This is a genomic window from Corynebacterium sp. HMSC034A01, from assembly GCF_001838175.1.
In the GTDB taxonomy this organism is placed as follows: Bacteria; Actinomycetota; Actinomycetes; order Mycobacteriales; family Mycobacteriaceae; genus Corynebacterium.
The window spans coordinates 57081-104029 of the sequence record NZ_KV835925.1 but is presented as its reverse complement, the minus strand read 5'-3'; the positions used below and the strand labels follow the sequence as shown (position 1 = coordinate 104029).

General features: G+C 64.8%; 44 protein-coding genes and 1 tRNA gene (1 of these 45 only partly in view). 38 read left to right on the top strand and 7 right to left on the bottom strand.

Annotated elements, in window-relative coordinates; all coding sequences use genetic code 11:
• The first annotated feature begins 263 nt into the window (after positions 1 to 263).
• The 20 genes from HMPREF2791_RS01630 to HMPREF2791_RS01535 all read left to right on the top strand — a co-directional run bounded on the left by HMPREF2791_RS01630 (position 264) and on the right by HMPREF2791_RS01535 (position 22310).
• A tRNA-Val gene (locus HMPREF2791_RS01630) sits at positions 264 to 335 on the top strand.
• Positions 336 to 595: 260 nt separating this feature from the next.
• Complete coding sequence (locus HMPREF2791_RS01625; protein WP_070843991.1) at positions 596 to 1195, top strand: copper resistance CopC family protein; 600 nt, start codon at positions 596 to 598, stop codon at positions 1193 to 1195.
• Between the two features lie 10 nt (positions 1196 to 1205).
• A complete protein-coding gene (locus tag HMPREF2791_RS01620; RefSeq protein WP_070843989.1) occupies positions 1206 to 1832 on the top strand; it encodes a copper chaperone PCu(A)C in 627 nt (208 codons plus the stop codon).
• A 13-nt stretch (positions 1833 to 1845) separates the two neighbouring features.
• Positions 1846 to 3063: a Dyp-type peroxidase gene (locus tag HMPREF2791_RS01615; RefSeq protein WP_070843987.1), complete on the top strand. Its 1218-nt coding sequence runs from the start codon at positions 1846 to 1848 to the stop codon at positions 3061 to 3063.
• A gap of 109 nt (positions 3064 to 3172) precedes the next feature.
• A complete protein-coding gene (thrS, locus tag HMPREF2791_RS01610) occupies positions 3173 to 5227 on the top strand; it encodes a threonine--tRNA ligase (protein WP_070843986.1) in 2055 nt (684 codons plus the stop codon).
• The gene (locus HMPREF2791_RS01605; RefSeq protein WP_070474349.1) at positions 5211 to 5819 is read left to right on the top strand and encodes an ATP adenylyltransferase; all 609 of its coding nucleotides are present in this window, start codon (positions 5211 to 5213) and stop codon (positions 5817 to 5819) included. Before thrS ends, HMPREF2791_RS01605 begins: the two co-directional genes overlap by 17 nt.
• Complete coding sequence (pgsA, locus tag HMPREF2791_RS01600; RefSeq protein WP_070844002.1) at positions 5812 to 6447, top strand: phosphatidylinositol phosphate synthase; 636 nt, start codon at positions 5812 to 5814, stop codon at positions 6445 to 6447. The genes HMPREF2791_RS01605 and pgsA overlap by 8 nt, the downstream gene beginning before the upstream one ends.
• A complete protein-coding gene (locus tag HMPREF2791_RS01595) occupies positions 6448 to 7392 on the top strand; it encodes a phosphatidylinositol mannoside acyltransferase (RefSeq protein ID WP_070843984.1) in 945 nt (314 codons plus the stop codon).
• Between the two features lie 5 nt (positions 7393 to 7397).
• Positions 7398 to 8489, top strand: coding sequence for a glycosyltransferase family 4 protein (locus HMPREF2791_RS01590; protein ID WP_070843982.1), 1092 nt, complete (start codon positions 7398 to 7400; stop codon positions 8487 to 8489).
• The gene (locus HMPREF2791_RS01585; protein WP_070474362.1) at positions 8486 to 8941 is read left to right on the top strand and encodes a hypothetical protein; all 456 of its coding nucleotides are present in this window, start codon (positions 8486 to 8488) and stop codon (positions 8939 to 8941) included. The genes HMPREF2791_RS01590 and HMPREF2791_RS01585 overlap by 4 nt, the downstream gene beginning before the upstream one ends.
• 66 nt (positions 8942 to 9007) lie before the next feature.
• Positions 9008 to 9760 carry a YebC/PmpR family DNA-binding transcriptional regulator gene (locus HMPREF2791_RS01580; protein WP_070474365.1) on the top strand — a complete coding sequence of 251 codons (753 nt, stop codon included), beginning with the start codon at positions 9008 to 9010 and terminating at the stop codon, positions 9758 to 9760.
• Between the two features lie 125 nt (positions 9761 to 9885).
• A complete protein-coding gene (ruvC, locus tag HMPREF2791_RS01575; protein WP_070474368.1) occupies positions 9886 to 10419 on the top strand; it encodes a crossover junction endodeoxyribonuclease RuvC in 534 nt (177 codons plus the stop codon).
• Positions 10416 to 11030, top strand: coding sequence for a Holliday junction branch migration protein RuvA (gene ruvA, locus HMPREF2791_RS01570; RefSeq protein ID WP_070474371.1), 615 nt, complete (start codon positions 10416 to 10418; stop codon positions 11028 to 11030). The genes ruvC and ruvA overlap by 4 nt, the downstream gene beginning before the upstream one ends.
• A gap of 12 nt (positions 11031 to 11042) precedes the next feature.
• On the top strand, positions 11043 to 12119 hold the full coding sequence (gene ruvB, locus HMPREF2791_RS01565; RefSeq protein WP_070474378.1) for a Holliday junction branch migration DNA helicase RuvB: 1077 nt from the start codon (positions 11043 to 11045) through the stop codon (positions 12117 to 12119).
• A gap of 156 nt (positions 12120 to 12275) precedes the next feature.
• On the top strand, positions 12276 to 14198 hold the full coding sequence (secD, locus tag HMPREF2791_RS01560) for a protein translocase subunit SecD (RefSeq protein ID WP_070474384.1): 1923 nt from the start codon (positions 12276 to 12278) through the stop codon (positions 14196 to 14198).
• 2 nt (positions 14199 to 14200) lie between these two features.
• Positions 14201 to 15409 (top strand): protein translocase subunit SecF, encoded by a 1209-nt coding sequence (gene secF / locus HMPREF2791_RS01555; protein WP_083327852.1) that lies wholly within the window; start codon positions 14201 to 14203, stop codon positions 15407 to 15409.
• 13 nt (positions 15410 to 15422) lie between these two features.
• The gene (locus tag HMPREF2791_RS01550; RefSeq protein ID WP_070843978.1) at positions 15423 to 17045 is read left to right on the top strand and encodes an ABC transporter substrate-binding protein; all 1623 of its coding nucleotides are present in this window, start codon (positions 15423 to 15425) and stop codon (positions 17043 to 17045) included.
• 17 nt (positions 17046 to 17062) lie between these two features.
• Positions 17063 to 17638 (top strand): adenine phosphoribosyltransferase, encoded by a 576-nt coding sequence (locus tag HMPREF2791_RS01545; protein WP_070474391.1) that lies wholly within the window; start codon positions 17063 to 17065, stop codon positions 17636 to 17638.
• Between the two features lie 47 nt (positions 17639 to 17685).
• Positions 17686 to 19962 carry a RelA/SpoT family protein gene (locus tag HMPREF2791_RS01540; protein WP_070843976.1) on the top strand — a complete coding sequence of 759 codons (2277 nt, stop codon included), beginning with the start codon at positions 17686 to 17688 and terminating at the stop codon, positions 19960 to 19962.
• A gap of 185 nt (positions 19963 to 20147) precedes the next feature.
• Positions 20148 to 22310 carry a bifunctional metallophosphatase/5'-nucleotidase gene (locus HMPREF2791_RS01535; protein ID WP_070843974.1) on the top strand — a complete coding sequence of 721 codons (2163 nt, stop codon included), beginning with the start codon at positions 20148 to 20150 and terminating at the stop codon, positions 22308 to 22310.
• A gap of 225 nt (positions 22311 to 22535) precedes the next feature.
• On the opposite strand, the gene HMPREF2791_RS01530 is transcribed toward HMPREF2791_RS01535, so the two are convergent.
• Positions 22536 to 22835 carry a hypothetical protein gene (locus HMPREF2791_RS01530; RefSeq protein ID WP_070843972.1) on the bottom strand — a complete coding sequence of 100 codons (300 nt, stop codon included), beginning with the start codon at positions 22833 to 22835 and terminating at the stop codon, positions 22536 to 22538.
• Positions 22836 to 22977: 142 nt separating this feature from the next.
• Entirely contained in the window at positions 22978 to 23937 is a 960-nt protein-coding gene (locus tag HMPREF2791_RS01525) for a peptidylprolyl isomerase (RefSeq protein WP_070843970.1), read from the bottom strand.
• A 105-nt stretch (positions 23938 to 24042) separates the two neighbouring features.
• Here HMPREF2791_RS01525 and HMPREF2791_RS01520 point away from each other — a divergent pair, with 105 nt between their 5' ends.
• Positions 24043 to 24678, top strand: coding sequence for an MBL fold metallo-hydrolase (locus tag HMPREF2791_RS01520; RefSeq protein WP_210400143.1), 636 nt, complete (start codon positions 24043 to 24045; stop codon positions 24676 to 24678).
• 48 nt (positions 24679 to 24726) lie between these two features.
• Positions 24727 to 26019, top strand: coding sequence for a histidine--tRNA ligase (gene hisS, locus HMPREF2791_RS01515; RefSeq protein WP_070843966.1), 1293 nt, complete (start codon positions 24727 to 24729; stop codon positions 26017 to 26019).
• 3 nt (positions 26020 to 26022) lie between these two features.
• Here hisS and HMPREF2791_RS01510 read toward each other — a convergent pair whose 3' ends face one another.
• The 3 genes from HMPREF2791_RS01510 to HMPREF2791_RS01500 all read right to left on the bottom strand — a co-directional run bounded on the left by HMPREF2791_RS01510 (position 26023) and on the right by HMPREF2791_RS01500 (position 29350).
• Positions 26023 to 27417: an L-serine ammonia-lyase gene (locus tag HMPREF2791_RS01510; protein ID WP_070843964.1), complete on the bottom strand. Its 1395-nt coding sequence runs from the start codon at positions 27415 to 27417 to the stop codon at positions 26023 to 26025.
• A 54-nt stretch (positions 27418 to 27471) separates the two neighbouring features.
• Positions 27472 to 28194 carry a CBS domain-containing protein gene (locus HMPREF2791_RS01505; RefSeq protein WP_070844000.1) on the bottom strand — a complete coding sequence of 241 codons (723 nt, stop codon included), beginning with the start codon at positions 28192 to 28194 and terminating at the stop codon, positions 27472 to 27474.
• Positions 28195 to 28426: 232 nt separating this feature from the next.
• The gene (locus HMPREF2791_RS01500; protein WP_070474420.1) at positions 28427 to 29350 is read right to left on the bottom strand and encodes a KPN_02809 family neutral zinc metallopeptidase; all 924 of its coding nucleotides are present in this window, start codon (positions 29348 to 29350) and stop codon (positions 28427 to 28429) included.
• Positions 29351 to 29508: 158 nt separating this feature from the next.
• Here HMPREF2791_RS01500 and aspS point away from each other — a divergent pair, with 158 nt between their 5' ends.
• From aspS to HMPREF2791_RS01420, 16 genes are all read left to right on the top strand, one after another.
• Complete coding sequence (gene aspS / locus HMPREF2791_RS01495) at positions 29509 to 31329, top strand: aspartate--tRNA ligase (RefSeq protein WP_070843998.1); 1821 nt, start codon at positions 29509 to 29511, stop codon at positions 31327 to 31329.
• A gap of 7 nt (positions 31330 to 31336) precedes the next feature.
• Positions 31337 to 32599, top strand: a complete 1263-nt coding sequence (locus HMPREF2791_RS01490; protein WP_070474425.1) for an aminoglycoside phosphotransferase family protein — start codon at positions 31337 to 31339, stop codon at positions 32597 to 32599.
• 11 nt (positions 32600 to 32610) lie between these two features.
• A complete protein-coding gene (locus tag HMPREF2791_RS01485; protein WP_070474428.1) occupies positions 32611 to 33972 on the top strand; it encodes a replication-associated recombination protein A in 1362 nt (453 codons plus the stop codon).
• Positions 33973 to 34045: 73 nt separating this feature from the next.
• Positions 34046 to 36712: an alanine--tRNA ligase gene (gene alaS, locus HMPREF2791_RS01480; protein WP_070474430.1), complete on the top strand. Its 2667-nt coding sequence runs from the start codon at positions 34046 to 34048 to the stop codon at positions 36710 to 36712.
• Positions 36713 to 36854: 142 nt separating this feature from the next.
• A complete protein-coding gene (gene ruvX, locus HMPREF2791_RS01475; protein WP_070474433.1) occupies positions 36855 to 37343 on the top strand; it encodes a Holliday junction resolvase RuvX in 489 nt (162 codons plus the stop codon).
• 23 nt (positions 37344 to 37366) lie between these two features.
• Positions 37367 to 38494: an endolytic transglycosylase MltG gene (gene mltG / locus HMPREF2791_RS01470; protein WP_070474436.1), complete on the top strand. Its 1128-nt coding sequence runs from the start codon at positions 37367 to 37369 to the stop codon at positions 38492 to 38494.
• Positions 38495 to 38497: 3 nt separating this feature from the next.
• Positions 38498 to 39316: a shikimate dehydrogenase gene (locus HMPREF2791_RS01465; RefSeq protein ID WP_070474440.1), complete on the top strand. Its 819-nt coding sequence runs from the start codon at positions 38498 to 38500 to the stop codon at positions 39314 to 39316.
• 34 nt (positions 39317 to 39350) lie between these two features.
• Positions 39351 to 39734 carry a prepilin peptidase gene (locus HMPREF2791_RS01460; RefSeq protein WP_246825294.1) on the top strand — a complete coding sequence of 128 codons (384 nt, stop codon included), beginning with the start codon at positions 39351 to 39353 and terminating at the stop codon, positions 39732 to 39734.
• Between the two features lie 37 nt (positions 39735 to 39771).
• Positions 39772 to 40995: a chorismate synthase gene (aroC, locus tag HMPREF2791_RS01455; protein WP_070474538.1), complete on the top strand. Its 1224-nt coding sequence runs from the start codon at positions 39772 to 39774 to the stop codon at positions 40993 to 40995.
• A 131-nt stretch (positions 40996 to 41126) separates the two neighbouring features.
• Positions 41127 to 41642: a shikimate kinase gene (locus tag HMPREF2791_RS01450; RefSeq protein WP_070474541.1), complete on the top strand. Its 516-nt coding sequence runs from the start codon at positions 41127 to 41129 to the stop codon at positions 41640 to 41642.
• 24 nt (positions 41643 to 41666) lie between these two features.
• Positions 41667 to 42719: a 3-dehydroquinate synthase gene (gene aroB, locus HMPREF2791_RS01445; protein WP_070474446.1), complete on the top strand. Its 1053-nt coding sequence runs from the start codon at positions 41667 to 41669 to the stop codon at positions 42717 to 42719.
• A gap of 2 nt (positions 42720 to 42721) precedes the next feature.
• Complete coding sequence (gene aroQ, locus HMPREF2791_RS01440) at positions 42722 to 43156, top strand: type II 3-dehydroquinate dehydratase (protein WP_070474449.1); 435 nt, start codon at positions 42722 to 42724, stop codon at positions 43154 to 43156.
• Positions 43156 to 44247, top strand: coding sequence for an aminopeptidase P family protein (locus tag HMPREF2791_RS01435; protein WP_070843962.1), 1092 nt, complete (start codon positions 43156 to 43158; stop codon positions 44245 to 44247). Before aroQ ends, HMPREF2791_RS01435 begins: the two co-directional genes overlap by 1 nt.
• A 51-nt stretch (positions 44248 to 44298) precedes the next feature.
• Positions 44299 to 44862, top strand: coding sequence for an elongation factor P (gene efp / locus HMPREF2791_RS01430; RefSeq protein ID WP_070474453.1), 564 nt, complete (start codon positions 44299 to 44301; stop codon positions 44860 to 44862).
• The gene (gene nusB, locus HMPREF2791_RS01425; RefSeq protein WP_070843961.1) at positions 44862 to 45494 is read left to right on the top strand and encodes a transcription antitermination factor NusB; all 633 of its coding nucleotides are present in this window, start codon (positions 44862 to 44864) and stop codon (positions 45492 to 45494) included. Before efp ends, nusB begins: the two co-directional genes overlap by 1 nt.
• A 113-nt stretch (positions 45495 to 45607) precedes the next feature.
• Complete coding sequence (locus HMPREF2791_RS01420; RefSeq protein WP_070843959.1) at positions 45608 to 46450, top strand: PPK2 family polyphosphate kinase; 843 nt, start codon at positions 45608 to 45610, stop codon at positions 46448 to 46450.
• Here the strand turns inward: HMPREF2791_RS01420 and HMPREF2791_RS01415 are convergent.
• The gene (locus HMPREF2791_RS01415; RefSeq protein ID WP_070843957.1) at positions 46447 to 46929 is read right to left on the bottom strand and encodes a YbjN domain-containing protein; all 483 of its coding nucleotides are present in this window, start codon (positions 46927 to 46929) and stop codon (positions 46447 to 46449) included. The two genes, HMPREF2791_RS01420 and HMPREF2791_RS01415, sit on opposite strands and share 4 nt — an antisense overlap.
• A protein-coding gene (locus HMPREF2791_RS01410) for a YbjN domain-containing protein (protein WP_239306413.1) crosses the window boundary here: on the bottom strand, positions 46929 to 46949 show its final stretch. Its footprint extends 462 nt past the window's final position; the window shows 21 of its 483 coding nt (coding positions 463–483); the start codon falls outside the window, past its right edge; it ends in the stop codon at positions 46929 to 46931. The genes HMPREF2791_RS01415 and HMPREF2791_RS01410 overlap by 1 nt, the downstream gene beginning before the upstream one ends.

The window sequence follows — 46949 nt, the reverse complement described above, 5'->3', positions numbered from 1 at the left end:
GATGCGCTACCAACTGCGCTACATCCGCATGCGTTCTACGCTGTCCGCGTCGAATGCGAGAACAGACTTTATCCGCATATTGCCCACCGTTACAAATCGGCACGTCACAGGCATGTTGTGGGGGTTAGGTGCGAATTACGCGGGTGCAATTTGTTCTGCGGCGCAAGCGCTTCTCGACGTCCCGTGGTTAGCCATCCTCGTTATCCGCATTGACCAGCCGATTCGGTTCTTTCCGGTGTGGCGTGTAATCTCTTTTCTCGTTCGGTCCTATGGCTCAGTGGAAGAGCGTTCCGTTCACACCGGAAAGGTCGCTGGTTCGATCCCAGCTAGGACCACTAGGGAGAGCCCCAGGTTGGAAACAGCCTGGGGCGTTTTTCGTTTGCCCCGTACATGACGATATCGGCATTTGCGGCGTTAGCTCTTGGAAAAACCCAGGTCGCGGCTCGGCCTGGAGGCTGAATGCCGATATCGTCGTTTGGGTTGGGGGTGCTCCGTTCATAGTTTTGGGGCGGGTGTGACGGGAACTAACGTGGGCGGGGATACGACTAGTGCTCTTAGCGCCAACCGGCGCGTTGGTTTTACTAGAGGAGGCACCATGCTCATCCCGGCAGGTTTTGCACGAGGTGGCGCAGTCGCAGCGGCGGCGGCCACGGCGACGTTGATCGCGGCGGCACCGGCCGTCGCCCACGACTCCGTCATTGGCGCGGACCCGGAGGATAAGGGCGTGGTCAGCGAGTTCCCGGACGCAATCACCCTGGAGTTTTCCGGGGAGATCCAGGATGGCTTCAACACGGTCGCGCTTTCCCGCGAGGTCGACGGGCAATCCGAGGTCGTGCACTCCGGCGAGCCCGACATTGAAGGACGGTTTGTCACCCTCGACCTTCCGGCCGACCTCGACGCGCAACCGGGCGACTACAAGGTCGGCTTCCAAATCGTGTCCTCCGACGGCCATTCAACGAAGGGGATGACCTCGTTCAGCTTCAGCCCCTCCGGGGCGGAGAACGCCCAGGGCGACGATGCCGAAGCCACCGCGGGTGCAAGCAAGGACCCTGTCGTTGACGCGGCCGACGGTATGAGTTCCACGATGAAGGTGCTGCTCGCCCTAGCCGGCGTGCTGGTCGTTGCCGGTGCCGGCTTCGGGGCTCTGGCGAAGAGCCGCCGAATCTCTGAAACCAACACCGATACGGACAATTAGGAGAACACTAATGAAGAAGCGAACCGTCACGGGTCTTGCAGCGGCGGCTCTGGTTCTGGCGGGCTGCAGTGATGCGGCCGACGACGCAGCTGAGCAGGAGCAGTCCTCCTACAACGAGGTCACCTCGGAAGCGGCAACCAGCAATCCGGCGAGTGATGTTCCGGCCGCGGATCTTGCAAACGACGCGGTCACGCTCGAGGACGGAGCTGTTCGTGCGAAGGCGGCGAAAGATGCTGCGGATGGCAGCGACATGACGTCGATCTTCGGCACGCTGCACAACAACTCGGACAATGACATCTCGGTTGTGGGGTTCACCACGTCGCTCGGAGAAGCGGACTACCAGATCCACGAGGTTGTAGACGGAGTGATGCGCGAAAAGGACGGCGGCTTCGACATTCCCGCGGGCGGAACCCACGAGCTGGCACCGGGCGGCGACCACTTCATGGTGATGGGCTACGCGCCAGCCATCGAGGCTGGCGACACCATCGATGTGACACTGCTGCTCGAAGGCGGCGCGACCGCGACCGTGCCTGATGTCGCCGTGCGCACAATGCTGCCGGGCGACGAAAGCTATGGCGATCTGGGCGATCACGCTGACCCCGGCGACCACGCTGGTCACGACGAGCACAAGCACTAAAGGAGGATGCGGCATGCCGGGTGTGAGCCGGCGGGGGTTTTTGGCCGGAACGGCTGGGGTGGCCGGGGTGGCGTCGACAGGCATGCTGCTCTCAGCGTGCGACGACGCGCCGAGCAACTCCGACCCCAACTTCGAACCGTTGACGGAAGCATCCGTCGCCTTCGACGGTGAGCATCAGGCAGGCATCCAGACACCGACACAGGCGTCGCTCAACCTTGCCGGCTTCAGGGTGAAGGACGGGGTGGACGGAAGCGGCATAATCAGGCTCATGCGGCTGTGGACCGAAGACGCCCGCGAGCTGACCGCCGGCCGCAACCCTTTGTCCAGCCTGGAGCCGGAGATGGTGCAGTGGCCCGCTAACCTCACCATCACCTGCGGGTTCGGCGAGCGCGTCTTCGATATCGCGGCGCCAGACGCCAAGCCGAAGTGGTTGCACGACATCCCCGCGATGCCGCGCGAGCAGTTGCAGCCGGAGTGGGGGCAGACGGATCTGGTGCTGCAGATCTGCTCCGACGACCCGGTGATGTGCGCCTGGGCGCTGCGCCACATGACGCGCGCCGGCATGGACTACGTGGACACCCACTGGCTGCAGCAGGGGTTCATGAACGCGTTTGGCTCCATCCCTAAAGGCCAGACTCCGCGCAACCTCTTCGGCCAGGTGGACGGTACCGTCAACCCGCATTCGGACGAAGAGTACGCCGAGCAGGTGTTCGCCGACGACGGGTCGTCGTCACTCGTTGTGCGCCGCATTGCGATGGACCTCGACGATTGGGAGCGGTTGGACCGCACCTCCCGCGAAGTGGCGGTGGGGCGCAGACTTGACGACGGAGCACCGCTGACCGGCAAAGACGAATTCGATGCCCCCGACCTGGAGGCGTTGGACGAGTACGGGCTGCCCGTGATCGACAAAAACTCCCACATGGCACGTGCCATGCCGCCCGCGGACCACCCGGAACAGAAGTTTTTGCGCAGGCCGTACAACTATTCGCTGCCGCCGGCGCCCGGCGAGCTGTCTGACGCGGGGCTGGTCTTTTTGGCGTACCAGAAGGACCCGGACGTGCAGTTCACCCCAGTGCTGCAACGGCTGTTAGAAGTTGACCGGCTCAACGAGTGGACCACGCACATCGGATCTGCGGTGTACTGGATCCCGCCGGGCACACGAGAGCCCGGTGGGGAAGGAAGCGGCGACGCATACTGGGGCGAAGCCGTACTTTCGGGCGGCCAAGGGTAGACTCCCTGGCGTCCGGCGCGCCACCTGCGCCGTCGGGAGAGAACGTAGAAGATGGGCGGCGTCCAGGTATGACGCAGCCCAGTGACGCGCAAAGGAGCGCACGACAGATATGTCTACCGAAGCAGCAGTCGAGTTCGCACCGTTCGAGGTTCCCGCCGGCACCGCCGTCGGCGCGGCCATGCGGGAGCTGAACCTGCCGAATAAGGGGGAGGACGCCGTCGTGTGCGTCCAGGACGAAGCGGGCGAGCTGAAAGACCTCTCGCACGTCCCCGAAGCAACCGCGACGTTTACGCCGGTACCTGCAAACACTGAGCTCGGCCGCTCCGTGATCCGCCACTCCTGCGCCCACGTGCTCGCCCAGGCTGTGCAGGCCGAGTTCCCCGGCACCAAGCTGGGCATCGGCCCGGCTATCGAGGACGGTTTCTACTACGACTTCGACGTTGCGGAGCCGTTTACCCCTGAGGATCTGAAGACGCTGGAAAAGCGCATGAAGAAGATCATCAAACAGGGGCAGAAGTTCGTCCGCGGCGTCTACTCCTCGCAGGAAGAGGCGGCCGAGGACCTGAAGGACGAGCCGTACAAGCTCGAGCTGATCAACGACAAGGGCAACGTCGACCCGGACTCCGACGAGGCCACGGAAATCGGCGCCGGCGAGCTGACGCACTACGACAACGTCAACCCGCGCACAGGCGAGGTGGAGTGGCACGACCTGTGCCGCGGCCCGCACGTGCCCACCACCAAGTACATCCCGGCGTTCGCGCTCACCCGCTCGTCCGCAGCGTACTGGCGCGGCGATCAGAACAACGCCGGCCTGCAGCGCGTCTACGGCACCGCCTGGGAGTCCAAGGAAAAGCTCGAAGAGTACATGACCATGCTCGAAGAGGCGGAAAAGCGCGACCACCGCCGCTTGGGCAACGAGCTGGACCTGTTCTCCTTCCCGGACGAGGTCGGCTCTGGCCTGCCGGTGTTCCACCCGGACGGCGGCATCGTGCGAATGACCATGGAGCAGCACTCGCGCGAGCGCCACGTCGCCGCCGGCTACTCCTTCGTCAACACCCCGCACGTGACCAAGGGCGACCTGTTTAAGAAGTCGGGCCACCTGGACTGGTACGCCGACGGCATGTTCCCGCCGATGAAGCTCGACGGCGAGGTCGACGAAGACGGCAACGTGACCAAGCAGCCGGTGGACTACTACGCCAAGCCGATGAACTGCCCGATGCACAACCTCATCTTCGACTCGCGCGGGCGTTCCTACCGGGAACTGCCGCTGCGCCTGTTCGAGTTCGGCACCGTCTACCGCTACGAGAAGTCCGGCGTGGTCCACGGCCTGACGCGCGCCCGCGGCTTCACGCAGGACGATGCTCACATCTACTGCACCGAGGAGCAGTTGGAAGACGAGCTGACCAGCGTGCTGGAGTTCATCATTTCCCTGCTGCAGGACTACGGTTTGGACGACTTCTACCTGGAGCTGTCCACCAAGGACCCGAACAAGTACATCGGCGACGATGAGATCTGGGAGCGCTCCACCAACATCCTGGAGTCCGTGGCCAAGAAGTCCGGCCTGGAGCTCGTGCCGGACCCGGCGGGTGCCGCATTCTACGGCCCGAAGATCTCCGTGCAGGCGCGCGACGCCATCGGCCGCACCTGGCAGATGTCCACTGTTCAGCTGGACTTCAACCTGCCGGAGCGCTTCGACCTGACCTACACCTCCTCAGACGGCTCAAAGAAGCGCCCGGTGATGATCCACCGCGCTCTCTTTGGCTCCATCGAGCGCTTCTTCGGCGTGCTGCTCGAGCACTACGCTGGCGCGTTCCCGGCCTGGCTGGCCCCGCACCAGGTGGTGGGTATCCCGGTGGCCGACGCGTTCGCCGACCACTTGGACGGTGTCGTTGCAAAGCTGCGCGAGCGCGGCATCCGCGCCGAGGTGGACCACTCGGACGACCGCATGCAGAAGAAGATCCGTACCCACACCACGTCCAAGGTGCCGTTCATGCTGCTCGCGGGCGAGCGCGACGTGGAGGCGAACGCGGTGAGCTTCCGCTTCCTCGACGGTAGCCAGATTAACGGCGTGCCGGTCGAGCGCGCTGTGGAGCTGATCGCGGACTGGATCGCTGCCAAGCGCAACGATCAGCCGAGTGAGGAAACCGTTGCAACCGCCAACTAACGGCGAGACTTACGTCGACACCGGCGTGGGCGATCCGGACCGTCTTGCCCGCCTGTGGGCGCCGTACCGCTCCAGCTACATCACCCAGATGCCGGCGGAAAGCGAGACGGGGGAGACCGGAGGATCGTCGAGAAGCACAGGCGATCCATTCCTGGAAATCCCGCAGATGAGCGACGAGGACGGCCTCATCGTCGCGCGCGGCAAGACGGTGTACGCGGTGTGCAACCTGTACCCGTACAACGCCGGCCACCTGATGGTGGTACCGTACCGCAAGGTCGCTGAGCTGGAAGAACTCACCGACGCGGAGACCGACGAGCTGATGGTGTTTGCGAAGCACGCGGTGAAAACGCTCAAGCGCGTGTCCAAACCGGAAGCGATCAACGTCGGGCTCAACCTGGGCAAGGCCTCGGGCGGGTCGGTCGGCGACCACCTGCACCTGCATGTGGTGCCGCGCTGGGCGGGCGACGCGAACTTCATGACCGTCATCGGCGGCACCAAAGTACTGCCGCAACTGCTACAGGAAACGCGGGCGCTGCTTGCCGACGGCTGGCGCGAAGTCGACGCGATTGAATCAGGTGAACACCATGCTTAGCGTGCACGGACGCAAACCCGCCGCAGTAGTGGTCGAGCCGGTGGCGAAAGGGCTGCTGAAGATCGGGCTGACCCCGAACACGACCACCGTTGCGGGCACCGCGCTGACCATGCTCACGGCGATGGTGCTCATCCCTACAGGCCACCTGGTGTGGGCGGCCGTGCTCAGCCTGTTCTTCGCCGCCTTCGACATGGTCGACGGCACGATGGCCAGGCTGCGCGGCGGAGGCACCGCGTTCGGGGCGACGCTGGACGCGAGCTGCGACCGGCTGACCGACGGTGCACTCTTTGGGGCGATCGCGATGTGGCTGATCTACGGCGCGGATGCGGCTCCCGTGAACGTGGCGGTGTGCCTGGCGGTCATTGTGCTTTCGCAGACCATCAGCTACATCAAGGCCCGCGGAGAGGCCGGCGGGCTGAAGATCGTCGGCGGGCTGATTGAACGTCCTGAGCGCTTGATTCTGGGGCTCGGAGGCATTGCGCTGGAGGGCTTCGGTGTGCCCAACGCCGTGGTGGTTTCGTTATGGATCCTGTTGGTCGGTTCCGTGATCACTGTGGTTCAGCGCCTGATGTTTGCCGGGCGCGACAAGGGGGCGGACGCGAAGATCGCGCCGCCGGCGGGGGCGTAGATGGTCTCCGCTCGGGAGCGGCTCGTCGCCGCGGGCTACATCGCCGGCTGGAAGATCGCCGGCGCGCTGCCTGCGCCGTTGACCGCGCGGGCCACCGAGTGGGCCGCCGACCTCGCCTCCGGCGACGGCGCGGGCATGGACATGCTCCGGCGCAACCTCACGCGTGTGGTGGGGCCGGAAAACGTCACCCGGGAGCTGGTCCGAGACGCCCTGCGCTCGTACGCACGCTACTGGCTGGAGGCCTTCCGTCTGCCGCGGATGGCGGGCGATCCGGGGTTGAACTCGACGCTTTCGGCAGGGGTCGCCGGACGCGAGCACTTGGATGCCGCCGTTGCGCGGGGCCGCGGGGTGGTGCTGACGTTGCCGCACACGGGCAACTGGGACATGGCGGGGGCGTGGCTGGCGGAAAACTACGGCGGGTTCACTACCGTCGCGGAACGCCTGAAACCTGAGGCGCTGTTCGACGCGTTCGTGCAGTTCCGGGAGTCGCTCGGCTTCGATGTTGTGCCTTTGACCGGGGGTGAGCAGCCCCCGTTCGAGCGGCTGAAGGAAGTGCTCGCCGCCGGCGGCATCGTGTGCCTGCTAGGGGAGCGGGACTTTTCACGCAACGGAGTGCCGGTGACGTTCTTCGGCGAGGAAACGACGTTTCCGGTGGGCCCGGCCAAGCTGGCGAAGGATACCGGTGCGACGCTGCTTGTAGCCCACTCTTGGTTCACGGGCACCCGCCGCAACCCCGGCTGGGGCTTCAGCATCTCCGCCCCATTGGAGGTGACCACGCTCGAAGAAACGGCGCAACGGGTGGCCGACCAATTCGCCGAGAACATCGCCGCGCACCCGGCGGATTGGCACATGCTGCAACCGCTGTGGCCTAAGGACGCGCCGAAGCCGAGTCGCCGCCGGGAGATGGAACAGCGGCTGCGAAAGCACCGCGAACAGGGGAGGTAGCCGGGGTGAGAATCGGTCTGGTGTGCCCATACTCCTTCAACGTGCCGGGCGGAGTTCAAGCCCACGTCCTTGACCTTGCGGTCAAGCTGCGCGAGATGGGCCACCACGCTGAAGTACTCGGGCCAGCCTCCGGCAGTGCCGAGCTTCCGGCTAGGGTGACACGGGGCGGGGCTGCAGTACCGGTGCGATACAACGGTTCGGTCGCACGCCTGTCCTTCGGCCCGCAGGTGCGGCGCACAACGCGGCAGTTCATCGAGCGCGGCAACTTTGACATCCTGCACGTGCACGAACCGAATTCGCCGAGCTATTCCATGGCGGCGTTGCGCATGGCTACCGGCCCGATCGTGGCCACATACCACGCCTCGGCGGAGTCCTCCTACGCGCTGAAGCTCGCGTTGCCTGCGTTGCGTGGCAGCCTGGAGAAGATCCGCGCAGGCATCGCCGTGAGCGAAGAAGCGTGGCGTTGGCAGTCGCAGCAGGTGGGCACCGACCCCGTGATCATCCCCAACGGAGTGGACACCGGCAGGTTTGCGGCGGCACGGCGCGTGTCGGAGTCCCCAGAGCGCACCGCCGAGGTGGTGTTCCTGGGCCGCTTGGACGAGCCCCGCAAGGGCCTGGACGTGTTCCTGCAGGCGATAGAGCAGCTACCGCACAAGCCACGCGTGACGGTCATCGGAGCTGGCGCACCCCGCAAGGTCGAGGGCGTCGAGTTTGCGGGCCTGGTTTCCGAGGATGAGAAGGCGGAGATCCTCGGCCGCGCCGACATCTTTGTGGCGCCGAACCTTGGCGGTGAATCTTTCGGGATCATTCTCGTGGAGGCGATGGCCGCCGGTTGCGCCGTCGTCGCCAGCGACATTCCGGCGTTCGCCGCAGTGTGCGAAGGCGACGCGGGGTTACTGTTCGCGCCCGGCGACGCTACGGCGCTCGCGCAGAAGTTGCAGTTGCTTATCGACGACGTCCCGTTTCGCGCCAACCTGGCCGCCCGCGGCGTGAAACGGGCAGAAGACTTCGACTGGTCTGTCGTGGCGCGTCAAGTGCTGGCGGTGTACGAGGCGGTGTCGATTGGGGAGAAGGTCGGGGTGGAAGGGTGGCTATGACTTTCATGTGGGTGGTGTTGGCGGTGGTGGTCACGGCGCTGACCGCATGGGCCTACAACACGGCGCAGCGGCTCAACCGCCTGCACATCCGGCTCGACCGTTCGCGCGATGCTTTACAAGCGGCTCTGGACCGGCGCTGCGCCGTCATCGCCGCAATCTACCCCGAGCTCGGTGCTGCAGCGCAGCGCACGGAGCAGGTCAGACTGACACCTGAGGATGTGCGCACGCGTCTCGCGCAAGAGGAGCACTTGGCGTCGCAGGTGGCTGAACGGTACGCAGGAGCGGGTGCGCCGGGCCCGCTCAACGACGCGGACATCCGAGCTGAGTTGGCCATCCGCTTCTACGACGACGCTGTCGCGGATACGCGTGCGCTGCGTCTTCGCCCGTCGGTGAGCTTCTTGCGGCTCGGTGGCACGGCGGCATTGCCACAGTTCGCGCGGGACGACCGGTAAAAGCTTTGGCGCGGCGGTGCGTATAATGCCGTCTGTTACACGTCAACCGAGGAAAAGGGGTGCGTTATGGCGGGCCACTCAAAGTGGGCAACCACGAAGCACAAGAAGGCCGCAAACGACGCGAAGCGGTCGAAGTTGTGGGCGAAGATGATCAAGGACATTGAGGTCGCGGCACGAACCGGCGGCGGCGACCCGGCCGCGAACCCCACCCTTGACGACATGATCCGCAAGGCCAAAAAGGCTTCGGTGCCGAACGACAACATCGAGCGCGCCCGCAAGCGCGGCTCCGGCGAAGAAGCTGGCGGCGCGAACTGGGAGACCGTGATGTACGAAGGCTACGGCGTCAACGGCGTCGCAGTGCTCATCGAGTGTCTGACGGACAACCGCAACCGCGCGGCCACCGAGGTGCGCACCGCGATGACCAAAAACGGCGGCAACCTAGGTGAGTCGGGCTCCGTCGGCTACATGTTCGAGCGCACCGGTGTGGTGACCATCCAGAAGGGCGAGCTCAGCGAGGACGACGTGCTCATGGCGGTGCTCGACGCTGGCGCCGAGGAAGTCAACGACCTCGGCGAGGAGTTCGAGATCACCTGCAAGCCGACCGACCTGCCGGCAGTGCGTGAGGCACTCGTCGGCGAGGGTATCGAGATTGAGGAGGCCGGCCAGGAATTCCGTGCGGACGTTGAGGTTGACCTCGACGTCGAGGGTGCGAAGAAGATGATGCGCATCATCGACGCACTGGAGGATTCGGACGACGTGCAGAACGTGTACACCAACATGAACCTCTCTGACGAGGTCGTGGCTCAGCTGGAGGACTAGGCCTTTTACTGGCCTTTCGCAGTCTTTCGCTATGCGCAACGCCCGCGCCGCCGTTGGTGGCGCGGGCGTTTGTTGCGCCTCCTGTGGTAGAACATATGTGTCACATGTGTGGAAGGGAGGATGCGATGTCGCTGGAAGGTCTGCGGGTCATGGGGATCGACCCGGGCTTGACGCGCTGCGGCCTTTCCGTTGTGCAGGCGGGCCGTGGCCGGCAGATCATCCCCGTCGCCGTCGGCGTCGTGCGTACTCCGTCCACGGCGGAGCTGGCGGAGCGGCTGCTGCGTCTGTCGCGCGCGGTAGGTGAGTGGATCGACGACTACCGCCCGGACGTCATCGCCATGGAGCGCATTTTTGAACGCGGCAACGTCTCTACTGTCATGCACACAGCACACGCGGTAGGCGTGATGGTGCTGGCGGCGGCAGAGCGGGGCATCCCGGTGCACATGTACACCCCGTCAGAAGTGAAAAAGGCTATCTCCGGCAATGGGCGGGCGGATAAGAAGCAGATGACGGTGATGATCACGCGCATCCTGGGCTTGTCAGAGGCGCCGAAGCCGGCGGATGCGGCCGACGCGCTCGCTATCGCGGTGTGCCACTGCTGGCGCGCCCCCTTGATCGCACGGACCAACCAGTTGACCATGAAAGCGGCGAAGCAATGATCGATTCTCTCAACGGCGAAGTGCTCACTATCGGGCTCGACCATGCGGTCATAGAGTGCTCGGGCGTGGGCTACCGCTTCCTCGCCACTCCGCAAACGCTCAGCCGCTTAATCCGCGGCGAACAGGCCCGGGTGATGACGTCATTGGTGGTCAAGGACGACGGTGTCACTCTGTACGGCTTCGGCGACGCGGACGCCCGCGAGATGTTCCACAAGCTCCAGGGTGTCTCCGGGTTAGGCCCGAAGTTGGCCCTCGCGTCGCTGTCCGTGTTTGACCCGGGCGAGCTGTCCTCCCACATCGCCGCCGGAGACGCGAAGACGATCCAGTCCATCCCCGGTGTAGGGAAGAAAATGGCGGAGCGCATCGCCCTCGAGCTCAAGGACAAGGTGGAGGCCTTCATCCCGAATGGAGATTCTCCGTCCACTGCTGGCGCGTCCGCACCTGGAAAGGGCTCCTCGCTCGTCTCCGAGCAGGTGGTCGAGGCGCTGGTGGGCCTGGGGTTCCAGGAACGCTCGGCGCGGCCGGTGGTCGACGCGTTGGTGGAGGAGCTGCCGGAGGAGAACGCGTCCGCGTTGCTGCGCCAGGCGCTGAGCCAGTTGGGCAAGAAGTAGGGGAGGTACACCGTGTCGGATGTGGAAAAGACCGAGTTCGAACTGCCGGAGGGGTTCGCGGCGAAGCCGCCGTCGCCAGTAGACGCACACGCGCAGGCAGACGAGCACGACATTGAGCGCTCGCTGCGCCCGAAGTCGATCAACGAGTTTATCGGCCAACCCAAAGTGCGCGAGCAGCTCAACCTCGTGCTCGCAGGTGCGCGCAGCCGCGGGGTGACGCCGGACCACATCCTGCTGTCCGGCCCACCAGGTCTGGGTAAGACCACTATGGCAATGATCGTGGCGCAGGAGCTTGGGACCTCGCTGCGGATGACCTCGGGTCCTGCGCTGGAACGCGCGGGTGATTTGGCGGCGATGCTGTCCAACCTGATGGAAGGTGACGTGCTTTTCATCGACGAAATCCACCGCATCGCCCGTCCGGCCGAGGAAATGCTGTACATGGCGATGGAGGATTTCCGCATCGACGTAATCGTCGGCAAGGGCCCTGGCGCAACTTCGATCCCGCTGGAGATTCCGCCGTTTACCCTCGTCGGTGCAACCACCCGCGCTGGCATGCTCACGGGGCCGTTGCGCGACCGCTTCGGGTTTACCGCCCAGATGGAGTTCTACGACGTGGAGGATCTGACCCAGGTGGTCAGCCGCGCGGCAGACATCCTCGGCGTGCGCATCGACACAGATGCCGCGGTAGAAATCGCCTCGCGTTCGCGCGGCACGCCGCGAATTGCCAACCGTCTGCTTCGCCGCGTGCGCGACTGGGCTGATGTGCATGGGGACGGCCACGTCGACCTTGATGCGGCGCGTTCAGCGCTCAGCGTTTTCGACGTGGATGAGCTAGGACTAGACCGCCTTGACCGGGCGGTGCTCGACGCACTGATCCGCGGCCATGGCGGGGGGCCGGTGGGCGTGGGCACACTCGCCATTGCCGTCGGTGAAGAACCCGGCACTATCGAGGAGGTGTGCGAGCCTTACCTTGTGCGCGCGGGATTGATGTCGCGAACCGGGCGAGGGCGAGTAGCTACCGCCGCGGCGTGGGAGCACCTGGGGCTGCAGGCACCCCCTGATGCACCGGGACAAATGTCGCTCTATTAAGGCTGGCGCGGACCGGACTGCCAGTTTTTCGGGGCTATGCCGTAGCATGTTCCGTTGTGTCTCCACCGGCACGCCCTTCATTTGTGCCTCTTATCGGGTGTTGTGGGCTCCGGTGGAGGAGAAAATTGGAGCTCGGAAAGCAGAGGAGTCAGCTCAGTGTCCAACAACACTCGGCGGTCCCGCGAAGTGAAGGGAAAGAAGCGCTGGCCTGCTCGGCTGCTCGCGCTGTTTACCCTCATTGTCATCGGCGTCTACGCCCTAGTCTTTTTCACCGGAAGCAAAACCGCTGAGCCGAAGCTTGGCATTGATTTGCAGGGCGGCACCCGTGTCACTCTGGTCCCGCAGGGCGACGAACCGACGAACGAGCAACTGCAGGACGCGCGCAATATCCTTGAAAACCGCGTCAACGGCATGGGTGTCTCCGGAGCCTCCGTGGTTGTGGACGGCAACACGATTGTCATCGAGGCGGCCGGCGACGACACGGCGGAGATCCGCAACATCGGCCAGACCTCGCAGCTGTTCTTCCGCCCGGTGCTTGACCCGCCGGCAGCGGACAGCACCACAATCGACGACGTCACTTTGGACATGACCAATGAGTGGGTCAAGTACGGCATTTTCTCCCCGCAGGAAGGCCAGGCCGTGCTCACCCAGATTGCCGCGCGTAAGGAAGCCGCGGAGAAGCAAGCCGAAGAGGCTGCAGAACAGCCGCAGGATGAAAGCGGCGTAGGCAAGGACATCGCGCCGAAGGAAGAAGCCCCGGAGGCGCCGAAGGATGTCCCGCAGGTGAGTGCTGAGCCGCTGCCGGAGCCGAACGGTCCGGTCGAGGCGGCGGAGCGCCGGCAGGAGACGACGGACATGCTCCGCCGCACCCGCCAGTCCACCGACCCGACCGAGCAGTTCGCTGCCCTGACCTTGATGTCGGCGCGCTGCATGGGCCAGATCACCGACCCGCTGGCTGGCTCCGACAAGGCCGACCTGCCGCTGGTCTCCTGCGACCCGACAACCGGCCAGGCGCTGCTTCTCGACGAGGTGCCCCTGCTCAACGGCGTTACCGACGCTGACGGCCCGCGCCTGACCGGTGAGCAGATCGACACCAACCGCGCGATCACCGGCGGTTTCAACCCGCAGTCCAGCCAGATGGAGATTAGCTTCGCGTTTAGCCAGGCAGGCGAGCCCAATGGCTCCGAGACGTGGGCGCGCCTGACCAGCGAGATGCTGCAGAAGCAGATTGCCATCACGCTGGACTCCCAGGTGATTTCCGCGCCGGTGATCCAGGGCGCGACCCCGCCCGGTTCCGCAACGTCCATCACCGGCAACTTCACGCAGGAAGAGGCGGAAGGCCTCGCCAACAACCTGCGCTACGGCGCGCTGCCGCTGTCGTTTGCCGGTGAAAACGGCGAGCCGGGCGGCACCGCGCTGTCCGTGCCGCCGTCACTCGGCCAGGCATCCCTGAAGGCCGGCCTGTACTCCGGCCTGGTGGGCCTGATCCTGGTCGCTCTGTTCGTCTTCGCCTACTACCGCCTCTACGGCCTGATCTCGCTCGCGTCGCTCGTCGCCGCAGGTGCGCTCGTCTACGGCACCTTGGTGCTGCTGGGCCGCTGGATCGGCTACTCCCTGGACCTCTCCGGCATCGCTGGCCTGGTCATCGGTATCGGTGCCACGGCCGACTCCTTCATCGTCATCTACGAGCGCATCAAGGACGAGGTGCGCAAGGGCAAGACGTTCCGCTCTGCCACCGCCTCCGGCTGGCAGCGGGCGAAGGACACGGTCATCACCGGCAACATGGTCACCCTGATCGGTGCTGTGATCATCTACTTCCTCGCCGTTGGCGACGTGAAGGGCTTCGCCTTCACCATGGGTCTGACCACCGTGTTCGACCTGATTGTCACCTTCCTGGTTACCGCACCGCTGCTTATTATCGCGTCGCGCAGCCGGTTCTGGTCCAAGCCGTCCGTCAACGGCATGGGTAAAGCGTTTAAGACCGCCGAAGCACGTCGGTCGGAGGCTCGACACGTCGAGCAGCCGGGGGACGTCGACAAGCAAGTGCTTCAGCCAGCCGCAACGATTGAGGAGAACTAGACATGTCGAGAACCAAGGCAACTCCGGCTCAGACCTCCGCTGAGGCAGGGGGAGCAGGGGACACCCTCGCCCCCGTGAAAACCAAGCGTTCAGCGGAAACGCTCTACGATGGCAGCGGCGCCATCGACTTCGTGGGGCGCCGCAAACTGTGGTACGGCATCACCCTCGCTCTGGTGGTTATTTCCCTGCTGGCCATGCTGCTGCGCGGTTTCAACATGGGCATCGACTTTGAAGGCGGCACGAAGATGACCATGCCCGCCGGCGAGCTCGTTGCCGAGGAGGTGGAGGAGACCTTCGTCGATGCGACTGGTGTGACGCCTGAGCTGACCCAGATTGTCGGCTCCGGCGACACCCGCACGTTGGAGATCAATTCCGGCCACCTCACCCAGGAGCAGATTGACGCCGCACGTCAAGCAATTTTCGACGAATACCAGGTAGAAGACCACACCGGCGAGCCCAACGCCGACGCAATCGGTGATTCCACTGTGTCCGAGTCCTGGGGCTCCACCATCACCAACCGCATGCTGCTTGCCATGGCTGTCTTCCTGGTCGCCGCTGCGGTGTACGTGGCGGTGCGCCTGCAGCGCGAGATGGCGGCAGCGGCAATGGCTGCGCTCATCGTCGACGCGGTGCTGATCGCCGGTATCTACGCTCTGTTCGGCCTCGAGGTCACCCCGGCGATGATCATCGGTCTGCTCACTGTGCTGACCTTCTCCCTGTACGACACGGTCATCGTGTTTGACAAGGTGCGCGAGAACACCTCGGGTGTGTTGGATTCGCGCCGCTCCACCTACGCCGAGGAGGCGAACTTGGCCGTCAACCAGACGGTGATGCGTTCCATCTCCACCTCCGTGATTTCGGCGCTGCCGATTGTGGCGCTGATGATCGTGGCCGTGTGGATGCTTGGTGTGGGCACCCTGAAGGATCTCGCACTGATCCAGCTCATCGGTGTCATCGAAGGCATTTTCTCCTCGCTGTTCCTGGCCACCCCGCTGCTGGTGAGCCTGGTTAACCGCAAGAAGAAGTACAAGGACCACAACGCCGCAGTGGAGCGCTACCGCGCCCGCGGCGCTGGCGAGGTCGAGGACGAGGCAACCGAAGAGGTTGTCCACGAGAAGCGTCAGGTTGCCGCTCCGGTACGCCGTACCGAATCGACGGTCGACGAGTCCACCGGTGCCACCGGTTCCACGACCTGGCGTCCAGGTAGGTAGACGGCGGCATACCATGGCAGGACGTTTCACCCGTGCGGTCGCCGCAGTCGCGGCGACGGCGCTCAGCGTCTTCGCTCTGTCCGCGTGCGGCGTGGACGACCGCGAGGACCAGGAATCGAAAAAGTTGTTCGGTTATCAGGCACTTGGAGAGTTGCGCACCACAAACGCCGGCACCTTAGAAGGTGCCACCGATCTAGCGGAGTTGCTTTCGGTGCGTTTGTATCCAGGCGTGTACGTGCCTGGGCCGAGCGGCCAGATGATCCCGAACACGGATTTGGTCACCACCCAGGTGCTACCGGGCGACCAGCGCAAGGTGATATACACCCTGTCCGATGCCGCGGTATTTTCCGACGGCACACCGGTCACGTGCTCCGACTTCCTCCTCACGTTCACGGCCGGCCACTACCCGGGCATGTTTGGCTCGCACATGCCGCTATTCGATGACACGGAAGGGCTGTCCTGCACCCCCGGGTCCAAGGAATTCACGCTCACCTTTAAGGAGAAGCGCGGCGCGCGCTGGCGCGGGCTTTTCGACGCCGGCACCGTGCTGCCGGCTCATGCCGTCGCGGCAAAACTGGGTAAAAGTGTGGAAGAGCTCGATGGCGATTTGCAGTCCAACGACTTTTCCCGCCTCAAGCCGATCGGCGACGTGTGGCGGCACGGTTTCAATCTGGCAGAGTTTGATCCCGAACTGCAGGTGTCCTTCGGGCCGTTCAAGATCGCGGAGGTGGGCGAGCGCGGTGAAGTGACACTGGTGGCCAACGAGCACTACTACGGCGACGCGCCACAAACCCCGGAAATGGTTGTCTGGCCCGGTTCCGCTGATTCCGCCGAGTTGTCTGAGGACGAGGCGCTCCGCATAGGCGATCTGCGAGAGACATCGCCGGCATGGCACGACGTCAACGCCGAAGGCAACCGTCTCAGCGTTGACTCTCAGATCGGTGAACTCACCGAGGCGCTGACTTTCCCGCAGGTCGGTATGTGGGCGATCCACGAGAACCGGCAGGCGTTTGCCAAGTGCGTGGACCCGCGTGCCGTCGCAAAGGCGTCGAGCGACGCAGCGGGCATCGACGTGCCCGTTGCGCCGTTGCACGTGCTGCCCCACGCAGACCCGCTGTCCGCGCGCGTCAAGGACGTAGCGGCGCCGAACCTCGACGTGGACATTGAGGGCGCATCCGCGCTTTCCGGCACAGAGATCCGCATCGGCTACCCGTACCCGGACGCGCGTTTCGCCGCCATGGTGGAATCCATCCGCCGCACGTGCGAGCCCGCGGGAATTACGGTGAAGGACGTGACCGAGGGCGGAAAAACGCTCGCGGATCTGCCACGGGCGGAGTACGACGAGTGGGGCAATGAGACCTGGACCGACGGCGCGGCCGACGTGATTTTGCACGCCACGGACCCCATGCGGGAGTTCCCATCCGCCAATAACCGCGCCCAGGAACTTGGTGCGCTTCGCGCCCAGGAAGAGCACCTGTGGAAGCAGCTGCCGTCCATTCCGCTCGCCGCGCAGCCCCGCACCTTCGCCGTGGATGGCGCAGTGCGTAACGTGGTGCCGTACACAGGTCTTGCCGGCATCGGCTGGAACATGGACCGGTGGCAGCTGAACACAGAAACAACCCCGTCCGAAAAGTAACAGGAGAATCCACACCAATGGCCCCCACACCTATCGACGGCAACCGCTACGCCACCGCCCGCGACGCCCTGAAGGAGAAGATCCGTCAGGTGCAGGACTTCCCGGAAGAAGGCGTCCTGTTCGAGGACCTCACCCCGGTGCTCGCGGATCCGGCAGCGCTGAACATCGTCATTGCGGAAATGGCCACCGCCAGCCGCAAGCTCGGCGCCGACCTCATCGGCGGCCTGGACGCGCGCGGGTTCCTGCTCGGCTCAGCTGTGGCGTATGAGCTCGGCACCGGCATCCTGGCCATCCGTAAGAAGGGCAAGCTGCCGCCGCCGGTGATCACTCAGGAGTACACCACGGAGTACAGCTCGGCCGCGCTCGAGATTCCGGCGGACGGCGTGGATATCACCGGCAAGAGCATCGTGCTTGTAGACGACGTGCTGGCCACCGGCGGCACCCTCGTCGCCGCCCGGGATTTGATCGAGCGCGCCGGCGGCACCGTCGCAGGCTATGTGGTCGTTCTCGAGGTGCCGGGCCTCGGCGGGCGCAGCAAGCTTGGCGACGCCCCGCTGGTGGTTCTCGGCGAGGAGCACCCCGAGAACGCGTAGGATTACGTTTTTAGTCGCGGGAGAAGTTCTGGAATCGGAGGCTAGGAATGACTGACAAGCCGGTGAAGAGGACAGGCCCCTCCGTGCGCAGCATGTCTGCCCGTCTGGCGCGGTCGCTGACGGGCAACAGCCGCTCGAAGACAAACCCGGTGCTTGACCCGCTGCTGTCGTTGCACCGCAAATTCCACCTCAAGGCAGACGCGGAACTGCTCGACCGCGCGTACTCCACTGCGGAGCACCTGCACGAGGGGGTTTTCCGTAAATCGGGGGATCCGTACATCACCCACCCGCTCGCGGTGGCGACCATCTGCGCCGAAATCGGCATGGACACCACAACGTTGGTGGCGGCGCTTCTGCACGACACTGTCGAGGACACCGACTACTCCCTCGACGACCTGACCCGCGACTTCGGCCCCGAGGTGGCAAAGCTGGTCAACGGAGTGACCAAGCTGGATAAGGTTGCTCTCGGCGCGGCGGCCGAGGCGGAGACGATCCGCAAGATGATCGTGGCCATGGCAGAAGATCCACGCGTGCTGGTGATCAAGGTGGCGGACCGCCTGCACAACATGCGCACCATGCGCTTCTTGCCTCCGGAGAAGCAGGCGAAGAAAGCGCAGGAGACCCTCGACGTCATCGCACCGCTGGCTCACCGCCTGGGAATGGCGAGCGTGAAGTGGGAGCTGGAAGATCTCGCGTTTGCCATCCTGCAGCCGAAGAAGTACGAGGAGATCGTGCGCATGGTCGCGGACCACGCGCCGTCCCGCGACAGGGCGCTGCGGGAAATTACCGACGTCCTGCAGAAGGAGCTCGCCTCCAACGGCATCACTGCCGAGGTGATGGGCAGGCCGAAGCACTACTGGTCGATTTATCAGAAGATGTCGGTGCGGGGCCACGACTTTAACGAGATCTTTGATCTGGTGGGCATCCGCGTACTGGTTGATTCCGTCAACGACTGCTACGCGGCCATCGGCGTGGTGCACTCGCTGTACTCCGTGATGCCGGGCCGGTTCAAGGACTACATCTCCAATCCGCGCTTCGGCGTGTACCAGTCGCTGCACACGACCGTGATGACGCACACGGGCCGCCCCCTTGAGGTCCAGGTGCGCACCCACGAGATGCACTACAACGCCGAGTTTGGCGTGGCGGCGCACTGGCGCTACAAGGAGACGAAGGGCTCGCACAAGGGCGATCAGTCCGAAGTGGACCAGATGGCCTGGATGCGGCAGCTGCTCGATTGGCAGAAGGAGGCCGCTGACCCGAACGAGTTCCTCGATTCTTTGCGTTACGACCTGACAAGCCAGCAGATCTTCGCCTTCACCCCGAAGGGTGACGTGGTGGACCTGCCTGCAGGCTCCACCCCTGTGGACTTCGCGTACGCAGTCCACACTGAGGTCGGCCACCGCTGCATCGGAGCAAAAGTCAACGGCAAGCTGGTTACGCTTGAAACCGAGCTCAAGTCAGGCGACAGGGTCGAGATTTTCACCTCCAAGGACCAGAACGCGAGCCCGTCGCGCGATTGGCGGGACTTTGTGGTTTCCCCGCGTGCGAAGGCGAAGATCCGCCAGTGGTTTGCCAAGGAGCGCCGTGAGGAGCAGCTCGAAGCTGGCCGCGATGCGCTCGCCGCAGAAGTGCAGCGTGGCGGGCTGCCCATGCACCGGCTGTTCACCAACGAGTCCATGCGGCAGGTGGCCACGCGCCTGCACTACCAAGACGTGGATGCGCTGTACACCGCCATCGGTGCAGGCAACGTCTCGTCCCAGCACGTTGCGCACCTGCTGATGGACATGTTCGGCGGCGATGACGATGCCGTCGATGCGCTCACGGCACGCACACCGATGTCGGCGCTCGTGCGCCCGCAGGCCAGCAGCGATGGCCCAGGCATCCTTGTGGAGGGCAGCCCAGATGTGATGGCGAAGCTGGCAAAGTGCTGCCAGCCGGTGCCGGGCGACGCCATCTTCGGTTTTGTCACCCGTGGCGGGGGAGTGTCGGTGCACCGCACTGACTGCACGAACGCCAACAAGCTCAAGGACGAGCCGGAGCGCTTGGTTGATGTTGAGTGGGCGAACCAGCGGTCGCACAGGAGCTCGTCGCGAGCCACGATCCAGCTGGAGGCGCTGGACCGCAACGGATTGCTCACGGAGACCACAGGGGTGCTCTCGGAGGCGAAGCTGCCGATCTTGGCCATGTCGTCCCAGGCGGGCGACGACCGCATCGCCACCATCCGTTTGACCATCGAGGTCTCCGACATTAAGCAGCTCGGTTCCATCATGAACCAGATTCGCAACATTGAGGGCATCTTCGATGTCTATCGCGTGACTGCTTAACGACGGCCAAAGGTCGCTCACGCCCTCCTTTTAGCCGGCGCCAAGGTTTCCGGCAGATGAAATGTTGGTGCACGGAAGGTTATTTCCCCAGCAAAAGGGTTTGTATGTGGCGAAGTTGTTCTGCGGGAACTCGGAAACCGGGATACAAGGGAGGGACACCATCCCGCATATTTGAGGAGTCTCCCGTGTTTGATTTCCGCCGCGCTGGCGCCCTGATCGCCGCAACCACCACGACCGCTGTGGTGCTCACCGCAGCACCGTTCGCCGCAGCCGCTGAGGCCGACCAGGTCACCATCAACGTTGCCAACATCACCGACTTCCACGGTCGCCTGAAGTACAACCCGTCCACGACCACGGTGAAGGACGCCGCAGGCAACCCGGTCCTCGACGAGAATGGCAAGGAAGTCAAGGAAATCACCCCGAAGGCCGGCGACGAGATGGGTGCCGCCAATGTCGCGGGCATCATGAACTACCTGCGTGAGCAGAACCCGAACACCATCGTCACCACCTCCGGTGACAACCAGGGTGGCTCGGCGTTCGTTTCCTTCATCTCCGACGACAAGTACACGATGGACTTCATCAAAGCCATCGGCACCGACGGCTCCGCTGTGGGCAACCACGAGTTCGATAAGGGCTACCAGGACCTGATCGACCGCATCGTTCCGGGCACCAATGACAAGCAGCTCGGCGCGAACATCTTCGTTGATGGCGAGCAACCGGTGAAGCCGTACACCATCGTGGAGAAGGAGGGCGTGAAGGTTGCCCTGGTGGGCACGACCTCCAACCTCACCCCGGAAAAGTCCAGCCCGGCCAACGTTGCGGGTGTGAAGTTCACGGATTCCGCCGAGCAGGTCAACGTCGAGGCCAAGAAGCTCAAGGAGTCCGGCAAGGCTGACCTCGTCATCGCTCTGATTCACGATCCGGCCCACACCAGCGCACCGAAGCTCGACGCGAAGTACGTCGATTTCGTATTCGGTGGCGATGACCACATCAAGCGCCTGGAGCTCGACCGCGACGGCAAGGTTCCGTACGCGCAGTCCCACGAGTACGGCAAGGTCGTCACCGATATTGCTTTCACCTACGATAAGGCCGAGAAGAAGCTCGTCGAGGTCGACGGTCGCCAGATCGAGGCGTCGCAGCTCGAGGAGCTCGGCATCACCCCTGATGCCGAGGTTGAGAAGATCGTTGCAGAGGCAGACAAGATTGCCAGCGAGCTCCGCCAGAAGGTCGTCGCCAACATCGCCGCCGACTTCAAGCGTGGCTCCAATCCGGAGGATAAGCCAGGCTCCAACCGCGGCACCGAGTCCACCGCGAACAACATGCTGGCGCAGTCCGCCGTCGCTGCGCTTTCCGCATTCCTCGACACCGAGATCGACTTCGGTGTGATGAACGCCGGCGGTGTTCGTGCGGACCTGACCAAGGGCGATGTGACCTACGAACAGGCCGCCACCGTCCAGCCGTTCGGCAACAACATCGCTGTTGCCAAGCTGTCCGGCGCCGCCATCAAGGAAGCGTTGGAGAATCAGTGGCAGACCCCGGAGGTTGCAGCAAAGTCGGGTCGCCCGCGTCTGGACATGGGCCTGTCCGACAACGTGTCCTACACGTACAACCCGAACGCTGAGCGTGGCAACCGCATCCTGGACATCCAGATCAACGGCGAGTCCGTGGATCCGGAGAAGGACTACACCGTTGCAGCGTCGACCTTCCTGCTCGACGGTGGCGACGCCCTGATCAACGCTGACGAAGTCCGCGACCGCAACGATGTGGGCTACAACGATCTGCAGGCATTTGTGGACTACCTGCAGACCGGCGACGCCCAGGTCCGTGAGGGCCAAAAGGACGTCGGCGTGGTGCTCCCGGAGGGCGGTCTGAAGGCTGGCCAGAAGAACACCATCGAGCTGACCTCCCTGAGCTACTCCTCCGAGGGCGAGGCGCAGGCTGAGACCGTCACCGCGAAGGTGGGCGAGGCAACGGCTACCGCCGACGTCGACAACGCGGTCACCGACGCCGACAAGGGCTTAGGCGAGCAGGGCCGCGCAAAGATTGAGTTGGAGATCCCGGCGGGCGTGTCCGGCGAGCAGACCCTGGAGATCACCACCGACAAAGGCACCAAGGTGTCCTTGCCGGTAACTGTTGCCGAGGCTGAAAAGCCGGCTCCGGAAGAGAAGCCGACCGAGGAGCAGAAGCCGACCGAGGAGCAAAGCTCCGCTTCTTCCTCCTCCGACGCTCCGATTGGCGTCATTCTCGGCATCATCGCCGCTGTCCTGGCTCTCGTGCTGCCGCTGGCGCTGGCGTTCCCGATTGACTCCGTGCTTGGCCCGATCGCGCTGCTGAACAACAACAAGTAGGACGAGCACGATCCTGACCTGATAGAGGCTGCACGCGACAACGCCGCCGTTTCCCGCGAGGGGGAGCGACGGCGTCGCCGTTGGCGCGGTCGTGGGGCTGGAACGAAAAGAACCGGCTACCTAGAGCCGGTTACCAACGGAAATTTTCGCTGGTAGCCGGTAGTAGGTAGCCGGTTGTGTTTTGCGCAGCGGCGCGAGTGTGCCCCGTGCGAGAACGCGGTGGCTCTAACGCGCGAACTTAGACGCGATGGACAGCACCTGGGTGAGCATGCCGATGATCGCGGTGACCACGGCGATCCAGCTCTTCAGCTCCTCCGGGCTCATGTCCTCGATAGAGGAGCCCTCTTCACTCGAGGAGGACAGGCTGTCCTTGATGGTCCTCTTGTCGGAGTCCTTGCCGCCGGAGTCCTTGGACTTGCTCTCTGCGGTGTCGTTGACCGTCGGAGCTGCGTCGGCGACTGCGGCGCCAGAAACCATGACCGCGGTGGCGGTTGCTGCCGCTGCAAGGCTGGTGCGAAGCTTCATCGAATTTTCCTCACTCGTAAAAATGTGTGTGCTTCTCGGAATGCTATCGGGTGCGCTGGTAGAGCGCTACCTAGGACAGTAAGCTCTGAGGCGATTCCCAGAGCTACGTCGCTTCAACGGGCTGAAGCGTTACTGCCCGCTGCTACTTCACGGACGCCTTCTTGATGCGGACCTCGTCGGCCGGTGCACCTTCCTGCTGGCCACCTTCGACGCCTGCCTCGGCGATCTTGTCCAGGGTGGCAAGGCCCTCGTCGTCGATCTGGCCGAAGTAGGTGTACAGCGGCGGCAGCACGGAGTCGCCGTAGTTGAGGAAGAACTGGGAGCCGTTGGTGTCCACACCGGCGTTCGCCATGGCGATGGTGCCGCGGTCGTAGCGCTGCGGCTGGCTATTTTGCTGCAGCATCATCGTCTTGGCCTGCATCAGCTCTTCTTCCGAGGCGCCCTCCGGGAGGCCCGCTTCAGACAGGTCGATGCCCTCGAGCGCCTGGTCGGTGGGCAGCTCGTTGGCGAACTGGAAGCCCGGGCCGCCGGCGCCGGTGCCGGCGCGGTCGCCGCACTGCAGGACCTTCAGGCCGTCGCCGGTGGTCAGGCGGTGGCAGACGGTGTCGTTGTAGAAACCTTCCTCGGCGAGGTACTCGATGGCGTTGACGGTGCAGGGGGAAGCCGCACGGTCCAGCTCCATGCCGATCGGGCCCTGGTTGGTGTCCAGCTTGACGGTGAGGGTGCCCTCAGTGGACACGTCGTCGGTCTTCGGGATGCCGACGCCGTCGCCGCCCTGCTCCTCAGCCTCGTCGTAGGTGCAGTTCACCGTCGCCGGCAGCGCCTGCTCACGCTTGGTGGCGATCGGCTCGAACTGCGAGGCGTCGAACGGTTCCTGCTCCTCGGTGGTGGCCTCGGAGGCGGCGGTGGTCTCGCTGGCGGCGAGGTCCTCGCCGCTGTCGTTGTTGGCTGCGAAGTAGATGCCGCCGCCGATCAGCGCGATCACGGCCGCGGAGATCGCCGCCACCGACCACGGGCGGGACTTCTCCTTGCGGTCGCGCGAATCCAGCTCGCTTTTCAGGTGGGACAGTGCTTCTTTGCCGCGCTGTTCGTTCGATGCCACTGGGGTATACACCTCGCCAATTTGTCGGGATGGGCGGAGTAGACGTCGATAAGCATCCGCCCTTGAACGGCTAGAAAGCCTATCAGCACCGATATAGTGGCCGGCATGAGAATCGCCGGTTTCGCCGCAGGACCTTTTCAAACCAACTGCTACGTCGTTTCCAACGGGGATCGCGCGTTTGTGATCGACCCCGGGCTCGGCGCGCACGAGGCGGTGAGCCAGCTGGTGCAGGAACAGGGGCTGACCGTCGAGGCGGTGGTGCTCACGCACGGCCACATCGACCACATCCGCGACGCCGCGGCGTTCGGGTTGGAGACGTTCATCCATCCCGCCGACGCGTTCATGCTGCTGCGCGGCGAGGGGGTCAGCGAGCAAGCACGCCAGCTTTACGACGCCTCCGCCATGCCCCCGATCGACAACCCCACGCACATCGAGGACGGGCAGACGCTGACAGTAGCGGGCGTGGAGTTGCGGGTGGTGCACGCCCCGGGCCATTCGCCGGGCTGCGTGATGCTGGTCGCCGACGAGGTAGTTTTCTCCGGCGACGTGCTGTTCCGCGGCGCCATCGGGCGCACAGACTTGCCGGACTCGGACCCGGCGCAAATGCAGGAATCGCTGCGGGGGCCGGTGTGGGACTTAGCCGACGAACTGCAAGTGCTGCCCGGCCACGGCCCCGCGACGACCGTGGCGCAGGAGCGCGCGACCAACCCGTACCTGCGCCAGGCCAACGCGGACCGCTAAACGGGCATTCGCCCCGGGCGGGGGACGGCTGCATTAGACTTGCCCGGTGTGAGCGAGAACAAGAACGACCAGTTTCAGAAGCTTTCCGCCCCGAAGGGCGTGCCGGATTATGCGCCGCCGCAATCGGCGGCGTTTATCCATGTGCGCGACGAGTTCGCCCGCCAGGCTCGCATCGCCGGCTACCAGCACATCGAGCTGCCGGTGTTCGAGGACACGACGCTATTCGCCCGCGGTGTGGGCGAGTCCACGGATGTGGTGAGCAAGGAGATGTACACCTTCGAAGACCGCGGCGGCCGCTCCGTGACGCTGCGCCCGGAGGGCACCGCGGGTGTCATGCGCGCGTTCATCGAGCACAACATGGACCGCGGTTACCTGCCGGTGAAGCTGAACTACTACGGCCCGTTCTTTCGCTACGAGCGCCCCCAGGCTGGCCGTTACCGCCAGCTGCAGCAGGTGGGCGTGGAGGCCATCGGCATGGACGACCCGCTGCTGGACGCCGAGGTCATCGCGTTGGCGGACCGCAGCTACCGCGCAATCGGCCTGAGCGGGTTCCGCCTTGAGTTGACCAGCCTGGGCGACAAGAACTGCCGTCCGGCGTACCGCGAGAAGCTGCAGCAGTTCCTCTTCGACCTGCCGTTGGACGAGGAAACCCGCAAGCGCGCGGAGATCAACCCGCTGCGCGTGCTCGACGACAAACGTGAGGAAGTCCGCGAGATGACCGCGGATGCGCCGCTGATGCTGGATCACCTCTGCGACGAGTGCCGCGCCCATTTTGAGGCCGTCACCGCGGCGCTGGACAGCTTCGGCGTGCCGTATGTGATCAACCCCCGCATGGTTCGCGGGCTGGACTACTACACCAAGACCACCTTCGAGTTCGTCCACGACGGGCTGGGCGCGCAGTCCGGCATCGGCGGCGGCGGCCGCTATGACGGTCTGATGGCCCAGATTGGTGGCCCGGACCTGTCCGGCATCGGTTACGGCCTCGGCGTGGACCGCGCCGTGCTCGCGCTTGAGGCAGAGGGCGTGGAGCTCGAAGAGGCGGCCCACCGGGTAGATGTCTTCGGCATCGCCATCGGCGACGAGGCTCGTGTGAAGATGAGCAAGCTTATCGACGAGCTCCGCGCCGCCGGCGTCTCCGCCGACATGTCCTACGGGCAGCGCGGGCTCAAGGGCTCGATGAAGGGCGCCGACCGCGCTGGCGCGAGGTACGCGCTCGTGCTCGGCGAGCGCGAGCTCGAGGCCGGTGAGGTTGCGGTGAAGAACCTCGCGGAGCACTCGCAGGAGTCCGTGGCGCTCACGGTCCAGGCGGTGACCCAGGCGGTCACCGGCGCGGGAGCCTAAGTTTTAGCACTCGGTGATGTTCACCGGCAGGCCAAGCTGCACCGCTAGGCCGCCCATGGACGTCTCCTTGTACTGCGTCATCATGTCGCGGCCTGTGGCGGCCATGGTCTCCACCACGTCGTCGAGGGTGACGATGTTGGTGCCGTCGCCAAGCTTGGCCAGTCGCGCCGCGTTGATGGCCTTCACGCCGCCGATGGCGTTGCGCTCGATGCAGGGCACCTGCACGAGACCGCCGACGGGGTCGCAGGTCAGGCCGAGGTTGTGCTCGAGGGCGATCTCCGCGGCGTTTTCCACCTGGGCCGGCGTGCCGCCGAGGGCGGCGCACATGCCGGCGGCAGCCATGGAAGACGCCGAGCCGACCTCGCCCTGGCAGCCCACCTCGGCGCCAGAGATCGACGCGTTGGTCTTGATGATCGAACCGACTGCGCCTGCGGTGAGCAGGAAGTCGCGGGCGCGTTCGACGGTGAAGTCGTCCGTGAAGTCGCGGCAGTAGTGCATCACCGCGGGAATGATGCCGGCGGCGCCGTTCGTCGGCGCGGTGACCACCTGGCCGTGCGCGGCGTTTTCCTCGTTGACGGCCAACGCGTAGAGGTTGACCCACTCCATCGCGTCGAGCCCGCGGGCGGTGGACGCCTCGTACTCGGCGGTGAGCAGGCGGTGCAGGCGGTTCGCGCGCCGCTTGACGTTGAGCCCGCCGGGCAGCGTGCCCTCCGTCTTCAAGCCGTGCGCCACGCATTCCTGCATCACGTTCCACACCGCGTCTAGGTGGGCGTCGAGCTTTTCGCGGCCGTGGATGGATTCCTCGTTGGCGCGCATGATGTCGGCGATGGTCAAGCCGGTCCCGTCGCAACGCTGCATGAGCTCGGCAGCAGTGTTGAAGGGGTAGGGCACCGAGGGGATCTCGCGGGCTGCCGCAACGCCGGTTTCGTCACGGTGCTCCTCCATCTCCCAGCGGTCCTGGATGAAGCCGCCGCCGACGGAGTAGTAGTCCTCGCGCTCGGCGAGAACGTTGCCCTCGGCATCCCACGCGTCGAAGATCAGGCAGTTCGGGTGGGCGGCAACTGGGGCGGGATCGAACCGGAGCTCGTATTCCACGGTGCCGGTGGGGCCGGAGACAGTGCCCGTAGCGGGGATCGGCTCGCCCGGTTTCGGCTCGATATCAGCCGATGTAGTGGTGGGGGTGTAGCCGACAAGCCCAAGTAAGGCTGCTCGGTCGGTGCCGTGGCCAACGCCGGTGGCAGCGAGAGATCCCCGCAGCTCCACCAGCACTTTGGCCGGGAATGTGTCGAGTTTGTCGATGAAGGCTTGGGCTGCACGCATCGGGCCGACGGTGTGGGAGGAAGACGGGCCGATGCCAATGCTGAACAGGTCAACAACGCTCACAAAGTTTGCAGACATGCCGGGGATACTACCGCACGAAAAGGTGGGCGGCGCCACAGCGAAGCCGGAATATTAACTTTCCTGCGCAAGCGCCGGAATGTCTGTCGCCCCCAGCACAGAGATGGGCTTCTGCGACGGCTTTCCGTGTTCCGTGATGATGGCAAGACGAGGCACTGCACCAGAGCTCAGCGGGGTGCTCAACGCCTCAACCGCAGCGGCAGCGGTCACGGTGCGCGGAAGAAAGATCGGCTCATCCAGCTTGCCGCTGTGCTCAAGCACCTCCGCCACAGTCCCTGTGGAAATGGTGTCGTCGTCTCGCAACTCTGCGGCTAGCCAACGCGCAATCGCATTGGTGGTGAGCAAACCGACGCACTCGCCGCCCTCGTAGACCGGGAACTGGGCGAGGCCATCGGATGCGATGACCTTGAGGGGCTCATGGATGTCCGTGTCCGGGGAGAAGGTGACCACCCGCTGGTGCTCCACCACATCCAGCGCAAGTGTCGGGGCGAGCAGAGCATCTCGGATCCGCTCGATCTCCGCAACAGTTTCGGGCAGCGGCTCGGCGATCGGGCGCAGGTTGTCGTACTCGCCGTGGCTGATCGCGTTGCGCAGATCAGCGAACTCCTGCAGCGTCTCGGACTGCTCGAGGGTGATGATGCCTTTCTTCGCCGCCAGCCGGGCCATCCAGGAAAACGAGTCGGACCGTTTCGCGTCCAGCTCGCTGCGCAAGAACTTCTCGATGGAATTGAACGCAGCAAGAAACGGCACGGCGCGGTTAGGCTCAGCATTGCTCATGCCGGCCACTGTAGCGACGTGCCGTTTTGGAGTGGGAAGCAAGGGTTTCGGTGGGCTTATGGCGCGGGCCCCATCCGCGGATCCAGCTATCAAGGTCCAGCTAATCGGCCCCAGGGGGCGATAAATGAGGTGCCACTAGCTGGATCCAGCCCCGTCGGGGTAAAGGAGAGAGGGATACGCTAGATCTCGTGCATCTGCTGGTCCTTGGTCCCGTGCGCGGTGAGTCGGCGGTTTAGCTCTTGTACACGCCGCGGTTGAGCGTGTCGCAGGCGGACATTTGGCCGGTTTCGTAGCCGGACTTGAACGCCTGCATGCGCTGCTCCGAAGAGCCGTGCGTCCACGCGTCCGGATCGACCTCGCCGCCGGAGCGCTTCTGGATGTTGTCGTCGCCGATGGACTGCGCCGCCTGCAGCGCCTGCTGCAGCTGCTCGTCGCTGATCGGCTCAAGAGCTGCGTTCTCGCCCTTGGAAGCGTGGTGCGCCCACAGGCCCGCGTAGCAGTCGGCCTGCAGCTCGATTGCCACCGCGGCGGAATCCTCGCCCGGGTTCTTGTAGTCGCTCAGGCCGAGGGTGCCCTCGAGGTTCTGGATGTGGTGGCCGTATTCGTGGGCGGTGGCGTACTCCTGCGCGAGCGGGCCGTTGGAGCCGCCGAGTTGGGACAGCTGGTCGAAGAAGCTCACGTCCAGGTACGCGGTGGTGTCCTGCGGGCAGTAGAACGGGCCAGTGTCTGAGCTGGCAAAGCCGCATCCGGAATTCACGCTGCCTTTGAAGATGGTCATTTCCGGTTTAGTGAACTGGGTTTCAGACTGCGCCGGCAACACCTCGGCCCAGATGGTGTTCAGTGAACCCATGGTCGCCGCCGCGCGGCAGTCGTCGTACTCGTTGGAGGAACCCTGCTCCTGGCAGTGCTCCAGGGAGTACTCGCCCTGGGACTGCGACTGGGAGTCGCCTCCGCCACCGAGGATTCCGTCGAATGCGCCGCTGAAGTACAGCAGGGCAAGCAGGACCAAAATGATCGTGCCTCCGCCGCCTCCGCGCAGCAGGAGCGGAAGCAGCATCATTGCGCCGTTTCCTAAGCCGCCGCCTCCGCGGCCGCCACCGGAGCTGGTATTGACGTTGCCGCCTTGGCCCTGTGCGTAGTCGCCTCTGAAAGTCATGGTCAGGATTCTGCCAAATAACTAGGGTAAGTGTGGGATCTGGGTCCTTTGGCACTTGTGTCGAGCCTGCGGCAAGAGGGGGCCGGACGCGTGGAGCCACAGCGCCGGGTAAACTTTGCCAGGTTAGATTTGCCATCACGTGGAAGGACGTGGATACCTTGCTGCGCACTCACCTTGCGGGGAACCTGAATAGAGAACTCGAAGGCCAAACTGTCACTCTCACCGGCTGGGTGGCCCGTCGTCGTGACCACGGCGGCGTGATCTTTATCGACCTGCGCGATCGCTCCGGGCTGGCCCAGGTGGTCTTCCGTGAGTCTGAGGTTGCTGAGGCTGCGCACGACCTGCGCAGCGAGTACGTCGTTCAGGTCACCGGCACCGTCGAGCCGCGTCCGGAAGGTTCTGCAAACCCGAACCTGGCATCCGGTGAGATCGAGGTCAACGTCACCGACCTGCAGGTGTTGAACAAGGCCGCGGCGCTGCCGTTCCAGATCGAGGACGCGTCCTCTAGCGAGGTCGGCGAAGAAGCTCGTTTGCGTTACCGCTACCTCGACCTGCGCCGTGAGCGCCAGGCAAAGGCGATGCGTCTGCGCGCGAAGGCGAACCAGGCGGCACGCCGCGTGCTGGACAACCACGACTTCACGGAGATTGAGACTCCCACGCTGACGCGTTCGACGCCGGAGGGTGCGCGAGACTTCCTGGTCCCCGCACGTTTGAAGCCGGGCTCGTGGTACGCCCTGCCGCAGTCGCCGCAGCTGTTCAAGCAGCTGCTCATGGTGGCGGGCATGGAGCGCTACTACCAGCTGGCACGCTGCTACCGCGACGAGGACTTCCGTGCGGACCGCCAGCCGGAGTTCACCCAGCTGGATGTTGAGGCCAGCTTCGTGGACCAGGACGACATCATCGAGCTTGCTGAGGAGATCCTGGTCGAGCTGTGGAAGCTGATCGGCTACGACATCCAGACGCCGATCCCGCGCATGACCTACAAGGAAGCGATGGAAAAGTACGGCTCCGACAAGCCGGACCTGCGCTTCGACATCCCGCTGGTGGAATGCACCGAGTTTTTCAAGGACACCACCTTCCGCGTGTTCAAGGCGGAGTACGTCGGCGCTGTGGTCATGGACGGCGGCGCGTCCCAGCCGCGCCGCCAGCTCGACGCTTGGCAGGAGTGGGCGAAGCAGCGGGGCGCGAAGGGCTTGGCCTACATCCTGGTGCAGGACGACGGCGAGCTGACCGGCCCGGTGGCCAAGAACATCACCGACGAGGAGAAGGCCGGCATCGCCGAGCACGTCGGCGCGAAGCCGGGCGACTGCATCTTCTTCGCCGCCGGCGAGACCAAGGCGTCCCGCGCGCTGCTGGGGGCAGCCCGTGGCGAGATCGCGCGCAAGCTGGACCTGATCAAGGACGGCGACTGGGCATTTACCTGGGTCGTTGACGCGCCGCTGTTCGAGCCTGCCGCGGATGCCACTGCTTCTGGCGATGTAGCGCTCGGCCACTCCAAGTGGACCGCAGTGCACCACGCGTTCACGTCGCCGAAGCCGGAGTTCCTGGACAACTTCGAGGAGAACCCGGGCGAGGCGCTCGCCTACGCCTACGACATCGTCTGCAACGGCAACGAGATCGGCGGCGGCTCCATCCGTATCCACGAGCACGATGTGCAGAAGCGTGTGTTCGAGGTCATGGGCATCACCGACGAGGAAGCGGAGGAGAAGTTCGGCTTCCTGCTGGACGCCTTCCAGTACGGTGCCCCGCCGCACGGCGGCATCGCTTTCGGCTGGGACCGCATTGTTTCCTTGCTCGGCGGCTTTGAGTCCATCCGCGACGTCATCGCCTTCCCGAAGTCGGGTGGCGGCGTGGATCCGCTGACGGATGCCCCGGCACCGATTCCGGCGGAGCAGCGCAAGGAGACCGGTGTGGACTTCAAACCGAAGAAGGACGCCGAAGCGCAGGGCAGCGAGGCCGGGGCCGGCGACCAGAAGTAGGCCAGCCATGGGCGATACGCAGGAGATCATCCGCGCAGCCGCCGACATTCTGACCAAGCGCTACGGCGGCGAGCAGGAGCTTGTCGACGTCGAGAGGCTCGACGGCTCAGGGCTTGCGGACGTGTTTCGGGCGCGGGTTGTGAACAACCCGTTTTTCCAGCACCGCTCGGTGGTGGTGAAGCACTCGCCGGCCACCGGCGACGAGCTGGCGGACGCGGCGTTCTTGCGTGAGACGGTGGCCTACCAGTTCGCCACGTCGTTAAGCGAGGAAGTGCGCCCGGGCCCGGTGCTGCTGGGCTACGACACTGCGCAGCGCATCCTGATCATTTCGGATCTGGGCGACGGGCGCACGCTTGCGGACCTGCTGCAGGACGCCGATGCGGAAACCCACGTGGATCTCCTGCGTCGCCTTGGCCGCGCGCTGGGCAAGATGCACGCCGGCACCGCGGACGACGAGGACGCGTTCAACGTGCTGTTCCAGCGCATGACGCGTTCGCGGCAGAACGCGGCGAACCTGCAGCTCTTGCGTGACCGCTTGCTGTCGCACCGCATCCGCATCGGCGTGGAGTTTTTGGAAAACGCCGGCATCGAGATTCCGGGGGAGGTCCGGTTCGCCGCCACAAACGTGCGCACGCGGCTGCTCCGCGGCGGCATGCGCGCGTTCACGCCGTTCGACCTGACCCCGGACAACATCATCCAGACCGGCCACTCCTTCCATTTCCTGGATTACGAGTGGGCGGGTTTTCGGGACGTCACCTTCGACGTGGCGTTTGTGGTTGCCCGCTTCCCGGTCTTCCTCGCGGCGCAGCCGTTCAACGCCGCAGCCACGGACGCCTTCGTCGACGCGTGGGTGAGCGAGGTGCGCGGCATCTGGCCCAGCGTGGAGCACCCGGATACGCTCCAGGCACGGATTACCGCGGGGCTCATTGGCTGGGCGATGAGCAGCGTGGCCATGCTGGACCCGGTCAGCCCGGCAGAATTGCTCGAGCACGACGCCAAGCTCAAGGAGGACTTCGAGGCTGCAGGCCTCGACGTGTCCGGCCTCGGTCCGCTTGAGGCGAGCGTGGATGCAGAAGAGCATTCCGCGGACCACGCCGGTGATGTGCTGCGACCGCCTTCGAAGGGGCCGTTTACCGCAGATGAGGTGCTTGTGCGCCGGGATCTGCGCGAGACGTTCGAGTCCCTCGCCGCGTTCGCGGGCACCGGCAAGGACCCCGCTTACCGCACGATAAGCGAGTTCGCCCAGACGCTGGCCGAGCGCTTGCGCTAGGAGAGGTTCTGGTGGAGCAAGAGGGACTCTTCGCAGCCGCTGGTGGCAATGACGGCCGCGGCGATTCCGGCAACCGAGGCACCGCCTTTTTCGAGGCGGGGGCCTCGGCACCTCTGGCCGCGCGCATGCGCCCGCGAACCCTCGACGAGATTGCGGGCCAGCGGCACCTGCTCAGCGAGGGCAAGCCGTTGCGAAGGCTTATCGACGGTTCCGGGGCCGCCTCCGTGATCCTCTACGGCCCGCCGGGCACAGGAAAGACCACCATCGCATCGCTGATCGCGTCCGCGATGGGTCAGAACTTCGTTGCGCTCTCGGCGCTGTCCTCGGGCGTGAAAGAAGTGCGTGCCGTGATCGACGAAGCACGGCGCGATCTCATCCGCGGCGAGAAAACCGTGCTGTTCATCGACGAGGTCCACCGCTTTTCCAAGACCCAGCAGGACGCGCTGCTCGCCGCAGTGGAAAACCGCACCGTGCTGTTGGTCGCCGCGACCACGGAAAACCCGAGCTTCAGCGTGGTTGCGCCACTGCTGTCGCGCTCGCTGCTGCTAAAGCTGGAGTCCCTCGACACCGACGATCTGCGCGGGGTGCTGGACCGCGCGATGGCGGACGAGCGCGGGTTCAACGGCGAATTCGAGCTTGACGACGACGCACGCGACCAGCTGGTCCTCCTCGCCGGCGGCGACGCCCGCCGCGCGCTGACATATTTGGAGGCCGCGGCCGAGGCGGTGCAGCCGGGGGAGACCATCACCGTCGACACGGTGAAAGAAAACGTCAACCGTGCCGTTGTGCGCTACGACCGGGACGGCGACCAGCACTACGACATCGTCAGCGCGTTCATCAAATCCATCCGCGGCTCAGACGTCGACGCCGCCCTGCACTACCTGGCCCGGATGATCGAGGCGGGGGAGGACCCCCGCTTTATCGCGCGGCGCCTGGTCATCCACGCCTCCGAGGACATCGGCATGGCAGACCCGACCGCGCTGCAGACCGCCAACGCTGCGGCGAACGCGGTGCAGTTCATCGGCATGCCCGAGGGGAGGCTCGCACTCGCGCAGGCGACGATCCACCTGGCCACGGCGCCGAAGTCGCCGTCGGTGATCCAGTCCATCGACCGGGCGTTAGCGGACGTGCGCGCAGGCCACGCCCCGCCGGTGCCGGCGCACCTGCGCGACGGGCACTACGAAGGCGCGAAGGCCATGGGCAATGCGGTGGGCTATGTCTACCCGCATGATGATCCGTTGGGCGTCGTCAAGCAGCAGTACATGCCCGACGGCCTCGAAGAGGCCGTCTACTACGAACCCACCGACCACGGCGCGGAGCGGCGCATCAAAGACTTCATCGGGCGGCTGCGTGCCCTCGTCCGCGGGCGGTGACACCGGGCTGCGTCCGGGCGCGGGGTAGAGTAAGCGCGGATAAAAACCGGCGCTGCTGAAAGGACAATCACGCGTGCAGACCCATGAGATCCGAGAGCGGTTCACCAACCACTTCGTCGAGGCCGGCCACACCCCGGTGCCGAGCGCCCCGCTGATTCTGGACGACCCGACGCTGCTGTTCGTCAACGCCGGCATGGTGCCGTTCAAGCCGTACTTCCTGGGCGACCAGACTCCGGATTTCGCTAACGGCACCGCCACCTCCATCCAGAAGTGTGTGCGCACCCTGGACATCGAGGAAGTGGGCATCACCACCCGCCACAACACGTTCTTCCAGATGGCCGGCAACTTCTCGTTCGGCCAGTACTTCAAGGAAGGCGCAATCACGCACGCCTGGACCCTGCTCACCGGCGCTGTCGAGGACGGCGGGCTGGGCCTGGACCCGGAGCGCCTGTGGGTGACGGTCTACCTGGACGACGACGAGGCTGCCTCGATCTGGCGCGACAAGATCGGTATCCCGGAAGAGCGCATCCAACGCATGGGCATGGAGGACAACTTCTGGTCCATGGGCATCCCCGGCCCCTGCGGCCCGTGCTCGGAGATCTACTACGACCGCGGCCCGGAGTACGGCGTCGAGGGCGGCCCGATCGCCGACGACAACCGCTACATGGAGATCTGGAACCTCGTGTTCATGGAGTCCATCCGCGGCGAGGGCGACAAGAAGGGCAACTTCGAGATCGTCGGAGAGCTGCCGCAGAAGAACATCGATACCGGCATGGGCATCGAGCGCGTCGCCTGCATCCTGCAGGGCGTGGACAACGTGTATGAGACCGACCTTCTGCGCCCCGTCATTGACGCTGCCGTGGAGCTGACCGGCGCGAAGTACGACGCCGGCAACAAGGACGACGACGTGCGCTTCCGCGTCGTCGCCGACCACGCGCGCACCGGCATGATGATCATCCTCGACGGCGTGACCCCGTCCAACGAGGGCCGCGGCTACATCCTGCGCCGCCTGCTGCGCCGCATCATCCGCTCCGCACGCCTGCTGGGCGCGACCGGCCCGGTCATGGAGACGCTGATGAACACCATCATGGACACTATGACCCCGTCCTTCCCGGAGATCGCGGACAACCGCGAGCGCATCCTGCGCGTCGCCGTCGCCGAGGAGAAGGCGTTCTCCAAGACCCTGGAGGCGGGCACCTCGCGTTTCGACGAAGCCGCCTCCGCCGTCTCCGCATCCGGCGCCAAGGTCCTGCCGGGCGCGCAAGCCTTCGAGCTGCACGACACCTACGGTTTCCCGATCGACCTGACCGTGGAGATGGCCCGCGAGGCTGGCCTGGACGTGGACATGGACGCCTTCAACGCGGCTATGCAGGAGCAGCGCGAGCGCGCCAAGGCCGACAACAAGGCGAAGAAGCACCGCAACGTGGACGAGTCGCTCTACCGCGAATGGGTGGACGCGAACCCGACCGAGTTTGTGGGCTACGACCAGCTCACCCACGACGCGAAGGTCATCGGCCTGGTGCGCGGCGGCGAGAAGGTCGGGGAGGTTGCCCAGGGCGACGAGGTCGAGGTCATTCTTGATGTGACCCCGATGTACGCAGAGTCCGGCGGCCAGATGGCCGACCGCGGCCGCCTGGTCATGGGTGAGACCATCCTCAACGTCAACGACGTGCAGCGCGTGGGCAAGAAGCTGTGGCTGCACAAGGCCACAGTGCAAAACGGCGGGCTGGATCTGGGCTCCACCGTCACCGCCGAAGTGGACGAGGCATGGCGCCACGGCGCCCGCCAGGCGCACTCCGCGACCCACTTGATCCACGCCGCGATCCGCCAGGTGCTCGGACCCACCGCAGTCCAGGCTGGTTCCTTGAACAAGCCCGGTTACCTGCGCTTCGACTTCAACTACACCGAGCAACTCACCGACGCGCAGCTGCAAGAGATCGCCACCATCACCAACCAGGCGGTGGACGCGGACTTTGCGGTCAACACCCTTGAAACCTCGCTCGAGCACGCGAAGGAGATGGGTGCGATGGCGCTGTTCGGCGAGAGCTACGGCGACACCGTGCGCGTGGTGGAGATCGGCGGGCCGTTCTCCATCGAGCTGTGCGGCGGCACTCACGTCGAGCACGCCTCCCAGATCGGCCCCGTGGCTGTCCTCGGCGAGTCTTCCGTCGGCTCCGGCGCGCGCCGCATCGAGGCCTACTCCGGCATGGATTCCTTCAAGTTCCTGTCCAAGGAGGCCGCGCTCGCGTCCGGTCTGGCCGCGGAGTTGAAGGCCCCGACCGATCAGCTGCCGGACCGTATCGCCCAGCTCACCGAGCGCCTGCGCGCGGCCGAGAAGGAGATTGCAAACCTGCACCGCCAGCAGCTTTTGGCCTCCACCGCCAACTTGGCGGATGAGGCGCAAACGGTGGGCGTGCACCGTCTCGTCGCAAAGCAACTGCCCGAAGGCATCAACACCGGCGACCTGCGCACGATCGCGAACGACCTGCGAGGCAAGCTGCAGGCGGAAGACGCTGTGATCGTGCTGCTTTCCCAAACGGGCGAGAAGGTGTCCCTGGCCGCTGCTGCGACGCCGCAGGCCGTGGAATCTGGTGTGAAGGCTGGGGACTTGGTCAAGCTGATCGGCCAGTACGTGGACGGTAAGGGCGGCGGCAAGCCGGATCTGGCGCAGGGCACCGGCGCCAACCCGGCCGGCATCGATGATGCGCTGTGCGCGGTGCGTGAATCGCTCGTGGGATAGCCACGTTGTAATCCGTGACACGCCGAGCCAGCGCCCCGCCGGTTCCACAGGAAACGGTTAGGTTTAACCAAGGCCAGTTGACCGCCCCGCCGTTAACCGGTCTGTTACTCACGTAGCCGTCGAAGGTGGAAAGGAAACACGGATGAAGGTGCAGCCAGACACCCCGGGGCTCGACGACCCGGGGCAGGGCCGCCGCATCGGCATCGATGTGGGCACCGTCCGGATCGGCGTCGCTTCCTCTGACAAGGATGCGACGCTGGCTACCCCTGTTGAAACGGTCCGCCGGGTCACCGGGTTCAAGGACCGCGACGGCGAGGACATCGAACGCCTGCTGGCGCTCATCGACGAATTTGATGCGGTGGAGGTTGTCGTCGGCTTGCCGTCGAACCTCAACGGCGACGGGTCGAAGAGTGTGAAGCACGCAAAAGAGATCGCTTTCCGTATTCAGCGTCGCAGCGACGTGCCGGTGAAAATGGCGGATGAGCGGCTGACCACGGTCGCCGCCACCCAGGCTCTGCGGGCGTCGGGTGTGCGCGAAAAGGACGCACGCGCCGTGATCGACCAGGCGGCAGCGGTGGAGATTCTGCAATCATGGCTGGACGGCCGCAAGAACTACCTCAAGGAGAATTAACCGTGACCCCACGACAAGCCGCCATGCGGCGCACACGGAGCACCGCAGTGCTGGTTGCTTCGCTCCTGCTGATCATCGGCTTGATCGCCTGGATTGCCATCGCCCGCGGCAACAACGTGTCCGACTACGAGGGTGCGGGCAACGGCGAAGAACAGGTAGTGCAGATCAAGGAAGGCGCCAGCCTTTCCGCACTTGGCCCGGAGCTGGAAGAGCGCGGCATCGTCGCGTCCGACAATGCGTTCCAGACAGCTGCGGCGAACAATCAGAACGCCGACAACATCCAGCCCGGCTTTTACCGCTTGCAAGAGGAGATGAGTGCCGAGTCTGCTGTGGAGGCACTGCTTGATCCGCAGCAGCGCGTCACGCCGTTGCAGGTCTACGGCGGCGCGACCCTGATGGACATCAACATCCTCGGCGGACAAAAGCGCCTGGGCATCCTCACCATGATTCAGCAGTCCGCCTGCGGTGAGAAGCCCGCGCCCGACTGCGTGAAGCTGGAGGACCTGAACAAGGTTGCGGCGGAGGCCGATCCGGAATCCCTTGGTGTGCCGGAGTGGGCGCGTGAGACGGTCGCTGGCCGCGCTGGTGACGCGAAGCGTCTCGAGGGTCTGATTGCCCCGGGCGAGTACATCATCGACCCGCACGCGAGCGCAGAAGAGATCCTGACAGATCTGATCACCCGGTCCGCGAAGCAGTACGAATCCACCGATATTGTCGGCCGCGCTCAGGCTGTTGGGTTGACTCCGTACGAATTGCTCACTGCAGCGTCGCTGGTTGAACGCGAGGCGCCCGCGGGAGAGTTTGACAAGGTCGCCCGTGTCATCTTGAACCGCCTGGATGAGCCGATGCGCCTGGAGTTCGACTCGACGGTCAACTACGGCCTGCCGTCTGTTGAGGTCGCAACCACCGACGAAGACCGCGGTCGTGTCACCCCGTGGAATACCTACGCCATGGACGGGCTGCCGCAAACGCCGATTGCCTCTCCGTCGATCGAGGCCATTGAAGCGATGGAGCACCCGGCCGAAGGCAATTGGCTGTTCTTCGTCACCGTGGACAAGGACGGCACGACGATCTTTAACGACACATTCGAGCAGCACCTCAACGACACCCAGCGTGCGGTGGACTCCGGCGTGCTCGACTCTCAGCGTTAACCCATGGAAACCACACACCGCGCCGCCGTGCTCGGCTCGCCCATCGCGCACTCCCTGTCCCCGGTTCTGCACAACGCCGGATACGAGGCGGCGGGCCTTGACGGCTGGGAGTACACCCGGATCCTCTGCGAGGCGGACGACCTTTCCCGGATCGTGGGGGAGGCGGACGAATCCTTCCGCGGATTCTCGGTGACCATGCCGTGCAAGTTCGCGGCGCTGGATGTCGCAGATGAGGTGACCGAGAGGGCGAAGCAGATCGGTTCTGCGAACACGCTGACGCGTGTCGCCGGCGGATGGCGCGCCGACAACACCGACTGCGAAGGCGCGTTGGTGGCCCTGCAGGAACTGCTGGGAAAGACCCCGGCCAAACGCGCGATCCTGGTCGGTGCCGGAGGTACCGCCCGTGCCGTGATGTGGGCCCTGCGCGAGAGCGGCTGCGAGCAGGTCACCGTTGTCAACCGTTCAGACCGCGCGGCTGAGTATGTGGAATTGGTGCAGGGCATGGACGTATCCTTCTGCACCTTCGACGCGGACCTTGAGGCTATCGCTTTGGAAGCGGATGTCGTCGTGTCCACCGTCCCCGCGAATGCGTTGGAGCGGCACGCCGAGGCACTCGGGCATGCCCCGGTGTTCGATGTGATCTACAACCCGTGGCCGACGCCCTTGGCTATTCGCGCCGCTTCGAACGGCTACGCGGTGGTGGGCGGGCTGTCCATGCTGGCGGGGCAGTCTTATGCCCAGTTCGAGCAGTTCACTGGCGTTGTAGCTCCCCGCGAGGCTATGCGTGAGACGCTGTTGCACCACTGGGAGCGCTCCCGCTAGTCTCGCCATCATGGGGTACGGGGGAGTCGCGGCCTTGCTGCTTTGGTCTGTGCTGTTGTGCACTTACGACATCCGTGAGCGCAGGCTGCCGGACGCGCTGACGGTGCCGCCTGCGGTTGCAGCTGCGGCCGCGTGTCTGTGGGACGTGTCCCTGGTATGGGGGCTGATGTGGCCAGCGTGGTATCTGCTGGTGGGGCGGGGCATCGGCGGGGGCGATATCAAACTTGCGGTACCGCTCGGGGTAGTCTGCGCGGCGGCCGGCGGGCCGTTTGGCGTGGTTGCGGGACTTGGGCTATCGGGCCTGCTCACCGTCGGTGCTGCCGTCGCGTGCGGCAGGCGCTCTGTGCCGCACGGACCGTCCATGCTGTCCGCTGCGTGGGCGCTGATTCCTCTTTTGTGTATGTATTCGGGGGTTTAAGGGCGGAGAGGAGCTCGGCTTGTGCAAGAATATCGCCATGCTTCGTTGGACAACGGCCGGTGAATCGCACGGCCAAGCCCTCATTGCGTTAGTGGAGAATGCGCCGGCAGGTTTGCCGGTGCGTAAAGAAGAGATTGCCCATCAGTTGGCCCGCCGCCGTCTCGGCTACGGGCGCGGCGCCCGCATGAAGTTTGAGGCCGATGAGCTCACCCTGCTCACCGGCGTGGTGCACGGAACGTCGATTGGCAGTCCTATTGCCATCCAGATCGGTAACACTGAATGGCCGAAGTGGACCACCATCATGTCCGCCGAGCCCGTGGACTTGGAGGACCCGGAGGTGGCGAAGGCCATGTCGTCCGGGCGAGGAGCGTCGTTGACCCGCCCGCGCCCGGGCCATGCGGATTTCGCGGGCATGATCAAGTACGGCTTTGATTCGGCGCGTCCAGTGCTCGAGCGCTCGTCTGCGCGCGAGACCGCAGCGCGTGTGGCGGCGGCGACTGTGGCCCGCAGCTTCCTGCGTGAAACGTTGGGCGTCGAGGTGTTTTCGCATGTGATCTCCATCGGCGAGTCTGCTCCGTACAACGGCCCACACCCGAGTTTTGCGGACATCGAAGCTATCGACGCTTCGCCGGTGCGCGCCTACGACAAGGACGCGGAAGCCGACATGGTTGCCCGCATTGAGGCGGCGAAGAAAGACGGCGACACGCTCGGCGGCATTGTCGAGGTCATCGTGGACGGACTGCCCGTTGGCTTGGGTTCGCACGTCTCCGGCGAGCGTCGCTTGGATGCGCGCCTGGCTGCCGCGCTCATGGGTATCCAGTCGGTGAAAGGCGTTGAGGTCGGCGACGGTTTTGAGGAAGCGCGCCGTCGCGGCTCGCAGGCGCACGACGAGATGGTGCGCGGGCAGAGCGGCATCGAACGTTCCACCAACCGTGCCGGCGGTCTCGAAGGCGGCATGACCAACGGCGAGCAGCTGCGGGTGCGTGCGGCGATGAAGCCGATCTCTACCGTCCCGCGCGCGCTGAAAACCGTGGACATGTCTACCGGAGAGGCAGCGACCGGTATTCACCAGCGCTCGGACGTGTGCGCGGTGCCCGCCGGTGGTGTAGTCGCTGAGGCGATGGTTGCGCTGGTGTTGGCTCAGGCGGTGTCAGAGAAGTTTGGCGGCGATACTGTGGACGAGGTGCGACGCAACGTGGAGTCGTACCGCGCATACACGGCAGACAGGCTGGCGTTTGTCCAAGAGGAGGACATGACATGACCACCCCGGCCGGGGGATCCCCGGCAGACATCGTGAATGACTTGGTGGATGATCTGGCACCGGAAAGCGCGACGCCGTTCGACGAAAACGACGCGCCGAGTGCGACCGAGCTCGTCGCCGCCTCTCCGGCGATGGTGTACTCCGCACCGCGTGTCGTGTTGGTTGGCATGCCGGGGGCTGGGAAGTCCACCATCGGCCGTCGCATCGCCAGCGCACTGAACCTGCCCATCGTGGACTCCGACGTGCTGATCGAGCAAGGGGAGGGCAAGACTTGCGGCGAGGTGTACGCGCAGCTCGGCGAGGAGGAGTTCCGCAAGCTCGAGGTGGGCTACGTTGCCCGCGCGCTTGCCACTGGCGGAGTAGTCAGCCTCGGTGGCGGCGCGATTGTCTCCGAAGAAGTGCGAGCGCTGCTGCAGCGCCACACTGTTGTGTGGATTGATGTCACCGTCGAAGAGGGGATCCGCCGCACCGCCGAGGACGCGTCGCGCCCTGTGCTCGACGGCGACGACCGTGAGCAGCGCTACCGCGACTTGTTGGAGCAGCGCGAGCCGCTCTATCGCGAGGTCTCCAGCTTCCGCGTGCGCACGGACGAACGCCCGCCGCAGCGTGTGGTGGCGGAAGTCCTCGGGTTCATCGACGTGGATTAACCTTTTAGGAGAAAGGCGAGACGCATGGCCGTAGTTGAGGTTACGGGCCAAAACCCGTATTCCATCCATATTGAGCGCGACAATCTTGACCAGGCTGCCCAGCGCGTCGCACACATCGGTGCCCGCCGGGCGCTTGTCGTGCACCAGTCGCCGCTTGGGGATGCCGCACAGGCGCTCGCAGGAACGCTCAATGACGTAGGGGTGGAGCCGGTTGCGGTGTGCGTGCCTGACGCGGAGGCCGGGAAGGACCTAGCGGTTCTTTCCAACCTCTGGGACACGCTCGGTGCGCACGGTTTTTCTCGCCAGGACGCGGTTGTCGGCCTCGGCGGCGGCGCGGTGACGGATCTTGCCGGTTTCGCCGCGGCGACGTGGATGCGCGGCATCAAGGTCGTGCAGGTGCCCACAACGCTTTTGGCCATGGTGGATGCGGCCGTGGGCGGCAAGACCGGCATCAACACCGCTGCCGGCAAGAATCTCGTTGGGGCGTTCCATGAGCCGGATAGTGTGTTCATAGACCTTGCCCACATTGACACCCTGCCGGCAGCAGAGGTCGTCTCCGGCTCCGCGGAGCTGATCAAGACCGGGTTCATTGCGGATCCGCAGATCCTCGAGCTTTACAAAGACGGTGCGGAGCACCATTGGCCGGAGCTGGTGCGCCGTTCCGTGGCGGTGAAGGCGTGCGTTGTCGGCCAGGACCTCAAGGAGTCCGGACTGCGCGAGATCCTCAACTACGGCCACACGCTCGGCCACGCCATCGAGCGCCGCGAGAACTATTCCTGGCGCCACGGCAACGCGGTCGCGGTGGGCATGATGTTCGTCGCGCACTTGGCGTTGGGCAGGAAGCTTATCGACGCACCGTTGGTCGCCCTCCACGAGGACATCCTCACAAGAGCTGGCTTGCCCACACGCTACGAGGCGGGCGCTTTCGACGAGCTGCACGACGCCATGCTGTTGGACAAAAAGAACCGTGACGGCCGTATCCGCTTCGTCGTCCTCGACGGGTTGGGCTCTGCCACCCGTCTCGAAGACGCGACGGTGGATGAGATGCGTGCGGCCTTTGATGCGATTTCGGAGTAGCGATGAAGATTCTGGTGCTCAACGGGCCGAACTTGAACAGGCTGGGCAAGCGGCAGCCGGAGATTTACGGGTCGGTCACGCTGGCGGACGTCGAAAAGCAATTGTGTGAGCGCGGCAGCGAGCTCGGCGTGGAGGTGGAATGCCGCCAGTCCAACCACGAGGGCGAGTTGATCGACTGGGTGCACGAGGCTGCGGACAACGGCTGGGCCGTGGTCATCAATCCCGGCGGATTTACCCATACCTCCGTCGCGCTGCGTGACGCACTGGTAGAACTGGAAGATCACCACGGCTTTATCGAGGTGCACATTTCCAACGTGCACGCACGCGAGCCGTTTAGGGCGCACTCCTACCTTTCGCCGATCGCCGAAGGCGTTATTGCGGGGCTGGGGGTGGACGGCTACCGGCTCGCACTCGACTACTACGCAAGGAGGCTCTGATGGCATTGGCAGACACCCGATTTGAGGACCGCCGCCGCAAACTGTCCACGAAGCTGGCGGAGCGCCGGATCGACGACATGCTGGTCACGCACCTGACGCACGTGCGCTACCTGTCCGGTTTCGCCGGGTCGAACGGAGCCATGCTGGTGTCGAAGGACCGCACCGCCGCCATCGCCACAGATGGGCGCTACACCACACAAATCGGCGAGGAGGTGCCCGACATTGCGGCCACGATTGAGCGCAACGTCGGCGTGGCCATGCTGTCCAAGGCTACCGAGGGCCACCGTGTTGGCTTCGAGGCGGACTATGTGTCGGTTGCCCAGCTGGAGAAGTTGCGCGAGGCGTGCCCGGAGGGCGTCACGCTGGTGCCTGTCAGCGGGGTGATCGAAGAGATCCGCTTGATCAAGGACAACCTGGAACTCACGCGGCTGACCGAGGCTGCGGAGCTGACAGTTGAGGCGCTCGAGGGGCTGCTGGAGGCCGGGGAGCTGTGCGCCGGCCGCACCGAGCGCGAGGTCGCTGCCGACCTGGAGTACCGCATGCGCGTCCTCGGTGCGGAGCGCGTCAGCTTCGACACCATCGTCGCCTCCGGACCGAACTCCGCCAAGCCGCACCACGGTGCCGGTGACCGCATGATCGCGGAGGGGGATTTGGTCACCATCGATTTCGGCATGCACCGCCTCGGATTCAACTCGGACATGACCCGCACGTTCGCGATCGGGCACATCGGCGACCTTGAGCGCGAGATCTACGAGGTCACCCTCGCCGCTCAACTCGCGGGTGTGAAAGCCGCGGTGCCGGGGGCGAAGCTTGTGGACGTGGACAAGGCCTGCCGCGACGTGATCTCGGAGGCGGGCTACGGCGAGTACTTCGTGCACTCCACCGGCCACGGCGTGGGGCTGGACGTGCACGAGGCACCCAGCGCGGCGAAGACTGGCTCCGGCGTGCTGGAAGAGGGCATGACGCTGACTATCGAGCCGGGCATCTACATTCCCGGCAATGCCGGCGTGCGCATCGAGGACACGCTCATCATCACCTCGGCGGCGCCGAAGGTGATCACGGAGTACACCAAGGATTTGACCGTGCTGTAACATTGCTGTGTTTGCACACGCCCCGATACTCCCAGGAGGAAGGTACTTACCATGGCAACTACCGCCGATTTCAAGAACGGCCTGGTGCTGAAGAACGAAGGCAAGCTGCAGCAGATTGTCGAGTTCCAGCACGTCAAGCCCGGCAAGGGTCCGGCGTTCGTGCGCACCAAGCTCAAGGACGTTGTCACCGGCAAGACCGTGGATAAGACCTGGAACGCTGGTGTGAAGGTGGAAACCGCAACCGTTGACCGCCGCGACATGACCTACCTGTACAACGACGGCACCAACTACGTTGTCATGGACGACAAGACCTTCGAGCAGTTCGAGCTGCCGGCAGAGAAGTTCGGCGAGGCCGCCCGCTTCCTGCTGGAGAACATGCGCGTGCAGGTCTCCTTCCACGAGGGCGACGCGCTGTTCGCGGAGCTGCCGATCTCCGTGGACCTGAAGATTGAGCAGACCGAGCCGGGCCTGCAGGGCGACCGCTCCACCGGCGGCACCAAGCCGGCCACCCTGGAGACCGGTGCTGAGATCCAGGTTCCGCTGTTCCTGGAGACCGGCAACGTGGTCAAGGTGGACACCCGCACCGGCGAGTACCTGTCCCGCGTGAACAACTAATGCCCGATTACAAACGACATGGCGCGCGTTACCGTGCGCGCCGCCGGGCAGTAGACATTCTCTTCGAGGCGGAGACCCGCGACATCGACCCGGTCTCTATCGTGGAGGACCGCGCCCAGCTGTCCCAGAACCCGCTCAACGCCGTCGCCCCGGTTGCGGACTACACCCGCACCATCGTCGCCGGCGCCGCGGAGAAGCTGGACGACCTCGACGATGCCATCGAGCGCCACCTTTCCGAGGACTGGGAGCTGTTCCGCCTGCCAGCCGTAGACCGTCAGATTCTCCGCGTCGCGGCGTGGGAGATTCTGTTCAACGACGAGGTGGATGCGCCGGTCTCAATCGCCGAGGGCGTGGAGATGGCCGCGGAGTACTCCGGCGCACAGGCCGCGCCCTACATCAACGTTGTGCTCGACGGTATCGCGCAGCGGGCGGCTTCCAACTCGCCGTTTGCCGGCGAGGGCGCGGAAGACGCCTACCCGGTAGAGGACGATAGTGCCCCCACCGATGAGCACTCGAAAGACTCCGGGCTGGAGCAGACGGAGGACACCGACGCAGCCACGGCTCACGAGATCGCCGAGTCCACCGAAGACTTGGAGGCCGGGGAACCGGCGACGGACGGGACCCGCGGCTAGTACCGGGCCCGGCAAAAAGTCGAGTAAAGGAGGTCGAGTACACGCCCATTGAGCGGCGTACTCGACCTCCTTTACTCGACTTCCAGACCGAAGACCACCGAAAAGGAAGCGACATGTCCAAACTCACCGTCGAAGAAGCCAAGCAGTTTTTCGTGAGCCCCGATTTTCAGCTCGCGGACGTGGATCCGGAAGCCACGCCAGGTGTCTCGGATGTCGACGACGCGTTCAACGACTACGACGACGACCTGGACGAGTTGCAGGAGATGCTCTTTGCCAACGGCCGCGCGGGCAACGAGGACGCCGGTTCGATCCTGTTGGTGCTCCAGGGAATGGATACCTCTGGTAAGGGCGGCATTGTCCGCAATGTCATCGGTGCGACCATGGACCTGCAGGGCGTGCACGTCCAGGGGTTCGGGCGCCCGACGGAGGAGGAAGCCGCGCACGATTTCTTGTGGCGCTTCACTCCGCACCTGCCCAAGCCGGGGCAGATCGCGGTGTTCGACCGCTCGCACTACGAGGACGTGCTGGTGCAGCGCGTGAAGCAGATGGCGCCGCCGGAGGAGATCGAGCGACGCTACGGCGCGATCGTGGAATTTGAGAACGAGCTCGCCGCAAACGGCACGAAGATCATCAAGGTGATGCCGCACATTTCGCGCGAGTTCCAGGCGGAGAACCTCAAAGAGCGCATCGAACGCGCGGATAAGCACTGGAAGTACAATCCGAGCGACATCGACGACCGCAAGCTGTGGAGCCAGTTCATGGCCGCCTACCAGATCGCCATGACGCGCACGTCCACCGAGGTCGCGCCGTGGTACTGCATCCCGTCCGACAACAAGAAGTACTGCCGCACGGTGGTCAAGGCATTGCTTTTCGACGCCCTGAAGTCGCTCAACCTCGAGTGGCCTGCCGCCGATTTCGATCCCGAGGTTGAGCTGGAGCGTTTGGCGAACTCCTAGTCGGCGGAGTTCGCGCTGTCGTCGTCGCCCGACGGGGCGACGCCGGCGGCCTGGGCCTGCTTCTGAATCTCGCTGACCAGCGCGCGCATCGCGTCCTGGGTGGCCAGCACGCCGTCGACGGCGGCCTTGAGCGAATTGGAAAGCTGGTCGTCTGCGAGTCCCGCGCCCACCTGGACTTCAGCTTCGGTGCGCACGACGAGGTTCTCGGTGCGGTTGACCACGAGTGCGCGTGCATCCAGGTAGGAGCTGTTTACCTGGTTGGCCGCCAGGTACAAAGTGGCGTCCGGGGTGTCCGCCGGGGTGTCGGTGACGGAGTCCGCGCGAACGATGAGCACGGAATCCAGCAGGACGAACAGCAGGTTGTAGCCGTTGACGTTGGCGTGGCCCGCGCGGCCCGAGGGGTCGTCGGAGACCTCCACGTCGTGGCCGGCCATGGCCTTGATCACGCGGTCGATGGTCACGAGCGTTGCGTTGCTCATTACTGCGGCTCCTCCCAGGT

Bases quoted from the DNA above. Each gene is read 5' to 3' on its own strand.
- HMPREF2791_RS01625 (WP_070843991.1), top strand. From the start codon at position 596: ATGCTCATCCCGGCAGGTTTTGCACGAGGTGGCGCAGTCGCAGCGGCG.
- HMPREF2791_RS01620 (WP_070843989.1), top strand. From the start codon at position 1,206: ATGAAGAAGCGAACCGTCACGGGTCTTGCAGCGGCGGCTCTGGTTCTG.
- HMPREF2791_RS01615 (WP_070843987.1), top strand. From the start codon at position 1,846: ATGCCGGGTGTGAGCCGGCGGGGGTTTTTGGCCGGAACGGCTGGGGTG.
- thrS (WP_070843986.1), top strand. From the start codon at position 3,173: ATGTCTACCGAAGCAGCAGTCGAGTTCGCACCGTTCGAGGTTCCCGCC.
- pgsA (WP_070844002.1), top strand. From the start codon at position 5,812: ATGCTTAGCGTGCACGGACGCAAACCCGCCGCAGTAGTGGTCGAGCCG.
- HMPREF2791_RS01595 (WP_070843984.1), top strand. From the start codon at position 6,448: ATGGTCTCCGCTCGGGAGCGGCTCGTCGCCGCGGGCTACATCGCCGGC.
- HMPREF2791_RS01585 (WP_070474362.1), top strand. From the start codon at position 8,486: ATGACTTTCATGTGGGTGGTGTTGGCGGTGGTGGTCACGGCGCTGACC.
- HMPREF2791_RS01580 (WP_070474365.1), top strand. From the start codon at position 9,008: ATGGCGGGCCACTCAAAGTGGGCAACCACGAAGCACAAGAAGGCCGCA.
- ruvC (WP_070474368.1), top strand. From the start codon at position 9,886: ATGTCGCTGGAAGGTCTGCGGGTCATGGGGATCGACCCGGGCTTGACG.
- ruvA (WP_070474371.1), top strand. From the start codon at position 10,416: ATGATCGATTCTCTCAACGGCGAAGTGCTCACTATCGGGCTCGACCAT.
- secF (WP_083327852.1), top strand. From the start codon at position 14,201: ATGTCGAGAACCAAGGCAACTCCGGCTCAGACCTCCGCTGAGGCAGGG.
- HMPREF2791_RS01550 (WP_070843978.1), top strand. From the start codon at position 15,423: ATGGCAGGACGTTTCACCCGTGCGGTCGCCGCAGTCGCGGCGACGGCG.
- HMPREF2791_RS01545 (WP_070474391.1), top strand. From the start codon at position 17,063: ATGGCCCCCACACCTATCGACGGCAACCGCTACGCCACCGCCCGCGAC.
- HMPREF2791_RS01540 (WP_070843976.1), top strand. From the start codon at position 17,686: ATGACTGACAAGCCGGTGAAGAGGACAGGCCCCTCCGTGCGCAGCATG.
- HMPREF2791_RS01530 (WP_070843972.1), bottom strand. From the start codon at position 22,835: ATGAAGCTTCGCACCAGCCTTGCAGCGGCAGCAACCGCCACCGCGGTC.
- HMPREF2791_RS01520 (WP_210400143.1), top strand. From the start codon at position 24,043: ATGAGAATCGCCGGTTTCGCCGCAGGACCTTTTCAAACCAACTGCTAC.
- HMPREF2791_RS01510 (WP_070843964.1), bottom strand. From the start codon at position 27,417: ATGTCTGCAAACTTTGTGAGCGTTGTTGACCTGTTCAGCATTGGCATC.
- HMPREF2791_RS01505 (WP_070844000.1), bottom strand. From the start codon at position 28,194: ATGAGCAATGCTGAGCCTAACCGCGCCGTGCCGTTTCTTGCTGCGTTC.
- HMPREF2791_RS01500 (WP_070474420.1), bottom strand. From the start codon at position 29,350: ATGACTTTCAGAGGCGACTACGCACAGGGCCAAGGCGGCAACGTCAAT.
- HMPREF2791_RS01490 (WP_070474425.1), top strand. From the start codon at position 31,337: ATGGGCGATACGCAGGAGATCATCCGCGCAGCCGCCGACATTCTGACC.
- ruvX (WP_070474433.1), top strand. From the start codon at position 36,855: ATGAAGGTGCAGCCAGACACCCCGGGGCTCGACGACCCGGGGCAGGGC.
- mltG (WP_070474436.1), top strand. From the start codon at position 37,367: ATGCGGCGCACACGGAGCACCGCAGTGCTGGTTGCTTCGCTCCTGCTG.
- HMPREF2791_RS01465 (WP_070474440.1), top strand. From the start codon at position 38,498: ATGGAAACCACACACCGCGCCGCCGTGCTCGGCTCGCCCATCGCGCAC.
- aroC (WP_070474538.1), top strand. From the start codon at position 39,772: ATGCTTCGTTGGACAACGGCCGGTGAATCGCACGGCCAAGCCCTCATT.
- HMPREF2791_RS01450 (WP_070474541.1), top strand. From the start codon at position 41,127: ATGGTGTACTCCGCACCGCGTGTCGTGTTGGTTGGCATGCCGGGGGCT.
- aroB (WP_070474446.1), top strand. From the start codon at position 41,667: ATGGCCGTAGTTGAGGTTACGGGCCAAAACCCGTATTCCATCCATATT.
- aroQ (WP_070474449.1), top strand. From the start codon at position 42,722: ATGAAGATTCTGGTGCTCAACGGGCCGAACTTGAACAGGCTGGGCAAG.
- HMPREF2791_RS01435 (WP_070843962.1), top strand. From the start codon at position 43,156: ATGGCATTGGCAGACACCCGATTTGAGGACCGCCGCCGCAAACTGTCC.
- efp (WP_070474453.1), top strand. From the start codon at position 44,299: ATGGCAACTACCGCCGATTTCAAGAACGGCCTGGTGCTGAAGAACGAA.
- nusB (WP_070843961.1), top strand. From the start codon at position 44,862: ATGCCCGATTACAAACGACATGGCGCGCGTTACCGTGCGCGCCGCCGG.
- HMPREF2791_RS01420 (WP_070843959.1), top strand. From the start codon at position 45,608: ATGTCCAAACTCACCGTCGAAGAAGCCAAGCAGTTTTTCGTGAGCCCC.
- HMPREF2791_RS01415 (WP_070843957.1), bottom strand. From the start codon at position 46,929: ATGAGCAACGCAACGCTCGTGACCATCGACCGCGTGATCAAGGCCATG.